A 48072-nucleotide genomic window follows, 5' to 3' on the forward strand; every position below is an offset into this window, starting at 1 on the left:
CCAGGCCCAGAGTTTCGGGCACGTCCCGCAGGAGTGCCAGCCAGCGGCCGGCTCCGGCGGCCTGGCGCCAGTCCCGGCGGCGTACGGCGCGGACGAAGCCGCGGGCGACGTCGACCACGCGCTGCTGGGCGCCGCGCGCGACGGCGCTGTCCTCACCGGGGACGGCGAGGGCCGCCAGCACCGCCAGACGGTGGGTCAGGGACTGCCAGGAGTCGTCCCGGAGCCAGGCGGTGCCGGGTTCGGCGGGGGGCGGGCCGGCCGGGGCAGGGTCGGCGCGGTGCAGCGCGCGGGTCATGCCCCAGTGGCTCCACGCCACGTTCGGCGCGGCGCCGGGCCGGGGCGGGAAGGCCTCGGCCGCCGTGCGGACCGCGGTCAGCTCGCCGGGGCCGGGGGGAGTGCCGAGGAGGGCGTGCGGCAGGAGCAGGTCCGCTCCCAGCACGCGCACGGCGGCGAGGACGACGCCGTCGGTTTGCCCTTCGGACAGGGCCTCGCCCGCCCAGGGGGCGTGGCCGCCGCCACGGAGGGCGGTGGCCACGCCGGAAGCGAGGTCCTGCACCACGCCCTGCAACAGGGCGGAGGTACCTGACTGCTCCATGGGTGCTCCCGTCGGTCCGTCAGCCCTTCTTCGGGCGGGGGGTCGGCGGGGAGAGCAGGAGGTTGCTGGTGCCGGCCTGGAGCGCGAGAGCGGCGCACTGCCGGCTGTCGCGGTAGACACCCTCGGGCTCGGCCGGGTCCAGGACTTCCTCCAGCTCGATGGCGGTGAGTTCCTCGATCTTGCATTCGGTGGAAGGCATATGACCATCTCCCTGTGGGGTTTGCGGATACCCACCTCACTGGTTCACCCGTTTTCCCGTGATGATGCAAAAATCCCATAAATCCCTTTTCGTCACTTTTTCAACAGTCCGGGGCTGCTCCGGCGCGCAGGCGCCGGCCGCGGCGGCGGGGTCCCCGTGGGGTGCAGGCGCTGGACGCGTCGGGGCCGACCCGGGGTGCCGGGGCGGGGAGCTCCAGGCCCGCCGATGGGGCTCGGCCAGGGGAGGCGGGAGCCTCGCACACCCTGGGACAACCCGGCGGCGGCTGGGGCCGGAGGTGACCGGTTGACCCCGGTGCGGGCGTCAACGACCCCTGTGTCCACATGAGTTGGGACCGATGACAGGATGCCCGCATGCCGATACCCGAGATCACGGCGACGGCGCCGGGCGATGCCGCCCTGGTGAGCCGCGTCCTGGCCCGCGCGTTCGACGACGACCCGATGATGCGCTGGTTCTTCCCCGACGAGGCCCTGCGCGCCGGGCGGCTTCAGGCCTACTTCGAGGTGCTCTTCACCCGGCAGTACGGCCCGCACGGCGTCTGCGAGCGCACCGGCGCGGCCGCCGCCTTCTGGGTGCCGGACGGGGCCCGCGACAAGGCCGTGCCGGACGAGGAGACCATCCGCCGGCTCGTGGACGTGCTGGGAGAGCGCGCCCCCGCGTTCAAGGACGCCGTCGAGCGGGCCGCCGGGCACACCCCGCGCGAGCCGCACTGGTACCTCGCCGTCATCGGCGCCGATCCCGCCGCCCGAGGCCTCGGCCACGGCGCGGCCCTGCTGCGCTCGGGGCTGGCCCGGGCGGACGCCGCGGGGCTGCCGGTGTACCTGGAGTCCTCCAAGCCCGGCAACGTCCCCCTCTACGAACACTTCGGCTTCCGGGTGCGCGAGGAACTGCGCCTCGGTCCCGGCGGCCCGCCCCTGTGGTCGATGTGGCGGGAGCCGCGCGCCGGCGCCGAGGCGTAGGCGGCTGCCGCCCCGGCTCGGGCGCCGTTGTCAGTGGGGGATGCGACGCTGTGGCCATGGACGAGACCGAGTTCATGCAGGGCCGTGTGTACGGAGCCGACCACGAGGACGCCGCGCCCCGCCCGGGCCGCCGCTACGCCGAGCTGGTCGGCGGTCCGCTGGACGGGCTGCTGCTGGATGTCACCGACGGGCCGGAGCGGCAGGAGGACGGGGGCGTGGCCCTGCCGACCGAGATAGGCCGCCACGGCCCCGGCGGCCGCGCGCTCTACGCGCCGCGCGAGGCCGAGCCGCTGCGCTTCGACTGGCAGGGGGATCTGCCGCCGCACCGCTGATCACCCACCGTGACCGGGCGGGCCGTTCCGGACCGACTTTCCAGTACCGGCAGTAACATGATCACCTTGTCTCCGGGTGCACCGTACAGTCAATTCCGGCGCTGTCTGAGGCACGCGCCCTCATTCGGAGATGTGTCATGCCCGCTGAAAACGCCCCCGTGGCCGCCCTGGAAGAAGCCCGCGCCACCTATCAGGAGCACCTGCGCACCTGCCGGCAGTGTCACGCCGACCAAGCCGCCTGCGCAGTCGCCAAGCACCTGATGCGCATCTACAACAACGCCCGCCGTCGGCACACCGGGCCCGCCGAAGCGGGACACTGACGACCCGTCAGAGACGCCGCACCCGGCGGGGGACGGCCGTGCGGCCCACCGAGGCGGCCAGCTTCCGCACCCGCCGCCAGTTCATCCGGGGCGGCGGCTCGGGCACCCCGGGGCGCTCCCGGGGCACCCGCACCCGCAGCGCACGGCGGGCGATGCGGCAGCGCACGGGGGTGGGCAGCACATGCGCCTCCCCGTCGATGCCGACCTCGATCTCCGGCCGGTCCGCGTCGACGACCACCTCGCGTGCCGCCGCGATCGTCAGGCCGGCCGGCTGCGGGTCCAGCAGCAGGGCCGCCGCCTCGACCGCGCTGTCCACCCGTACGCCCAGTACGCCGAGCGTGCCCGAGTCCAGCCGGTCGCGCCGGCCGAGACCCAGCGGATCGCCCGTGCGGTAGGGGTTGTTGCTCACCAGCACCGCGTGCGGCTCGTGCAGGGCCGTCCGCCCGGCGGCGGCGCCCTTGAGCCGGGCGGTCAGCCGCGGCCCGTCCTGACGGGTCAGCAGGTCGGGCAGCATCTCCAGGGCGGTGCCCACCTTGTCGCCCCGGTACGACGGGTTCTGGATGACCGCGGCGTAGGCCCCGAAGGAGGCGTTGTTCACGAACGGCCGCCCGCTGACGTACCCCAGGTCCACCCGCAGCTCCACGCCGTCCACGAGCGCGGCCAGTCCGGCGGCCGGGTCGTCGCGGTCCAGCCCCAGGTCCATCGCGAAGTGGTTGCGGGTCCCCGCGCTGAGCACCAGGAACGGCAGGCCGTGTTCGGCGGCCACCGCCGCCACCAGCGCCTGCGTGCCGTCGCCGCCCGCCGCGCCCAGCAGGTCCGCGCCGCGCCGGACGGCCGCCCGCGCCAGCGCGGTGACGTCCTGTTCGCGGTCCGGGTCCAGCAGCACCACCTCGGCGCCCAGCGCCTCGGCCTTCTCCTTCAGGCCGAACCGTTCCACCTTCCCGTCCCCGGAGCGCGGGTTCATCACCAGGAACGGCCGTCGCGCCGGCGGCACGGGCCGCTCCCGCATCACCGGCCGGTGCTCCCCGGTGCTGCGCAGCGCGTACCGGCCGCACCACACGGCCACGGCCCACAGCAGCGGGGAGACGATCAGTGCCCAGACGAAGGTTGCCGCGAACAGCGCCACCACGGCCACCGGGGTGGCCACGGCCAGCACCGCCGCCGCGAGGCGGACCGGGCCGCGCCGCGACAGCGCCCACCACAGGGCTGCCGCGGTCAGCCCGAGCCCGGCCGTGCCCACCAGCATGAGCAGCAGCCCCGTGGCACCGCCGACGAGGACGGGCAGCAGCACGGCGGCCGCGGCCGCCGCCAACGAGGCCCGTGCGGCCCATCTCTGCCCCCAGGGGACATGCCCGCCGAAGTCCATGCCGCCGGCCTCCTCCCACACCCGCGCTCATCGTAGAGGCGACCGTCGCGCACGGACCCGTACGGGTCAGTCGTCGAGGGCGTCCAGTACCTCGCCGAGGTCGACGAACTTGAAGTTCGTCGCGGCCCGGTCGCCGTCGCCGGGAGCGTCGTGCCCGTCCTGCACGACCAGCAGACCGTGCGGGAACCGGCGGCCCAGCGGCTGGTTCAGCGCGTCCGCGCCGTCGCACTCCTCGGAGCCGTCCAGCGCCGCCGAGGCCGGGGTGACGCGGAAGCCGCCCTCGTACTCGTTGTCCTCGGCCACCTCGCGGTCGTAGGCGGCGAAGGTGTCGTCGCCCTGGCTGGAGGCCAGCAGATAGCCGTCGCCGCCGGGTTCGGACACCAGGGTCAGCCCCTCGACGTCGGCGGTCAGCCGCTTGCCGCCGAAGCCGGGGTCGCGGCCCGCGACGCACTCCTCGCTTGCCTCGTCGTAGGTCGCCGGCACGCCGTACTCGCGGACCTTGTCGACGAGGACCGGCTTGCCGCTCAGGTCGGCGCGCAGCCGCCAGATGCCGACGTCCTCCTGCCCGGCGTACAGGGTGCCGTTGGCCGGGTCCACGACCATGCCCTCGACCTGCGGCAGTTCGCCCGGTTCCGCGCAGGGCGACCACGAGGTGCCGTCGGGCAGCCGGAAGGACGACGGCAGATCCAGCGTGCGGACGGTGCGGTAGCCGACGCGGCCGTCCGCCGTCGGGGTCAGCTCCAGCAGGGCGAGCGTGGTGCGCTCGCGCCGGCTCACCAGGGCGTAGGAGCGGCCGGTCGCCGGATCGGTCCAGGTGGCCAGGCCGTAGGCGGTGCGCTGGTCGTCGATCTCGGTCTGGTCGGCGGAGAAGACCGGCGGGGCGGCCGGGTCGGTGACGTCGGTGAGGGGGCCGTTCGAGGCGGCCGGGTCGATGCGGTAGACGCGCAGGCGGTCGTTGCCGCGGTCGGTGGTCACCGCGAAGTCCGCCCGCTTGCCCGCCAGCCGCATGCCGTGCACGAGGTCGACGTTGTTGAAGCGGCCGGGGGCGTCGCCCGGGTGCGCCGGGGCCGGCGCCGGGAGGGACTGCACGAGGCGCGCGTCCAGGTCGTACACCCGCAGTCCGCCCTGCTTGGCGGTGGCGACGACCAGGCTGCGGTCGGGGTCGGCGGCGTTGCGCCAGATCGCCGGGTCGTCCGCGTCGGCCTTTCCGCCCGCCGCGTCGTCGTAGAGGGCCGGGGTCTCCACGCGGGGATGGACGGCGGGCAGGTCCGCCTCGCCGGCCGCGGCGGCCGGCAGGGCGTTCGCGAGGGCCAGGACGGCGGCCACGGACGCGCCGGCGGCGGCCGATCGGATGCTGTTCACGCGCACTCCTTGGTCATGGGAGGGTAAAGCGGTGTTGATCTTGCGGAGGCTCGCCGTCGCCCGGGCGGCCGGCCCCCGACGGTCCGGTGACCGGGACGGAAACATCGGGTGCCGGGCGCGGGGCGGCCGACCGGCTTGGACCACGCCAGGAGGGGCACGCGGTACGAGGCGTAGCTCCCGACCCGAGGAAACGGTGCAGCGATGAGCGAGTACGAGCGTTCGCGCACGATGCCGGCACAGCCCGAGCACGTCTTCGACCAGGCCGCTCAGGTGGACCAGCTGGACGCCTGGCTGCCGCGGGCCCTGCACGTGCGGGCCGAGGACCTCCCGGCCGTCACCGTGCACGAGGACGGCAGCGACCAGGACACGGCCGCCCTGCTCAGGCCCCGGCCCGAACAGATGCGCCTGGAGTGGGGCACCCGCGACCAGGGCGACTACGCGGGCTGGCTGCAGGTCGCCGGGATGGGCAGCGGGGCCAGCGAGGTCACCGTGCACCTGTCGTTCTTCGACGAGGAACACGACCCCGGCGAGGAGCGGGTGCATCAGGCCCTGGACGCCAGCCTCCAGCGGCTGGAGCAGCAGGTCAGGCTGCGGGAGAACACCGCGGCCGGCTGACCCCCCGGATACGACGAGCGGCGCGGGACCGGTCTCCCCCCGGCCCCGCGCCGTCGTGCCGGCGGCGTCGCCCCGTGCCGGCAGGCGTTCCCGTCGTCCCGGCTACGGCGTGACGCAGCCGATCGAGCCGACGGGCACGTTGTTGCCGCTGGACGTGGCCGTGAAGCCGAAGGTGACCGAGGAACCGGCCGCGATCACCCTGTTGTAGTCGGCGTTGGCCACCTTGACCCGCCCGTCGGCCGACGAGGACAGGGTGCCGTTCCACACCGTCGACACCCGCGTCCCGACGCCCGGCTGCCAGGCGACCGCCCAGCCGTCCAGCGGGGTGGTGCCGTGGTTCATGACCTCCACGGACCCCTGGAAGCCGCCGTTCCAGGCGCTGGTGACGCTGTACACGGCCATGCAGCCGGTGTGCGGATCGGTCGGGGTCGGCGTGGGCGTGGGCGTCGGAGTCGGGGTGGGTGTCGGCGTGGAGGAGCCGCGGATCCCGGTCACTTCGCCGTGGCCGCCGTCGAAGACGACGTCGGAGCAGGAGAAGAAGTTCTCCTGGCTGTCGGAACGCACCCACTGAATGAAGACCATCGCGTCCCCGGAGCGCCCCGAGGGCAGGGTCAGGTTCCAGTAGTAATGGCCGCCGTCCGTCCCGGGCGAACCCTGCTGCGGTGGATCGGTGACCGTCTGGACCAGTTGGAGGTCGCCCCAGCCCAGCGGGGAGGTCGGCGACCAGCCGGGCTTGGTCACATAGACGCGGAAGCTGCCCGGGTGCGCGGCCCAGTTGCTGTACTGCACCTGGATGGTCGCCCCGGAGGTCAGGTGCGTGCGGGGCCAGTCCGCGCGGGCGGCGTTGTAGGCGGAGAAGTCGTACGGCGACCGGTCGCCCGCGCTGCACAGAGTTCCGTCCGGGACGTACCCGGCGCCCTGGCCGGCGGCGTGCGAGTCGAGCACGGCGAACCAGTTGTACAGCGCGGTCGCGCCGCTCTGGGCGAGGGCGTCCTTGCAGGCGGGGTTCGTGGGATCGAGCCCGCCGGTGGGGGTGCGGGAGTCGAGGTAGCACAGGTAGGTGCGGGAGCCGGGCAGCATGGCCACGCCGTGGGCCTGGGCGGTGCCCTGGCCGAGGAGGGTGAGGCCGAGTGCGGCGAGCAGGGTGGCGAAGGCGGCCGCCACCGAGAGGAGTCTGCTGCGTCGTGCCATGGGGGGTAGCTCCTTCCGTACGGTCGGGTGGAGTCCCCGCCGACCCGGGGTGGTCGGCGCCGGGCGGGCGGGGAGGCGTACGGTCCGCTGCGGGCGGTGGGTCAGGCGGTGGCGCAGGGGGCGCCGTTGAGGCTGAAGGCGGTCGGCTCGGCGAAGGTGCCGCCGTAGGTGCCCTGGAACCCGAAGCTCTGGGTTCCGCCGGGCGCGAGGTGCGCGTTGTGGGAGAGGTTGCGCGCCGTGACGCTTCCGGAGGCCGGGGAGACGGTGGCGTTCCAGGCGTTGGTGATCCGCTGCCCGGACGGCAGGGTGAACGCCAGGGTCCAGCCGTCGACCGGGGCGGACCCGGTGTTGGTCACGGTGACGTCGGCGGTGAAACCGCCCGTCCAGACGGAGGTCGCGTAGCCGACCGTGCAGGCGGCGGGGGTGCCCGGGTCGCCCGTGCCGCCGGAGGTGTCGACGCCGGAGGAGAAGGAGGTCACGGCGAGGCCGGCCCCGTTCTGCCAGGGCTCGAAGCCCGCCTGGACGCTCGTCAGGTACCAGCTGTTCTGCGCGAGTCCGCGGCTCACGGCCTGCCGGACGAAGTCCATCACGTCGAAGCTCCAGCTGCCGATCGCGGACGGGGCGACGAAGGACAGCACGTCGTTGGAGCCGTTGTTGCCGGACCACACCTGCCAACTGCGCCCGGCCACGGTCGCGTTGCCGACCGCGGAGCCGACGGGCTGGACCGAGCCGACCTTGTTGAACCAGATCATGATCTCGGTGCGGTTCACGCCGTCGGTACGCGGCGTCGGGTCCAGCCAGATGTCGTACGCGGCGTCGTAGACCGCGTTGCTCACATAGCTGTAGGAGATCGAGGTCGGCGCCCGGGAGATGGTCCCGAGCTGCGCGGGCAGCGCGGTGCCCGGCGAACAGACCGTGTAGTGACAGCCGTTGAAGATCGACGGATACGACTTGGGGGCGCCGTTGGTCGGCACGGAGCCGTCCGCCTGGTCGACCCGGAAACCGCTGCTCGTGGCGGTGACGCACTGGGTGTCGCTGGTGCCCCAGCGGTTGTTCTGGACGATGTAGCGGCCTTGCACGGTGGTGGTGGCGAAGGCCTCGCACAGGGTGGTGTCGGCGGCGGCCGGGGGCGCCGAGACCAGCAGCGCCGCCAGGGCGGCGAGTGCGGCGAGGACCGTGAGCAGGACGCCGGGCGGGCCGCCGGCGGTGGGGGAGCGGCGCGGTAAGGACGGCATGGGGAACCTCTCCGGGTGTGGGGTTGCGGAGGCGGGAGCGCTCCCATGCATGGGAATGGGAGCGCTCCCAGTGAGCGGCTCGCAGGGGACTGTAGGGCGAGGGCATGGCCCTGACAAGACGGGCGGCGCCCTTGGTGTCGAAGTATTTTCGAACCCGCAGGTCGCGGCCGTCCGGCCGTCGCGGGGCGGCGACGGCCCGGCTTCGGGAGCGCTCCCGAACGGCCGGCGGGCCCGACCGGACGGTACCGGCCCGGAGCGGACCGAAGACCGACCGGTACCGCGTCCGGCCGACCGGCCGGTACTGGGTCGGACCGGCCGACCGAGACTGGGCCGGATCGACCGGCGCCATCAAGCCGAGCGGCGCAGCACCAGTTCCGTACGGAGGATCACGTGCCGCCAGGCCACGGCCGGTTGCTCCATCTCCTCCAGCAGCAGGCGCACCAGCGTCCGGCCGATCTCCTCCAGCGGCTGCCGCACGGTCGTCAGCTGCGGATCGGTCCGCGTGGCCAGCGGGAAGTCGTCGAAACCGATGACCGCCACGTCCTCGGGGACCCGGCGCCCGGCGGCGCGCAACGCGGCGACCGCGCCCGCCGCGGTGGTGTCGGAAGCGGCGAGGACGCCGTCGACCTCCGGGTGCCGGCGCAACAGTTCGGCCATCGCCCGGCGCCCGCTGTCCTCGGTGAAGTCGCCCTCCACGACCCAGGAGTCGTCGGTCGCGACACCGGCCCGCCGCAGGGCCTCGTGGTAGCCGCGCAGCCGGCACTGGGCGACGTACATGTCGAGCGGCCCGGTGATGGTCGCCACGGCCCGGCGGCCGCCGCGCAGCAGGTGCGCGACGGCGTCGCGCGCCCCGCCCTCGTTGTCCACGTCCACGTAGCTCACCCGCTCGTCGTCGCAGCGGCGCCCGAGGAGCACGGTGGGCAGCCCGGACTCGGCGAGCATGTCGGGCAGCGGGTCGCCGGCGTGCACGGACATCAGCAGCGCTCCGTCCACCCGGCCGCCCCGGGCGAACTCCACGAACCTGCGCCGCTCGGTGTCGCTGCGGATCAGGGTGAGCAGCAGATGCAGGTCCGTGTCGGCCAGGGCGTCGCCGACGGCCCGCACGGTCTCGTTGAAGAACGGCTCCCCGAACTGCCGCCAGTCCCGCTCGGTCATGGCCAGGGCCACGGCGTCCGCGCGCCGTCCGGCCAGGGAGCGCGCGGCGTGGTTGGGCACGTAACCGAGTTCGGCGATGGCCTTCTCCACGGCCCGGCGGGTCGAATCCCGCACCCCGGCCGCGTTGTTGATGACGCGCGACACGGTGCCGCGCCCCACGCCCGCGCGGGCGGCCACCTCTTCCAGCGTCGGCGTTCCCGGGCTCCGCCTGCCCATGACCACCTCCCCCAAGAGATCACCGATAGTACGGCCCCGCACCCGGCCCCCGGTCGGGTTCGCGCTGATGCGTGTGCCGTGCACGCGGCAGGCGCCGCGCACGCCAGGGGTCCGTACCCATGCCGGAGGCCGCCGCGCGCACGGAGGTCCAGGCAGGAACGGCGTCCGGGCAGGAACGGCGTCCGGGCGGGAACGGGGTCCGGGGACGCACGGGATCCGCGCACCCAAGGCGTCCGGGCAAGCGTCGGGGCCGTGCGCGGCACGGACGCCGCGCACGGCCCCTGGTCGGTTCGGCAGGAGGCCGACGGCTCTGTTGCGGTACGGCAGGGAGCGTCGACCGCTCAGCGGGGGCGCCGGAGGCCCGGAGCCCCCGCCGTGCGGCTCAGCCCGCGGCGGTGAAGCGTTCCCACACCCGGTGCAGGCCCAGCAGGCGGTTGACCTCGCTCAGGGCCGCCGTGGCGCTGTCGGCGCTGACCACGCCGGGCGCGTCGGCGGGCACGCCCGCCGCCTGCAGCACCGGCTCCGCGCCGCCCCACACGGCGATCGCCTTGCCGTGCCGGAACGCCTCCGACAGCAGCAGCGCCACCCGGGGGTCGTGCGCGTTCGGTGACACGGCCGCGGGCGCGCCCTTGGCGTCACGTGCGCCGTAGGCGTCGTCGCCCACGCCCGGCGCCCCGGCCACCAGCACGGCGTCGAACTCGACCGAGCGCGCGGTCGCGTAGCTGCGCTGCACCGTCACCGTGCCGTCGCCGGAGCCGAGGACACCGCCCGTCGGCGCCACGACCAGCGGCACCATTCCGGCCTCGAGCACCGCCTCGCGTACTGCGCGCACACCGGCCAGGTCGCCGTCGCGCCCGGTGACGATGCCGATGATGCGGCCGTCCGTCGGCCAGGTCTGCCCCACCTGCGACAGCGCCGGGCTCGGCTCGACGTCGGCGAGCGGCACGGTCGGCTTGGGCTCGGGCAGCCCGAGGCCGGCCGCGACGCCCGCGCACAGCTCGGGGTCGATGTTGGCCAGCACCTGCAACGCCCGTTCCTTGACGGCCTGTTCGTAGCACTTGCCGAGTTCGAAGGTGTAGGCGCCGATGATGTGCTCGCGCTCCACCGGGCTCATGCTGAGCCAGAACCGGCGCGGCTGGCTGAAGTGGTCGTCGAACGACTCCGGAGCCTCGCGCACCTTCGACGCCTCGGGGATGCGCACCGGCGTCTCGACGTACGCCCCCATGTCCGCGCCGGCCGTGAACGGGCAGCCGCCGTCCAGGGAGTTCGGCCGGTAGGGGGCCGCCCCGCGGTGGACGGCGGTCTGGTGCATGCCGTCGCGCAGCATGTCGTTGACGGGCGCGTGCGGCCGGTTGATCGGCAGCTGCGGGAAGTTCGGACCGCCGAGCCGGGTGATCTGCGTGTCGAGGTAGGAGAACAGCCGGCCGGCCAGCAGCGGGTCGTCGGTGATGTCGATGCCGGGCACCAGGTGGCCGACGTGGAAGGCGACCTGCTCGGTCTCGGCGAAGAAGTTCGACGGGTTGCGGTTGAGGGTGAGCAGCCCGATCGGCTGCACCGGGGCGAGTTCCTCCGGCACGATGTTCGTCGGGTCGAGCAGGTCGATGCCCTCGAAGGTCTGCTCGGGGGTGTCCGGGAAGGTCTGGATGCCGAGCTCCCACTCCGGGTAGGCGCCCGACTCGATCGCGTCGGCCAGGTCGCGCCGGTGGAAGTCCGGGTCGACGCCGTTGATGATCTGGGCCTCCTCCCAGACCAGGGAGTGCACGCCCAGCTTCGGCTTCCAGTGGAACTTCACCAGCGTCGTCTTCCCGTCGGCGTTCACCAGCCGGAAGGTGTGGACGCCGAAGCCCTCCATCGTGCGGTACGAGCGCGGGATGCCCCGGTCGGACATGTTCCACAGGGTGTGGTGGGTGGCCTCGGTGTGCAGGGTGACGAAGTCCCAGAACGTGTCGTGCGCGCTCTGCGCCTGCGGGATCTCCCGGTCCGGGTGCGGCTTGGCGGCGTGCACCACGTCCGGGAACTTGATCGCGTCCTGGATGAAGAAGACCGGGATGTTGTTGCCGACGAGGTCGAAGACACCCTCGCTGGTGTAGAACTTCGTCGCAAAACCGCGGGTGTCGCGCACGGTGTCCGACGAGCCGCGCGAGCCGAGCACGGTGGAGAAGCGCACGAACACCGGGGTCTCGACGTCCTTGCCGAGGAAGGCCGCCTTGGTGACCGGCGTCGCGGTGCCGTAGCCCCGGAAGATGCCGTGCGCGGCGGCACCGCGCGCGTGCACCACCCGCTCGGGGATGCGCTCGTGGTCGAAGTGCATCACCTTCTCGCGCAGATGGTGGTCCTGGAGCAGCACCGGCCCGCGCGGCCCGGCCTTCAGCGAGTGGTCGGTGTCGTAGAGCCGCGCGCCCTGCGCGGTGGTCAGGTGGGCGCCCTGCTGAGCCACCTCGGCCTGGTCGACGCCGGTGGCGGCGCCGGTGGGGGAGTAGTTGTCGGGGCCGGTCTGGTCGGGCTTCGGCGGCAGCGGAGCGCGCGCCTCGGTGGGTTCCTCGACGGACGGCGGTTCGGGGCCGGGCCGGCCGGGGATCCCGTCCGCGGGTCCGGTGTCACCGCCGAGGATCTTCTCGGCCGCCTTCTTCAGGGGGTTCAGGGGGGTGCCTTCGCTCATTGTCCGATCCCTTGTCTCCGGCCGTGGCCGCCGCGCGGTCGGGCCGGGCTGCCCTGCGAGTGGATGACCGTCCGCCGCGCCGGACCGCGCCGCGCCGTCAGGCGCACGGTGCCGCGCCCGCGCGGCCCGGGGCCGCTCCTGCACGGGTGCACGGCAGGCACCGGTGCGCTGCGGAGGCGGACCTCTCACGGCGCACCGGTACGACGCGCGATCGGCGCGGAAAACGTCATGTCGCCCCGGTCGTGGCCCGGAGCGCAAGCTCTGCCAACGTCCCACGGCGGGGGACGCCGCGCACGGGGCGTGCGCCGTGCGGGTGAACCGGCGTCACGGCCCCGTGCGGGCACATGGCGTCACAGCATGGTGCCGGAGCTGCCGGGCTGCGTGCTGCCGGGCAGCGTGGTGCCGGTGCCGCCCGGCTGGGTGGTGCCGGGGTCGCCGGGCGCGATGCGGCCGCGCCAGGACCCGGACTCGGCGCCGCGCTCCTCGATGAACTCCTTGAAGCGCCTCATGTCGCCCTTGACGCGGCGGTCGATCGTGCCGAGGAGGTCCGCCGCCTTCTCCACCGCGCCGCTGGGCTCGACGTCCATCACGAGCTCCACGCGCGTGTGCGTGTCGTCCACCCGCTCGAAGCGGACGCTGCCCTTCTGGTGGGTGTCGCCGCTGGTCGTGCGCCAGGTGATGCGCTCATCGGGAAGCTGATCGACGATCTCGGTGTCGAACTCGCGCTTGACGCCACCGATCTTGGTGGTCCAGTGGTTGTGACGGTCGTCCAGCTGCCGCACCTCCTCGACGCCCTCCATGAAGTTCGGGAACTCGGCGAACTGCGTCCACTGGTTGTACGCGGTGTGGACCGGGACGCCGACCTCGACCGTTTCCTTGACCGTGCTCATCTGTGTTCCTCCGCTGTTCACGGGCTGACGGATCGGTACGGGGCGACGGGTACCCGGACGGGCGCGCTCTCCACGTGGTGTCTCGGCCGGCGTTCAGGGGTACCCTGTCCGGTCGTCCTCGGGGCGGCTCAGTCGTCCTCGCCCGCCCCGCGCGCCGGCTTCCTCGTGTCGGCGGGCTGCCGGGAGGGGGTCTCCCGGGAGGGCTCCCGTGCTTCGGCCGCCTCCCGCGAGGGCTCTTTCATCTCGGCCGCGTGGCGCGGCGACTCCTCCGTGGGCCCGGTGCGGTGCGGCGGTTCCGCGCTCCGCACCGCCCGCTCGCCGCGGGAGGATTCCGCCGGCTCCGTCGCGGGCTCCGTCTCCGTCCCGGTCGCCCGCTCGCCGTCCCCGGCGCGTCCCTGCCGGGCCCCGCGGCGGGACCGCAGCGCCTCCCACAGCAGGGGCAGCAGGGACGCCACGACGATCGCGGCGACCATCGGGATCAGATACATGTCCACGTGCGCGACGGAGGATCCCAGCAGGTATCCGGCCAGCACCAGCGTCTGGGACCACAGGAGTCCCCCGACGATCTGCCACAGCGTGAAGGTCCCCACGGGGACGCCCAGCGCGCCCGCCGCCGGGTGCAGCACGGTCCTCAGCATCGGCACGAACCGGCCCAGCACCAGCGCCTTGCCGTAGCCGTAGCGGGCCAGGAAGCGCTCCGCACGGACGGCCGTACTCTTCAGGCGTCTGCTGGAGCTGCGGGCCAGCAGGGGCTGCCCGCCGTGTCTGCCGATCAGATAGCCGACCTGCCCGCCGACCACGGCGCCGACCGCCCCGCACAGCAGCACCTGCCACAGTTCGAGCCGGGCCGCGTGCCCGGCGTTCTCGGCGCACAGCACCCCGGCCGGAAAGAGCAGGGTGTCCCCGGGCAGGAAGAAGCCGAACACCAGCAGTCCCGACTCGGCGAAGATCACCGCCAGCACGCCGAGCGCGCCGAAGGCGGCCAGCACCGAGGCGCTGTCCGTCGGGTTGACGGCGATCACCGTGCTCGCCTCCCGCCGTCGTCCGGATCCTCCTGCCGGGCGACCGTGCCGGCCGCTCCCCACCAGCATCGCGTGGACGGGCCCGGACGGCATCGACAACGACCCGGGGCCGGCCATGGACGACGACGTGGGGCCCGGCCGCACGGCCGGGCCCGAGAGACGCCGGGCGCAGCCCGACGACGCCGTCTACGGCTCGTCGACGACGAGCGCCGGAGTGCCGGCGGTCAGGACCTCCCCGCGGAAGAAGGCGGGGCTGCGGCGCCGCATCACCAGCATGACGACCACGCCGAGCAGCAGCAGACCGACGCCGATGACGAACACCGAGCCCACGCCGAGGACGGCCGACCCGCTGCCGTACGCCGGATCCCACATGTCGTACAGCGTCTTGCCGAAGACGGCGGTCAGCAGCAGGCCGCCGGTCACCGGGAGGAGTCCCTTGAAGACGGCGTCGCGCGGCGAGCGGGTCAGGTCGCCGCGGAAGTACCAGGCGCAGGCGAAGGCGGTGAGCGCGTAGTAGAAGCAGATCGTCAGACCGAGCGCGTAGATCGTGTCGACGAGGACGTGCTCGCTGACCAGTGTCATGACGGTGTAGAAGACGGCCGTCGCGGCCCCGGCGACGACGGTGGCCCGTCCGGGGGTGCGGAACCGCTCGTGCACGCGCGCGTACGACGCGGGCAGTGCCTCGTAGGTCGCCATGGCGAGGACGGTGCGGGCGACCGGGATGAACGTGGTCTGCAGGCTCGCGGCGGCCGAGGCCAGGACCGCGACGAAGAGCAGGATGCCGAGCACGTCGCCCATGACCGGGCCGGCCAGCGCGGCGAAGACGTTGTCGGAGGTCTGGGGGTTGGCCAGGCCCAGCCCGCCGGTGCCGGAACCGACGGCCATCTGGGCGGCCACCGCGGTGGTCAGGTAGGAGCCGACCAGCACCACCATGGCGATCAGCGCGGCCCGGCCCGGAGTCTTGTCGCTGCCGATGGTCTCCTCGTTCGCCGTCAGGCAGGTGTCCCAGCCCCAGTACATGAAGATCGACAGGGAGAGCCCGGCGCTGAACGAGGCGAAGGACTTCACCTCCAAGGGGTTCAGCCAGGACCAGGAGAAGCCGAGGTGCCCGGCGAAGGTGCCGGAGCGCGCCGCGCGCAGGGCCATGACGACGAAAAGGGCGAGCACCACGAGCTGGATGCCCACCAGCGCGTACTGCACGCCCTTCGTCGTCGTCATGCCGCGGTAGCTGATCGCGGTCGCGGCGCCGATCAGGGCCAGACAGGTGACGATGTGCACGGCCTTGTCGCCGTCCAGGGCGGCGACCGCGTCGCTGCCGGTGAGCCGGCCGGCCAGCAGCCAGAAGTACGACGTGGCGACACCGGCCAGGTTGGACAGCACGATCACGGTGGCGATCACCAGGCCCCAGCCGCACATCCAGCCGACGTGCGGGCCGAACGCCTTCACCGTCCAGGTGAAAGAAGTGCCGCAGTCCGGTACGGCCTTGTTCAGCTCCCGGTAGGCGAAGGCGACGAGCAGCATCGGCAGGAACCCGGCGAGGAACACGGCGGGCAGGTGCACGCCGACCTCGCCGGCGGTGGAGCCGAGCGTGGAGGTGAGGCAGTAGACGGGGGCGACGGTGGAGACGCCGATCACCGCGCTGCCGAGCAGTCCGACGGAGTTGCCGCCCAGTCCCTTGCCCCGTACGCCGTCGCGCAGGTCCGCGCCGTCGCCCGGTGGCCGTGTCCCGCCTTTGGGACGTGTCGCCGTGTCAGTCATGGACGATGACGTTAAATCATGCGATTTCCGTACATGCCACCCTCGATGAGGTGACCGGGAGCCTCATATTTATAGGTCATGGCGAGTTCGGACCGTTAATTGCGTGGGTCATGCAGCGATTCGGCCTCGCGAACAAAGGTCCCATGGGCCACCGGGTGGGTGCGGGAATCGTGCGGCCGCCAGGAATGTCCGGTTCCGGATCTTCCCTGTGATCTACGCCGCTTCCTCGGTGTCCCGCGCCAGGGCGGCGCGCAGCCACGCGTCCGCGGACCCCGGCGTCGGCTCCGGCCGGCCGCCCGGCGGGGTGAGCACGACGGCGGTCAGCTCCCAGTAGCGGTCCAGCCGCGGCTCGGCCGCCAGCAGCCCGGTCAGCCGGCTGCGGAAGTCCCGCGTGTCCCGGGTGCCGTACGCGCGCGCGTACGCGGCCACGTAGGCGTCCAGCGCCTCACCCGGCCGGGGTGTGCGCTCCCGGCGCACCTGCGGCCCGGCCAGCTCGAACGCCTCGACCAGGCTCGCGTACAGTTCGGCCGACCCGCCGGGACCGGCCACCCGGTGCACCTCCGGCTGCGGCCGGCTGCCGCCCGTGCAGGGCCTGCTCGTCATCGCGTGCAGCCGGGCGAAGGCGAGCACCTGCGCCGGATCCGGTTCGGCGGGCGGCTGTGGCACGGCCACCTCCAGGAAGGCGGCCGTCGCCCGGGCCGGCATCCGCGCCGGCAGCCAGCCGCGCCAGAACCGGGCCAGCGCCGCGGTACTGGGCGGGCTGTCGACCGCGCCGAGCAGCCGCAGCCGGTCGGCCCGCTCGTCCGCCGGGCAGTCGTGCACCAGCCGCAGCGCCGCCTCGCGCCAGCGCAGCGCCCTCAGCTCGGAGCCCAGCTCCCGCAGCCGCCCCGCGACGGCGTCCTCCAGGACCCGGCCCGCCGCGTCCTCGTCGTCCAGGACCCGGCGCACCTCGGGCAGCGGCAGGTCGAGGCCGCGCAGCAAGCGGATGAACCGCAGCCGTTCCAGCGCCTCGGGGCCGTACCGGCGGTGGCCGCCGCCGCTGCGGCCGGCCTCGGGCAGCAGGCCCTGGTCCGAGTAGAACCGGACGGTCTTCACGGTGACGGCCGCGCGCTCGGCGAGTTCGCCGATGCTCCACAGCTGCTCGGGCGATGCGGACAGTTGAACCTCCCTCTGCGGGAGTTCCTACGGTACCGGCCCGCACCCGGACAAGGAGATGATCATGACGGTGTTCCTGATGGTGGCGGGCGTCTTCACCGGCGCCCCCGTGTGGCAGGAGACGGTCGCCCGGCTGGCCGCGGCGGGCGCCGGGGCGCACGTCGTCCCGCTCACCGGGCAGGACGCGGCCCGCCCCGCGAAGGAGGGGGTCCGCGTCGGCCTGGAGACGCACATCGCGGACGTGCTCGCCGCGATCGACGCGGTGGACCCCGCCCCCGGCCGCCCGATCGTGCTCGTCGGCCACGACTACGGCATCCACCCGGCGCTCGGCGCCGCCGACCGGAGGCCGGAGCGCATCGCACGCGTGGTGTACCTGGACGCCGGGATGCCGCGGCACGGCGTCCCCGCCCTGGCCGCCGTACCGGACCAGGAGCTGCGCGCCCGTCTGGCCGCACTGGCCGAACATGGGCAGTTCGACGGCGAGTTGCCGCCGCCCGTGACCCGGGAGGAGTGGGGGCGCTGGGGCAGCACCGCCGGTGTGTCCGACGCGGCGCTGGACCGGCTGACCGCGGTGGCCGCGCCGCAGCCGCTCGCCACGCTGCTCGAGCCGTTGCGGCTGACGGGCGCGGCGGCCGCCGTGCCCACCACCGGTGTGCTGTGCACCGCCGGTGGCGCGACCGTCGACCTGGTGCAACGGCTCGTGGACCTGGGTGACCCGGCCCTGGCGGCCCTGACCGATCCGCGGGTGAGCTTCTTCGAACTGCCCACGGGACACTGGCCGATGCTCTCCAGCCCGGACGCGCTCGCCGACGTCCTGCTGCGGGCCGCGGCCGGCGAGGGGCGCCGCCTGCGGCCGGCCGGCACCGGCGAAGAGCCCGCGCACACACGCCCGTTCCCCCTGCAGCTGCCCGAACTGCCCAGGGATCGCAAGGGACATGTCGATCTCTACGTCCCCGAGGGTGCCGACGGCCCCCGGCCGGCCGTGGTGATCGTGCACGGCGGCCCGGTGCCGCCCGGCGCCCGGCCCACCCCGCGCGAGTGGCCGACCCTCGTGGGGTACGCCCGCCTCGCCGCCGCCGAAGGCATGGTCGGCGCGACGCTCGACCACCGGCTGCACGACGTCACCGACTACGCGCGCGCGGCGCAGGACGTCACCGACGCGGTGGAGCTGGTGCGGGCCGACCCCCGGGTGGACGCCGACCGGGTCGCCCTGTGGTTCTTCTCCGGGGGCGGCCTGCTCACCGCCCCCTGGCTGGCGGCGCCCCCGCCCTGGCTGCGCTGCCTGGCCGCCTCCTACCCCGTCCTGGCGCCGCTGCCCGCCTGGGGCCTGCGCGACCCCCGGTTCCAGCCGGTCCGCGCGATCGCGCACGCCGGGGCCCTGCCGGTCGTCCTGCTGCGCGCCGGACGGGAGACACCCGAGATCGCGGCCACCGTCGAGGAGTTCGTGAGGGCGGCCGAGGAGTGCGGGGCGCACCTGGAACTGGTCGACGTGCCCGCCGGCCGGCACGGCTTCGAGACCCTCGACCCGCCCGAGGTGGGCGGCCCGGCCCTGCGCCGCGCGATGAAATCGGTGGCCGGCCACCTCACCGGCTGAGCCCGGGAATCAGACGGCTGCGGGACGCCGGACGGTGTACAGCGTCTGCGGCGCGTCCCACTCCACGAACGTCTCGACCAGCCGCATGCCGAGGGCTTCCAGGAGCCGGCGGGAGCGGAGGTTGGCCTCCTGGGTGACCGCGACGACCGACGGGTCGTCCGAGGGGACGTGCTCGAAGGCCCAGTCGATCGCGGCGGCGACGGCCTCCCGGGCGTAGCCGTGGCCCCAGTGCTCCGGCAGGAAGGAGTACGACACCTCCCGCCGGCCGGCGAACCGGGACACCGTGTCGATGGTCACCGAGCCGAGCACCGCCGCCTCCCGGTCCCGGGCGGCGACGGCGAACAGACCGGGGCGGCCGGCGAAGTGCCGCCGGTACGCCCCGAGTCGGTCCTGCGCGACCGGCCCGCCGAGGTACCGCCGTACCTCGGCGTCGGTCCACAACCGGGTGAACGCGGGCGCGTCGACGGCCTCGGCGGGCCGCAGGACCAGCCGGGACGTGCGCAGGACGCACGGCCAGGACGCGGCGAGCGACGATGACGACATGCGGGTGATCATCGCATCATCGGTCCGGCGCGACGGAGCCGGTGCCGGTCCCGGTGGCTGCCCTGTGCGCGCCTCCCCGCGTGCGTGCGCGTGGCCGCGCCGGTCAGCCGAGCCGGAGCACGCTCGACGTCCGTTCGGCCATGCGCTGTTCGCCGAGCGCGTTGGGGTGGACCGGCACGATGTTCTGCCCGAACAGCAGGGGCTCGATCCAGCGCGTGCCCGGGGCCTGGCAGGCGTCGTGGCCGTCGGAGGCGGCGGCGAAGTCGACGTAGGTCGCCCCGGTCTCGCGGGCGGCGCGTGCCACGACGGCGTTGAGGTGGGCCTGGATGCCGCGCAGATAGGGCACGTCGCCCTCGGCCACCGGGAGTTTGAGGAAGCAGGAGGGGTCGTAGGTCTGCGGGACGATCCAGGGATACCCGAGGGCTGCCACGCGCGCGTGGGGGGCCTTGGCGCGCACGCCGCGCAGCGCCGCGACCAGGGCGGGATAGGTGTTGGCCTCGATCTGGTCGTCGAAGGACGAGCCGAAGTGGTCCTTGCAGGGGCTGCCCTTGCCTCCGGTGAGGACGCCCGCGGTGCCGCAGGAGACGACGGCGTTGATGAAGGTGTTGTTGTCGTTGCCGCCGATCGTCAGCGTCACCAGGTCGGTGTCCGCGCCGACGGCGTCGAGCTGCGGCGCCGTCCCCGGGTACTGCGCCTGGGTGAAGTCCTTGGTCTGGGCGCCCCCGCAGGTGACGTCCGTCAGCCGGGCGCCCGTGCGGTCGGCGAGGACGTGCGGGTAGTTCGCCGTGGAGCGCAGGCACAGCAGGTTCGTGGGGTCGACGGGCAGGACTCCGGAACCGGCGCTGTAACTGTCGCCGAGGGCCACGTAGTCGAGGGGAGCGGGGGCGGCGTGGGCGGGGGCGGCGGTGAAGCTCAGGGCCATCGCGGTGGCTGTCGCGGCCATGACATGGCGCAGGGCGGGCTTCGGCATGTGCTCTCACTTTCTCGGAAGGCGCACGCGTGACGGCGGGCGCGACGAGGCCCGCGCGGCGTGCAGGGGAGCGAGAAATTGCGGCTCGGAGCAGGGGGAGTGCCTACGGCCGTGTCATGGACGTGGGGGGTGCACGGCGACGGCCGGGAGGACCGCCCGCAGGGTTACTGCGCGGTTCTACCGATAGGTAATGTGCAGCCGGTGAGACAGTGAGTCAACAAGCTGGACGGAAGTTCTTGAAACGCTGACCATCCGCGTGGCGTCAGTGCCGCGTCACCGCGGCGGCTGCCACTCGAACATCATGATCGTCGCGTCGTCCCGCAGCCGGCTGGCCTGCCCGTCGAGGATCGAGTGGATGAGGCGGCGCAGCGTCTCCGCGGCCAGCTCCCCGGAGGCGGTGGCCCGGATGACGTAGTCGGCGAACCGCTGGAGGCCGAACAGCTCCCCGTCGTGGGTGCGCGCCTCCGTGACGCCGTCGGTGTACAGCAGCACCCGGTCGCCGGGTTGCAGGACGAACTCGTGGATCTGCCGCTCCCGGCTCGACAGCAGGCGCGCCAGCCCCAGCGGCGGGTCCGGCTCGCGCTCCAGCGCGTCCACGATCAGCCGGTGGTCGCGGATCAGCAGCGGCGCGGGGTGGCCGCAGTTGCTCCACCGCAGCACCCCCGTGGCCAGGTCCAGTTGCGCCACCACGGCGGTGCAGAACTGCTCCGGCAGCCAGGTGGCCAGCGCGCTGTCGATGCTGTTGACCAGCTCGGGCAGGTCGGAGCCGCTGCGCCGGGCGTTGCGGCACGCGGCCAGCGACACGGCGCTGGTGAGCCCGGACGCCAGGTTGTGCCCCAGCGAGTCCAGCACGGTGGCGTGCAGCACCGTGTCGCTGAGCGCGTGGTCGAAGGCGTCGCCGCCGATCTCGTAGGCGGGTTCCAGGACGGCCGTGGAGACGGCCCGGGCGTTGCCGATGGTGCGCGGCGGCAGGAAGGCGCGCAGCATCTCCGACGGCAGCTGCATCCGCTCGGTGCGGGTGCGCCGCGTGAAGGAGTCCTGGTAGGCGCGCCGGGACGTGATCATCATGGCGAGGAGCGTGGCGAGCGCCCGGCCACGGGTCAGCGAGGCCGTGGTGAGGGCGGGGGTGTAGACCGCGAGGACGCCCAGCCGCTCGGCGCCGTCCAGCAGCGGGAACCAGGCGATGATCGCGCCGGTCTCGGACTCCTCCACGCGCAGCGCCTGGGTGCGGTACGTCCAGCCGGCGAGCGAGCCGTCGATGGGCAGCGTGGAGGTCACGTCGGTGAGCGGGATCAGATGACGCTGCTGCAGGTCGGCGAGGTACACCACGGAGCGCTGCAGGCCGAGGGCCTTGGTGCAGCGGGCCGCGGCGTCGCCCAGGTCCAGGGTGGAGTTGGCCGGATCGGCCAGGAACTCCTCGAGCAGGTCGTCGGCGGTCTCTCCCGTCACCACCCGTGCTCCCCTCGTCCGGCGGCTGCGTCGGCCGTCACCGCTCAGCAGTCTCACACCGCGCGCACCGCCCCGCAGGCCGGAAGGGGCCGTATGGCGGCGTCCGCCTCCGATGCGCGCGGCCCCGTCCCGAGGCCCGTCTTTGTCCTTGGACAATGCCTTGTCCACTCCAAATTGTACTGTTACTTTCTCCCTCATGACCCACATCTTCGGAGAGCTGCTCTCGGTCAACCTCGGGCAGGCGGGGCCGATGACCGTCCAGGGCGAGACGATCGTCACGGGCTTCGACAAGCGCCCCACCGAGGGCGCCGCGCGGGTGGAGGCGGACGGACCGGCCGCGGACGACCACGTCGACGACGCCGGTGATCCGGACCGCGCCGTGCTGTGCTACCAGCTGCGTCACTACGACGACTGGCGCCGCGAGCTGGGCCGCGACCTGCCGCCGGGCACCTTCGGGGAGAACCTGACCGTGGACGGCCCCGCCGACGACGAGGTCCTGATCGGCGACGAACTGCGGGTCGGCGAGGTCCTGCTGCGGGTGACGCAGCCGCGCATCCCCTGCCGCAAGATGGCCGTCCGGCTCGGCCGGGAGGACATCCCGGCGCGCTATCTCGCCGGCGGGCGCGTCGGCTTCTTCTGCCGCGTCGTCGAGCCCGGTCTGCTGCGCGCCGGCGACAAGATGGAGCTCGTGCGGCGCGGGGAGAGCGGTGTGTCGGTCGCCGAAGTCGCCCGCGTCCTGCACCGGGAGCGGCCCGACGCCGCGGCGCTCACCAGGGTGCTGGGATGCGACGACCTGCCGCCGGCCCTGCGCGCCAAGGCGGAACGGCTGCTCGCCCGGGCCACCGGCACGGGGGAGGAGTGGTCCGGCGAGCGGACCATGATCGTCACGGCCCGCCGCCGGGAGGCGGAGGACGTCGTCTCCTTCGACCTCGCCGACCCCGACGGCGTCCGGCTGCCCGACTTCGCGGCGGGGCAGTTCCTGACGCTGTCGCTCGACATACCCGGCATCGCGCGGCCCGTCGTGCGGACGTACACCGTCGCCGGACGCACCGAGGACGGCCTCGGCTACCGCGTCGCGGTCAAGCGCGCGCCCGCCCCGGCCGGCGCTACCGGCGTCCCCGACGGCCTCGCCTCCGCCCATCTGCACACCGAGGTCGCCGTGGGGACACGGCTGCGGGCGCGGGCGCCCCGCGGCCGGTTCGTCGTACGGCCGGGCCGGCGCCCCGTCGTGCTCGTCAGCGCGGGCATCGGCATCACGCCCCTGCTCGCGATGCTCGCCCACCTCGCCGCGGAGGACGGGGAGACGGCCCGTGCCGTCCACTTCGTCCACGGGGCCCGCTCCTCGCGCGAGCTCGCCTTCGGGTCGTACGTCCGTGACCTGGCCGCCTCCCAGGAGCGCATCCGCACGCACCTGATGTTCAGCCGCCCCCTGCCCGAGGACCGTCCGGGACGGGACCACGACGAGACCGGACGCGTCACCCCGGCCGTGCTGGAGCGGATCCTGCCCTCGCTCGACGCCGACTACTACGTGTGCGGGCCCTCCGGGTTCATGGCGGACATCGTCGGCGGCCTCGCCGAGCGGGGCGTCCCCGCCGACCGTATCCACCACGAGTTCTTCGGCGCCGCGAGGCCGCTGCCCGGCGAGGAGCAGGCCGACGCCGGTCCCGTGGTGTGCGGCGCCGACGGGCGGCCGGTCACCGTGACCTTCGCCCGCTCCGGGGTGACCGTGCCGTGGCGGGAGAACACCTTCAGCCTGCTCGCCCTCGCCGAACAGGCCGGGCTGCGCCCCGACGCCTCCTGCCGGACCGGGCTGTGCGGCACGTGCGTGACCACCCTCGACGACGGCGAGATCGCCTATGTGATCGACCCGACGGCCCCCGTCGAGCCGGGGCAGGTCCCCGTGTGCTGTGCTCGTCCCACCACGAGCGTCATGATCGACCTGTAGCGGTCCGACGAGAAGACGCGGCCCGGCAGGGTCCGAGGAGAAGCGGTCCGGCAGGGTCCGAGGAGAAACGGTCCCGGTACGGGCGAGGAGAAGACCCGGTACGGGCCGAGGAGAAGAGGAGAACGATGGCGGCCGATCCCCGCCTGTTCGCACGGCTGCTGGAGGACGACGCGACGACCGGCCCGGTGTACCGGCGCATCGCGGAGGCCATCGCCACCGCGGTGACCACCGGCAGCCTGTCGGCCGGTGACCGCCTGCCCACGCACCGCGAGCTGGCCCGCGAACTCGGCGTCGCCGTTCCCACGGTGAGCCGCGCCTACCGCGAGGCCGAGGAACAGGGCCTGGTCACCAGCACCGTCGGCCGCGGCACCTTCGTCGCCGGCGCCTCCGGCATCCCCCACCTGCGCGACACCCCCGCCCCCGGGGAGAGCAGCGGGCCCGTGCGGCTCGACATGGCGGTCAACGCCCCCGCGCGCGGCCGCCACGAGGAGATGCTGCGCCGCACGCTCGCCACGTTCGCGGCCTCCGCCGACCTCGGCGCCCTGCTCGGCTACGAGCCCGACATCGGCAGCCGGGAACACCGGCACGGCGCGAGCCGCTGGCTGGCCCGCAGCGGCGTGGAGGCCGGCCCCGACCAGGTGGCGATCTGCCACGGCAGCCAGCACGCCCTGCTGGTGGCGTTCGGCGCCGCCCTGCGGGCCGGCGAGACCCTGCTGACCGAGTCCCTGACCTACCCCGGCGCCAAGTCCGCCGCACAGTTGCTGGGCATCGGCAGATCCGCCGTCGCCATGGACGACGAGGGGCTGATCCCGGAGGCACTGGAAGAAGCCTGCGCCGCCACCCCGGCGGCCCGCGCCCTGTACTGCATGCCGACCGCCCACAACCCGACCACCGCCACCCTGCCGCTCGCGCGGCGCGAGGCGATCGCCGGCATCGCGCGCCGCCACGACCTGATCATCGTCGAGGACGACGCCTTCGGGCTGCTCTCCGACCACACCGGTCTGCCCCCGCTGGCCGCCCTGGCGCCCGAGCGCACCCTGTTCCTCACCAGTCTGTCCAAGACGCTCGCCCCCGGGCTGCGCTGCGGCTTCCTCGCCGGGCCGCCCGAACTGGCCGGCCGGCTCGGCGCACTCATCCGCGCCACCGTCTTCAACCCCGCCCCGCTCGCCACCGCCGTCGCCCTGAGCTGGCTCGGTGACGGCACCGCGGACCGCCTGCTGGACTGGCAGCGCCAGGAGATGCGGCGCCGCCGTACCGCCACCGTGAACCTGCTGGCCGGCACGCCCGCGATCAGCGCCGTACGGGCCGACGCCCTGCACGCGTGGGTGGAGCTGCGCGAGCCCTGGACGGCCTCCGAGGTGCTCGCCCTCGCCGAGGGTCATGGCATCTCCCTCGGCCCGACGCTGTACTTCAGCGCCACCGAGGAGCCGTCGCCGCGCGCCGTACGCATGTGCCTGGGCAACGCGCCGGACGTCGGCACCCTGACCGGGGCCCTGCGCACCCTGGCCGACGCGCTGGCCCGCGGCCGTCCGGCCTGGGCCGCCAACACCCGTGTGTGAGCGGGCCGTCGGCGGGGAGAGCGGGCCCTACGGGGAGGCAGGGGCCGGTGTGACCTATGCCCCAGGTCGCAGGTCGCAGGTCGCAGGTCGCAGGTCGCAGGTCGCCCGGCCCGCCAGGTCGTCGCCCGGGCCACCCGGTCGCTGAACGAGATGCCGGGCCACTGCGCGCGGGGCCCCCACCGCCGGCGCCGGCCTCCTGGTCGCCGACGGCCCGCCCGGCGCTGCCCCGCCGTCACGGGCCTGCAGGCGGCCGGCGTCGGCGGCGTCGCCGGGCGCCTCCGAGACACCGGGCACCCCGGCCGCCGCGGCGGACACGGCTCCCGTTCCCGCAGCCGTGGCGACGTGGCGTGACCCGGAGGGACTGTCTGCGCTCGCCCGCCCCGGAGCCCCGGTGTTAGAAAGGGGACATGGGCGGACGGTCGCGCTGGTCCCGCGCGAGGACCGCGCCGCCGCCGAAGGGCGCACGGCGGCTGCGCGATGCGTCTCGTCCGCGGGGAGACGCGAACCACCGTTCCGGCCGGTCGCACGGCACCGGACGGAACGGCGCGGAGACCCGGGGGAACGGCAGGCAGCGCAGCCCGGGCGCCCACCGCCTGTCGCCGTCGCTGAGCGTCCGCACCTTCGCCACCCAGGTGTTCCTGCTCCAGGCCCTGATCATGCTGGTGCTCGTCGCCGCGGCCGCCACCGCCCTGGTCGTACAGGGCCGCTACGACGGCGAGCGCAACGCCAAGAACCGCTCCCTGGCCACCGCGGAGGCGTTCGCGCACGCGCCCGGCACAGCCCTGGCCCTGCGCTCCCCGTACCCCACCTCGCAGCTGCAGGGGCCTGCTGAGCAGGCACGGCAGGGCTCCGGCGTCGACTTCATCAGCGTCCTCGACAAGCGCGGGGTGCGGCTCAGCGACACCGACCCGTCCCTGATCGGCACCCGGGCGCAGGGGGTCGAGCGGGCCGCCTCGGGCGAGGCGTTCACCGAGACCTTCCACGGCGAGCCGTCCGACGCCGTGCGCGCCGTGGTGCCCGTGACCGACGCCAGCCGCCGCGTGGTCGGCATGGTCAGCGCCGGCATCCGGGTCGAGACCCTCGGGCACCTCCTGAACCAGCAGGTGCCGGTCATGGTCGGCGCCTCCGTCGTCGCGCTGGCGCTCGCGACCGGCGGCACCGCCCTGGTCGGCCGCCGGCTGCGGCGGCAGACGCACGGCCTCGGCCCCGCCGAGATGACCCGGATGTACGAGCACCACGACGCCGTCCTGCACGCCGTCCGCGAGGGCGTCCTGATCATCGGCGCCGACGGCCGCGTGCTGCTCGCCAACGACGAGGCCCGCCGCCTGCTGGACCTCCCCGACGACGCCGACCAGCGCGAGGTCGGCGACCTCGGTCTCGGCGCCGGCCTGACCCGCATCCTGGCGTCCGGGGAGGCCGCCTCCGACCAGGTCATCCCCGCCGGGGACCGGCTGCTCGCCGTCAACACCCGGCCGACCGCTCCGTACGGCGGCGTCCAGGGCATGGTCGCCACCTTCCGCGACACCACCGAACTGAGCGCCCTGTCCGGCCAGGCCGAGGTGGCCCGCGGCCGGCTGACGCTGCTGTACGAGGCGGGCGTGCGCATCGGCACCACGCTCGACATGCGCCGCACCGCGGAGGAACTGGCCGACGTCGCGGTCCCGCGCATGGCGGACTTCGTCACCGTCGAACTGCTCGACTCGGTGCTGCGCGGCGAGGAGCCCACCGGGACCGTGAAGCAGATGCGGCGCACCGCGCTCAGCGAGTCGCAGACGGGGCACCCCTTGCAGCCGGTCGGCGACCTGATCCGGTTCGTCGCGGCCGACACCCCCATGGTGGCGGCGCTGCACGGCGGCAAGGCCGTACTGGTGCCGAACCTCCAGCACGCCGAGGACTGGCGGGCCCACGACCCGCAGGGCGCGCGACGCGCCCTGGACTACGGCATCCACTCGCTGATCACCGTCCCGCTGCGGGCGCGCGGCGTGGTCCTCGGCATGGTCAACTTCTGGCGCGGCGAGGGCTCGGCGCCGTTCGAGGAGGAGGACGCCGCCGTCGCCGAGGAGCTGGTCGCCCGGGCGGCGGTGGCCATCGACAACGCCCGCCGCTACTCCCGCGAGCACGCCATGGCCGTCACGCTGCAGCGCAGCCTGCTGCCCCGGGACCTGCCCGAGCAGGACGCGCTGGAGGTCGCCTGGCGGTATCTGCCCGCGCAGTCCGGGGTGGGCGGCGACTGGTTCGACGTCATCCCGCTGCCCGGCTTCCGGGTGGCGCTGGTCGTCGGCGACATCGTGGGGCACGGCATGCACGCGGCGGTCACCATGGGCCGGCTGCGCACCGCCGTGCTGAACTTCTCCTCGCTGGACCTGGCCCCCGACGAACTGCTCGGCCACCTCGACGAGATGGTGGCCCGGCTGGACACCCAGGCGGAGACCGCGGAGGGCGCCCCGGCCCCGCTCACCGGCGCCACCTGCCTGTACGCCATCTACGACCCCGTCGGCGGCCGCTGCACCCTCTCGCGCGCCGGGCATCTCGCGCCGGCCGTGGTGGACCCGCTCGGCCGCGTGACCTTCCCCGAGATCCCCGTCTCGCCGCCGCTCGGCGTGGGCGGGTTCCCGTTCGAGTCGGGGGAGCTGGAGCTGGCCGAGGGCAGCCGTCTGGTGCTGTTCACGGACGGGCTGATCGAGGACCGCGGACGGGACATCGACGAGGGCTTGGCCATACTCCGCGAGGCCGTGGCCCGCCCGGACGGCACCCCGGAGGAGACCTGCCGGACGCTGATGGAGACGATGCTGCCCACCCACCCCAGCGACGACGTGGCACTGCTGGTGGCCCGCACCCGGCTGCTCGGCCCGTCCCACGTGGCGTCCTGGGACGTGCCGTTCGACGTGACGGAGGTGTCCCGGGTCCGGGCCGAGGCCGGCCGCCGGCTGCAGGAGTGGGGGCTGGAGGAGGAGTCGTTCAGCACCGAGCTGATCCTCAGCGAACTCCTCACCAACGCCATCCGGTACGGCGCCCCGCCCGTCGGGGTCAGGCTGCTGCTCGGCCGCACCCTGGTGTGCGAGGTGTCCGACGGCAGCAACACCTCGCCGCGCCTGCGCCGGGCCGCGACCACCGACGAGGGAGGGCGCGGTCTGTTCCTCGTCTCCCAGTTCGCCCAGCGCTGGGGCACCCGCTACGCCGCGCACGGCAAGGTGATCTGGGCCGAGCAGTCGCTGGGCGGCTCGGCCCTGCCGGACGCGGCGCTGCTGATGGACGAGATGGCCTGGTGACAGCGGCCGTCCCGGCGGTCTCGCGGTGACCTGCGCGGCGACCTCCGCGGTGTTCTCCGCGGTGACCGGGTCCGCGGCCGCGGTGGCGGGCCAAGGGGCGCGGTGGCGGGCCGGGCGGCGCGGGCCGGGGGCGGGTCAGGACTCCAGGACGACGGTGCCCAGGCGGCTGACCATGGCGGGGTCGCGGTGGTCGAAGAACAGCGACGCGCCGGTGTCCAGGGCGGCGACGGCCGCCATCTCCTCCTCGGTGAGCTCGAAGCCGAAGACGTCGATGTTCTCCGCCATCCGCTCGGCGCGCACCGACTTGGGGATCACGACGACGCCGCGCTGGATCAGCCAGCGCAGCACGACCTGCGCCACGGACCTGTCGTGCGCGGAGGCGATCCGGGTGAGCACCGGATGCGTGAACAGGTTGTTGCGGCCCTCGGCGAACGGCCCCCACGACTCGATCTGCACCCCGCGCTCGCGCATCAGCTCCTGATCGGCGGTGCGCTGGAAGAACGGGTGGGTCTCGATCTGGTTCACCGCGGGCGTGACCTCGTTGTGGTCGATGAGGTCGACCAGGCGGTCCGGGTGGAAGTTGGACACGCCGACGGCCCGCACGAGGCCCTCGCGCAGCATGCGCTCCATCGCGCGCCAGGAGCCGTAGACGTCGCCGTAGGGCTGGTGGATCAGGTACAGGTCGACGTGGTCCAGGCCCAGCTTGCGCAGCGAGGTCTCGCAGGCGCGCCGGGCCCGGTCCTCGCCGGCGTCGGAGATCCACAGCTTCGTCGTGACGAACAGGTCCTCGCGCGGGATGCCGCTGTCGCGGACGGCACGGCCGACGGCCTCCTCGTTGCCGTAGGCGGCCGCGGTGTCCAGGGAGCGGTAGCCCGCGGCGAGGGCGTCGCGCACGGCCTGCTCGGTCTGCTCGGGCGGGATCTGGTAGACGCCGAAGCCGAGGATCGGCATCTCGACGCCGTTGTTGAGGGTGACGGTCTGCATGGGCTGTCCCAACGCTCGGCAGGGGGTTCGCCTGCACGGTTACCCGCTGGGCGAGGTCGTCTCCCGGCCCGTGCTCCAAGCGGGGACGGCACCCTCGCCCGGCTCGGCCAGGGTGCGCAGCAGCAGCCAGCTCACCGCGGGCAGGACGATCAGCGGGGTCAGCGCGGTCCGCAGCGAGGTCGCGTCGGCGAGGGCGCCGATGAGCGGGCCGGCCAGTCCGCCGACGCTCACCGTCAGCCCCAGGGTGATCCCGCTCGCGGTGCCGACCCGGCTGGGCAGATAGTCCTGGCCGAGCGTGACCTGCAGGGAGAACGGCACGTACAGGCCGATCGAGGCCAGTGCGACGAAGACGAAGAGGACCGGGCCGCTGCCGAGCACGACCCCGGCGACCGCGCCGACGCCGAGCAGGTACGCCCACCGGGACACCATGACGCGGCCCCAGCGGCCGGCCAGGCTCCCGCCGAGCACCGAGCCCACCGCTCCGCCGAGGTACAGCACGAACAGCGCGGCCGTGCCCGCCGCCCGGCCGCCGTCCGTGTGCTGCTCGACGTGCAGCGCCACGAAGGTGCTCAGGCCGGTGAAGACGACCGACCGGCACACGACGACCAGCGTCAGCCGCACGAAGGACGCCGTGTCGTCCCGGCCGCCGCCCTTCGCCGTACCCGGACCGGCCGGCCGCCCGCGTCCCAGCGCGCGCAGCACGGGCACGCAGAGCGCGGTACCGGCCACGGCCGGCACGGCCAGGACGGGCGTCCAGCGCAGCCCCCCGGTGGCCACCACGGCGGCGACCAGCAGGGGAGCGGCGGCGAACCCCACGTTGCCGCCCAGCGCGAACCAGGCCATCGCGCTGTGGCTGCCCCGGGAGACGACGCGGGCGACACGGGCCGCCTCCGGGTGGTAGGCGGCGACCCCGGCCCCGGACACCGCCACGCACGCCAGCGTCAGCGCGTAACCGCCGCCCAGCCCGCTGAGCGCGACACCGAGCCCGCCCAGCAGCGTGCCGCAGGGCAGCAGCCACGGCAGCGCCCGGCGGTCGGTGAGCAGACCGAACACGGGTTGCGCCACCGACGACAGCAGCGAGGCGGCGAGCACGATGCCGGACGCCGCGGCATAGCCGTAGGCGCGTTCGGCGACGAAGCAGGGGACGAGGGAGGCCACGGCGCCCTGGTAGACGTCGACACAGGCGTGGCCGACGGACAGCAGGGTGATCGATGCATGTCTGCGCACCCGCCCATGCTCGGCGCCCCACCCCCTGTCGTACTTCCGATAATCTGCCAAGCAATGACGCGTATCCGCCACACGCCGATCCGCCACACGCCGATCGCCCCCACCAGCACCCGGCTCCTGGCACCGGGCGCGGAGATCGACGCCCACCGGCACGAGGACCACCAGATCGCCTACGCCGGCCGCGGCGTCGTCGCCGTCACCACCGACGCCGGCTCCTGGATCGCCCCCGCCACCCGCGCGCTGTGGATCCCCGCCGGCACCGTCCACGCCCACCAGGCCCACGGCGCCCTCGAACTGCACCTGCTCGGGCTGCCCACCACCGCCAACCCCCTCGGCCTCGACACCCCGACCGTGCTCGGCGTGAGCCCCCTGCTGCGCGAGCTGATCATCGCCTGCACCGGCACTCCCGCCCCCGACGGCCCGGAGCGCCGGCGCCTGCTGGCCGTGCTGCTCGACCAGCTGCGGGCCGCGCCCCAGCAGCCGCTGCACCTGCCCATGCCGGCCGAACCCCGGCTGCGGGCGCTGTGCGCGCTGCTGCGCGCCGACCCCGCCGACGACCGCACGCTCGCCGCACTCGGCCGCGAGGTCGGCGCCGGCGAACGCACCCTCTCCCGGCTGTTCCGCGCCGAACTCGGCATGACCTTCCCGCAGTGGCGCACCCAGGTACGGCTCCACCACGCGCTGGTGCTGCTGGCCGAGGACGTCCCGGTGACGGCCGTCGCGCACCGGTGCGGCTGGTCGTCCGCCAGCGCGTTCATCGACGTCTTCCGGCGCGCCTTCGGGCACACCCCGGGCCGCCACCAGGCCTCGTGACGGGCGACGGCGGCCGTAGGGTGGCGGTGACAGGGTGACCGTGCGGCCGGCGGTGGCCGGGGACGGGAGGAATCAGGACATGGCGGGCGCGGACGCGTTCATGGACCGGCTGAACCCCGAGATGTGCGTGGTCACGGCCGCGTCGGGCACGGAACGCTCCGGCTGCCTCGTGGGGTTCTCCGCCCAGTGCTCCATCGAGCCGGCGCGGTACGCGGTGTGGCTGTCCAAGGCCAACCACACCTACGGCGTGGCCCGCGCCGCCGACCGTCTCGCCGTGCACCTGCTCACCCGCGACCAGCACGAGCTGGCCGCGCTGTTCGGCGGGGAGACCGGGGACACGGTCGACAAGTTCGCCCGGGTGCGTTGGCGCCGGGAGGCCGGAGACGCGGTCGTCCTGGAGGACGCGGCGGCCTGGTTCGTCGGCACCGTGCGCGACCGCCTCGACAGCGGCGACCACGTCTGCTTCGTCCTCGAACCGGAACGCTGGGGCTCCCGGCCCGTCGACGGGCCGCTGCTGCGCCTGCGCGACGCCCTGGACATCGAACCGGGCCATCCGGCGGACTGAGGTTCCCGGCGCGCGATTGTCAGTGGGGGGTGTCACTCTGGGTGGCAGAGCACCTACGGAAGGGAACCGACCGTGATCACCACTGACCTCGCCCCCGGCTCGCCCTGCTGGATCGACCTCGGCGCCCCGGACGTCGGGGCCGCCGCGGCCTTCTACGGCGCGGTGCTCGGCTGGCAGTTCGAGCCGATGGGCGGCGACATGGAGGGCGGCGTGTTCCGCAAGGACGGCAAGACCGTCGCGGGACTCGGCAAGCTGACCGAGGAGGGGGCGCGGTCGGCCTGGATGATCTACTACTGCGTCACCGACGCGGACGCCTCGACCAAGGCGGTGGAGCGCGGCGGCGGCACGGTGCGCGTCGAGCCGCGCGACCTCGGCGAATGGGGGCGGATGGCGCAGTACAGCGACCCGCTGGGCGGCCAGTTCGCCGTCTGGCAGCCCGGGCAGAACGCCGGCTTCGAACTGGCCGACGAGCCCGGGTCGCTGTCCTGGGTGGAGTTCTACACGAGCGACGCGGCCGCCGCGAAGGAGTTCTACGGCTCGGTCTTCGGCTGGCAGTACTCCGACATGGAGATGCCGGGCGGCGCGGGCACGTACACCATGATCACACCGGCCGGGCAGCCCGAGGAGCGGATGCACGGCGGGCTCATGCAGGTCCGCCCGGAGGACCTGTCCCTGACCGGCGGCCGTCCGTACTGGCACCCGGTCTTCGACGTCACCGACTGCGACGCCGCCGTCGCGAAGGTCACCGAGGGCGGCGGCAGCGTGCAGATGGGGCCGGCGGACATGGAGGGCGTCGGCAGACTGGCGGTCTGCCTCGACCCGTCCCGGGCGGACTTCGTCGTGCTCACGCCCGCGCAGCGGTGACGCCGCGGGCCACCGGGGTCCCGGAGGGCGCCCGCGTCCGGCTCACGCCCGCGCGGTGGTGACACCGCGGGCCACCGGAGTCCCGGAGAGCGCCCGCGTCCGGCTCGCGCCCGTGCGGTGGTGACGCCGCGGGCCAACGGAGTCCCGGAGGGCGCCCGCGTCCGGCTCGCGCCCGCGCGGTGGTGACACCGCCGGGCCACCGGGGCCCCGGAGGGCGCCCGCCGTCCGGCGCGTCGCGCCCTTCGACGCCTCGCCCTTCCCGGCCCCGCCCTCGGATGCCTCGCCCTCCGACGCCCCGCCCCGCCCCTATGCGGTGAAGCGCACCGGCAGGCTCTGCGGGCCGCGGATCATCATGCCCGGGCGCCAGGTGATCGCCGCGGGATGGATGTCCAGGGCGAGGTCGGGGCAGCGCTCCAGCAGGGTCCCGATCGCGATGCGGGCCTCCAGCCGGGCCAGCGGCGCCCCCAGGCAGTAGTGGATGCCGTGCCCGAAGGCGACATGGCCCCGGGCGTCCCGGGAGATGTCGAACCGGTCGGGGCCGGCGAACCGCGCGGGATCGCGGTTGGCGTCGGCCAGGGCCACCAGGACCAGTTCGCCCCCTCCGGGCACGACCGTGTCGCCGATCGTGACGGGGTCGACGGTGAAGCGGTAGGTGGGCGTCTCCACCGGGCCGTCGTAGCGCAGCATCTCCTCCACCGCGGCGTCGACACGGCTGGGACGGTCCCGCAGCGCGGCCAGCTGCTCCGGGTGCGTCAGCAGCGCGAGGACGCCGTTGGTGATGAGGTTGACGGTCGTCTCGTGCCCGGCCACGAGCAACAGCCAGGCCATGCCGATGAGTTCGTCGTGGGACAGGCGGTCGCCGTCCTCGTCCGAGCTGTGGATCAGCGCGCTCAGCAGGTCGCTGCCGGACCGCTGCCGCTTGCCCTCCACCAGCTCGGCCAGATAGCCGGCCATCGCCGCCGCCGCGGCCCGGCGGACCTCGGGGTCCAGGGCGCCGAGCGCGTCGTTCGACCAGGTCCTGAAGGACTCCTGGTCCAGGTCCGGCACGCCGAGGAGTTCGCAGATCACGGAGATGGGCAGCGGGAAGGACAGCGCCTCGACGAGGTCGGCGCGGCCGCCGGGAGAGGCGAGCATCCGGTCCAGCAGTGCGTCGGTGGTCTTCTGCACGCGCGGGGCGAGTTCCTCCACGCGCCGCGCGGTGAACTCGCGCGCGACCAGCTTGCGCAGCCGGGTGTGGACCGGCGGGTCGGCCCGGAGCATGTGCACACCGGAGGAGACGCTGCCGATCGGCAGGGCGGGGGACGCCTTGCTCCAGTCCTTCGTCAGCCGGGGGTCCGCGAGCGTGGCACGCCCGGCCTCGTAGCCGACGACGAGCCAGGCGAGCGCGCCCCCTTCGGGCATCCGGACGTGGTGCACGGGTCCCTGCTCCCGTAACCGGGCGTAGACCGGATACGGGTCGCGGGTGAAGGACTCACCGAGTGCGGCGAGATCGACGATGCTCATACGGCTACCACCCCAGGGAAGAAGTCGGGCCCCCATCCTGGCCGAGCGGACCGCGCGGGCCCAGTGCGCGGTCGGCCACTGCCCTGCCGCGACGCCCTTCGGTATCGTATGGAGGAATTTGAATTCCACAAAGCGGAATAAGGGATATGTCGAAGCGGTCGAGGGGGCGGGGCGTGGGACGGTCGGGCGGCATCCGGTGGGGGCGGGCGGAACACGGAGACGCCCGGGGAATCGGTGGGCGGGCGCTGCGGGGCGTGGCCCAGGTGATGTTCCTGCGCAACGCCTGGGCGGGCGCCGCCTTCTGTCTCGCGCTGCTCGCGGCGGACTGGCGCTACCTCGGCTACGGTCTCGGCGGCGCGGCTCTCGGTGCGGGCGGGGCGCGGCTGCTCGGGGTGGCCCGCGACCGGGTGGACGCCGGGCTGGAGGGGTTCAACTGCTGTCTGTTCGCCCTGTGTTGCGCGGTGTTCCTGGACGCCGGACGGCTGTCCACGGTGCTGCTCGCCGCCGGGGGCGCGCTGGTCGTCACGGTCGTCACCGCGGCGGTCGCCCGGCTGCTGCGCGTAGGGCACCTGCCGCCGCTGACCGTGCCGCACTGCCTGATGGCGAGCGCGGTGACGGTCGCCGCGCCCGCCTACCGGCGGATCTGGCCGCACGGGGACGCGCTCGCCGCCCTGCCGCGCGCCGCCTCCGGCCCGGCCGGGCTGCGCCCGGGGGAGCTCTGGCGGGGCTTCTTCCGCACCATGGGCCAGGTCTTCTTCCTCGACGAGTGGTACGCGGGGGCACTGGTGCTGGCGGGCGTCTTCGTGGCCGGCCGCGTGGCCGGGCTCGTCGCCTGCGCGGGCGGCGCGACCGGCCTGCTGACCGCATGGGCCCTCGGCGTCCCGGCGGAACGGATCGCGGACGGTACGGCCGCATGCAGCGCGGTGCTCGTCGCGCTCGCGCTGTGCGGTGTGTTCCTGACAGCGACCCGGCGCACCCTGCTGTACGCGCTGCTGGGCGCCGCGACCGCGACCGCCCTGACCCCGGCCGTCGCCGCCCTGCTGGCCCCGTCCGGCGGCCATCCCTTCACCTGGCCGTTCGTGCTGACGACCCTGGCCTTCCTGGCGGCCGCCCGCTCCTTCCCGCACCTGACCGTCCCGGCCGCGCCGGCGGGCTCCCGGATACCGACATGGCGGCAGGTACCCGAATAGCCGGGATATGTGGTCTGTTGACGGCGGGGTGTAACGCGGCGGCAATTACCGGACGCAGTAGGAGGGAGAAAAGGGCTCCGCCCGACCCGCTGCAGATCGGAAATTCCGTGAACCACACCGACCCGATTTCCGGATACCCCGCCCACGACCGGCCCCCGCCACCCGGGCCCGCCGCCGGCGCCGCCCGGCGCACGGCCCTCACGATCTGCACGATCGCCGACGTCGCGGCCGGTCTGCTTGTCCTGTGGATCGTGCTGCACCTGCTCGACGCCAACGAGGGCAACGGTTTCGTGGATTTCGTGCACACGATGGCCGACTGGCTGTCCGGATGGGCACAGGACATTTTCACGATGGACACAGAGGGTGTGCGTATCGTCCTCAATTACGGACTGCCCGCCATCATTTATTTGCTGATCGGCCACGGAATCGCCGCCCGGCTCAACCGGGCATGAGGAAATCCGAGACGCACGACAGCCGAAAGGAGCAGCGATGACATACGGCGTCACGGGAGGCGAACACCCCCCGATCTACGAGGACCTGCTGCGCGAGCGCGGCGACGTCGTCGCCGAGGCGCAGAGGGCCGCCGAGCACACCCGGCACCGGGCGGCGGAGCTGCTGGGCGGACAGCACGCCGCCCAGCACCACGCCCCGGAACGGCCCCATGCCGCCTCTCAGCACCATGCGGCGGCCCAGCACCACGCCCCGTCCCAGCACCACGCCGCGTCCCGGGCGTGACGGGCGGCCCGCCGGGAGGGCGGCGGGCCGTGCCTCCCGTCAGGCGTCCCGGGTGAAGACCATCACGAAGTCGGCCATCGCCCGCACCCGCGGCCGGTCCGGGTCCGGCAGGGCCAGCAGGCGCTCCCGGGCCTGTGCAATCGCCGCGTACTCCTCCTCCCCGCTCACCTGCCAGGCGCCCGTGAACAGGCCACCGGCCAGCGACTTCGCCATCGCGCGCGGGGAGACCTGGAAGGTGGTGGGCCGCTCGCTCGCCGTGCCCGCGTAGGCGAACCCGTGCGCGACGGCGACCGGAACGAGGTGGTCCGGTCCGTCCTGGCGCCGCCCCTCGGGGTCCAGCCGGTCCTCCAGGGCGCCCACGATCCGGCCGACGTCGTCCGTGGGACGCCCGCCCCGGGCCGGGACGACCAGGTAGCGGCCGCCCGGCCGGAGCACCCGTGCCATCTCCCGGAAGACCGCCGTCCGGTCCGGGCCGGTGTGCAGCAGCCACGTGGACACGGCCTGCGTCACCGAGGCGGTGCGCACCGGCAGCCGGCAGGCGTCGCCCACCGCCACCCGTTCGCCGAGCCGTTCCCTGGCCAGGGCGAGCATCCCGGGCGACAGGTCGATGCCGACCACCGAGTGCCCGCGCGCCGTGAGCTCCGCGGCGACGATGCCCGTGCCCACGCCGACGTCGAGCACCGGATGGGCCGGGTCGAGCAGCGGGGCCAGCTGCTCGGCGAACCCCGCCGCCCGTGCGGTGCCGCCGCGTGAGGCGTCGTACAGCGGCGCGATGTCGTCGAACTCCGCCGCCGTGGAGGCCGATGCCATGGGGGATCCCTTCGCGAGGCGGGCCGTCACCGGCCGTGCGGGGTGAACGTGACCGGCAGCGTCGCCATGCCCCGCAGGATGCCCTCGCGGCGCGACAGCGTCTCGTCCGGGGTGGCCAGCGTGAGGTCCGGGAAGCGGCGCAGCAGCGTGCCGATGGCGATCCGCGCCTCCATACGGGCGAGGGGCGCGCCGAGGCAGAAGTGCGCGCCGTGCCCGAAGGCCAGCTGCTGGGGCATCTCGCGGCGGGCGACGTCGAGGATGTCCGGGCGGTCGAAGCGGGCCGGGTCGCGGTTGGCCGCCGCCAGCCCGACGATGATCATCTCGCCGGCCGGGATGGTGACCCCGGCGATCTCGAAGTCCTCCACGGTGAAGCGCGCGACGCCCCGGCTGACCGGGCCCTCGTAGCGCAGCAGTTCCTCGATCGCCCCGGGGAGGAGGTCCGGGTCCGCCCGCAGGGCGGCGAGCTGGTCGGGGTGGCGCAGCAGCGCGTGGACGCCGTTGGCGATGAGGCTGGCGACGGTCTCGTGCCCGGCGAGCGTCAACAGGATGGTCATCGCGGTCAGTTCGCGGTCGCTGATCCGCGCCTCGGCCTGTGCCGCGCACAGTGCGCTCAGCAGGTCGTCCCTGGGCTCGGCCTTGCGCCGCTCGATCAGCGGCTGGAAGAACTCCACCAGCGCGGCCCGGGCCCGGGCGCCCTTGGCGAGCCGCTCCGGGGTGTTGGGCGGCATGATCAGGCCCACGGCCAGTTTGGCGAAATCCGGCTGTCCCTCGGTGGGGATGCCGATGAGGTCGCTGAGCACGGCCATCGGCAGCGGCAGCGCGAACTCCTCGACCAGGTCGGCCGATCCGCGCCCCGCGAACGCGTCCAGGAAGGCGTCGGTGTGCTCCTGCACGCGGGGTGCGAGCGCTTCCACCCGGCGCGCGGTGAACGCCTTGGAGACCAGGTTGCGCAGCCGCACATGCGTGTCGCCGTCGGCGATCACCATGCTGGACATCAGGATGTTGGTGCGCTGCTGCTCGGCCATCTCGTCCTCGAGGCCCCGCACGCCGACGGGACTGCTGCTCAGCCGCGGGTCGGTGAGCGCGGACACGGCCTCGTCGTACCCCGTGACCATCCAGACTTCAAGGGTGGGATTCAGCCGTACCCGCTGCACCGCCCCGTGCTCCCGGATCCGCTCGAACAGCGGGTAGGGATCGGGCTGTTGAGCGACATTGACCGGTACGTCGTGCACGATCGTCGGGCTCTGCTCGGGCATCCGCTGCTCCCCGTGATGTTTGTGGAAGATCCGAGGCAGGTAGTCATACCAGCCGACCGGGTCGCGTGGTAGCGTCACCGGCGTTCGGATCGAAAGAAGCACCCGTCAACCCCCGTCGCCCACAGGCGATTTGGGTGGCGGAAGCGGTTTCACCAGAAGCATTTGCGGCCCCACCAGGGCCTGTGTGCGGGGGGAGACGTTCGTGGAACAGGGCGCCGTGCAGGCGATCGCCGGGGATCCGCTGCTGGATCTGGCCCGGCCCGAAGTCCTCCGCGACCCGTACCCCGCCTATGCCCGGCTGCGGGAGACCGCGCCCGTCTTCTGGCACGAACTCCTCGGCTCCTGGGTGCTGACCCGGCACGCCGACTGCCTCGCCGTGCTCACCGACAGCGCCCGCTTCGCCTCCGACTGGCGCCGCGCCGGCGAGGACATCCCCGCCCCGCTGCTCAGCGTGCAGACGCTCGACCCGCCGGAGCACACCGCCATCCGGCACCTGCTCCTCGACGGCTTCCGCGCCCAGGACCGCCAGGCCCTGCACGAGCGGCTGGAGAGCGAGGTGCGCACGCTGTTCGCCGGCCTCGAGACGCGGCCCTCCTTCGACTTCGTCGGCGACCTCGCCGAACCGCTGGCGCTGCGCTTCATCACCGCCTTCCTCGGCGTCCCGGCCCCCGACCTCGACTGGTTCGTGCCGATGTCGCGGACCGTGGTCGACGGCATGGACGCCGGTCTGTGGCCCGAGAAGAACGAGCCGGCCGTCACGGCCCGCGCCGAACTCGCCGCCTACGCGGGCGGCTGGCTCGCCGATCCGCCCAAGGAGGGGCTGATCGCGTACGTGGCGGAGCACGCGAAGTCGTCCGGCGTCGAGGAAACGATCCTGCGCAACAGCCTGCGGGCCGTGCTGCACGCCGGCTACGAGTCCGCCTCCCGGCTGCTCGGCAACGCCGCCGCCGCGCTGCTCACCACCCCCGGCGCCCTGGACGCCTTCCGTAGGGCGCCGCTCGCCACCGCCGTCGACGAACTCGTCCGCTACGACGCGCCCGTCCAGGCGGACGCCCGCGTCTGCGTCGAGGACACCGACCTCGGCGGGGTCACCATCCGGGCGGGCGACCCGGTGACCCTGCTCCTCGGAGCGGCCAACCACGATCCGCTCCGCTTCGCCCGTCCCACCGAGCTGCGGCTCGACCGCGCCCCGAACCCGCACCTCGGGTTCGGCCGCGGGGCCCACGCCTGCCTGGGCGCGTCGATGGCCATCCGGCTCGCCGGATCGGTCCTCGCCACCCTGGCCGGGCGGTACCCCGAGGCGCGGGCGGTCGCGGAACCATGCCACCGGCGCAACCTGACCCTGCGCGGTCTCGACCGCTTCGAGGTCACGCTGCGCCCACGAGAAGCGGGGGAGGAGGTACGGACATGAAGTACTGGCACTGAGTCTGCAGCGGAGCGGTGCCCGCCGGCGTCACGGCGGGCACCCCGCTCCCGCCCGCCCGCCGCGCCCACCGCGCGGCGGGCGGCCTTTTTTGCCGTGAAGGGGGGCGGGCGGGGTGTGCGTGGGGGAACGGGAGCGGCGGGGGTGAGGGTGCGCCGATTCCCTGGGACCGCCGCGCCGCCTGTGAGCCCAGGCATGCCGCCGGGGCCCGGGCGATGTTCACCGCCCGAGCCCCACGGCGCGCGTCGCCTCGGCCGTCGGCGACGGTGTTCCCCGGCCTGCCGCCGGCCCAGCGGCGTGCGCCCGTCTCAGTGGTCGGCGGGCCGGAAGCCGCGCAGGCGCAGGCTGTTGCCGACCACGAAGACCGAGGAGAACGCCATGGCGGCGCCCGCGATCATCGGGTTGAGCAGGCCGGCCGCGGCCAGCGGCAGCGCGGCCACGTTGTAGGCGAACGCCCAGAACAGGTTGGAGCGGATGGTGCCCAGCGTCCGGCGGGAGAGCCGGATGGCGTCGGCGGCGACCCGCAGGTCGCCCCGCACCAGCGTCAGGTCGCCGGCCTCGATCGCGGCGTCCGTGCCGGTGCCCATGGCGAGCCCGAGGTCGGCCTGGGCGAGGGCGGCGGCGTCGTTGACCCCGTCGCCGACCATGGCCACCGAACGCCCCTCGGCCTGCAGCCGCTTGACGACGTCGACCTTGTCCTGCGGCAGCACCTCGGCGATCACGTGCCCGGGGTCGATGCCGACCTCGGCGGCGACGGCCGCGGCGACGGCCTTGTTGTCACCCGTGAGCAGCATCGGCGTCAGCCCGAGGGCGCGCAGCCGCCGGATCGCCTCGGCACTGGTCTCCTTGACGGCGTCGGCGACCTCCAGGACCGCCCGGGCCTCGCCGTCCCAGGCGACCGCGACGGCCGTACGGCCCGCCGCCTCGGCCTCGGACTTGGCGCGCCGGAGTTCGTCGGGCAGCGACATCGCCCACTCGGCGAGGAGCTGTTCGCGGCCGACGAGGACGGCGTGCCCGTCGACGACTCCCTGGACGCCGAGACCGGGGACGGCGGCGAAGTCCTCCGGGGCGGGCAGCGCGCCCACGCGGGCGGTGGCACCGGCGGCGACGGCCTGGGCGACGGGGTGCTCGGAGGAGTGCTCCAGCGCGCCCGCCAGGCGCAGGACGTCCGCCTCGGCGGTGCCGGCGGCGGTGTGCACGGCGAGCAGGGTCATCCGGCCGGTGGTGACGGTGCCGGTCTTGTCCAGGACGACGGTGTCGACCTTGCGGGTGGACTCCAGCACCTCGGGGCCCTTGATGAGGATGCCCAGCTGGGCGCCGCGCCCGGTGCCGACCATCAGCGCGGTCGGCGTGGCCAGCCCGAGGGCGCAGGGGCAGGCGATGATGAGGACGGCGACCGCGGCGGTGAAGGCGGCGCCGAGCGAGGCCCCGTTGCCGAGCCAGAAGCCGAGCGTGCCGAGCGCCAGGGCGATCACGACGGGCACGAAGACGGCGGAGATCCGGTCGGCGAGCCGTTGGGCGGCGGCCTTGCCGTTCTGCGCGTCCTCCACCAGGCGGGCCATCCGGGCGAGCTGGGTGTCCGCGCCGACCCGCGTGGCCTCGACGACCAGCCGCCCGCCCGCGTTCAGCGTGGCACCGGTGACGCTGTCTCCCGCGCTCACCTCCACCGGCACGGACTCGCCGGTGAGCATGGAGGCGTCCACCGCGGACGACCCCTCCACCACGACACCGTCGGTGGCGATCTTCTCGCCGGGCCGCACCAGGAACCGGTCGCCGACCGCCAACGCGCCGACGGCGACGCGCTCTTCGCGCCCGCCGCGCAGGACGGTGACCTCCTTGGCCCCCAGCTCCAGCAGCGCCTTGAGCGCCGCGCCCGCCTTCCGCTTGGAGCGGGCCTCGAACCAGCGGCCGGCCAGGATGAACGCCGTGACGCCGGCCGCCGCCTCCAGATAGATGTTCCCGGTGCCGTCGGTGCGCGCGATGGTGAACTCGAAGGGGTGGGTCATGCCGGGTGTGCCGGCGGTGCCGAAGAACAGCGCCCACAGCGACCACAGGAACGCCGCCGACGTCCCCACCGAGATCAGCGTGTCCATGGTGGCCGCGCCGTGCCGGGCGTTGGTCCAGGCGGCCTTGTGGAACGGCCAGGCGGCATACGTCACCACGGGCGCCGCCAGCGTCAGCGACAGCCACTGCCAGTAGTCGAACTGGAGCGCGGGGATCATCGCCAAGGCCACGACCGGCACCGCCAGGGCCACCGCGGCGGTCAACCGCTGCCGCAGCGGGCGCAGTTCGTCATCCGGTTCCGTCGGTCCCTCCGTCGTCCCCGTGGGTGGCGGCGCGGGCTGCCGGGCGGTGTACCCGGTGGCCTCGACCGTGGCGATCAGGTCGGCGACGGTGATGTCCTCGCGGTAGGTGACCTTGGCCTTCTCGGTGGCGTAGTTGACGGTGGCCTCGACCCCGTCCATGCGGTTGAGCTTCTTCTCGATGCGGGCGGCGCACGAGGCGCAGGTCATGCCGCCGATGGCGAGTTCGACCTCGGCGGCGCCGGGCGTGGTGGTGGTCATGTCTGCTCCTCGCAGTTCACGGACGCACCGGGCGGGGCCGGCGGTGCGCGGCCCCGCCCGTGGCGGGTCTCAGGCGGGCACGCGGCCGGCGAAGTCGTAGCCGGCCTGGTCGACGGTCCGGGCGATCAGGGCGTCGAGCGTCGCGTCGGGCTCGGCGGCCGTGGTCACCGTGACCAGGCCGGTGCCGATCTCGACCTCGACGGCCGTGACGCGGTCCAGGCCGCCCACCGCGTCGGCGACGACGCCCTGGCAGTGGGCGCTGCCCACGCCCTCGACCTGGTAGGTGGTCCTGAACTCCGTCGCGGTGTGGCAGCTTCCGTCCGGGGTGCAGCAGTTCGACACGGGATCCTCCGGTGAGACAAGTGATCGGAACGCCGCCCCATATACCCCCATGGGGTATGCGGCAGCGACGAGTCATGTATACCCCCACCCCGTATTCCCTGCAACCTCTCCCACGACTTGGCTTCATACCCCCTGGGGGTATGTTGAGCTGTATCGGCCGCTCACCCGCAGCGGCCGGGAGGAGGAATTGGCCATGAACAACGGCGTCCGGATCACCGCCTTCGCCGCCGCGCTCGCGGCGACCTTCGGCACCGCCTACGGCGTGGGCACCGCCCTCGACCCCGTGTCGTCGGCGGCGAAGCCCGGCGCCCACACCGAGGGGCACGAGGCCATGGAGACAGGGCACGGCGGCGGCCGCGAGGAGACACCCCCCGGCGGTCTGCAGATCTCGAACGGCGGCTACACGCTCGCCCTCCAGACCCCGCGAGTGGAGGCCGGCCGCACCACCGACCTGCGGTTCGCCATCGTCCAGGACCGCACCGGCCGCAAGGTCACCGCCTACCAGGCGCAGCACGACAAGGAGCTGCACCTGATCGTCGCCTCACGCGACCTCACCGTCTTCCGCCACCTGCACCCCACCCGGGCCGCCGACGGCACCTGGTCCACCCCCGTCGACCTGCCCCGGGCCGGCGGCTACCGCGTCTTCGCCGACTTCAAGCCGGCGGGGGCCGACGCCCTCACCCTCGGCGCCGACCTCGCCGCCTCCGGCGCCTACCAGCCCGGCACGCTGCCCGAGACCGGCACCACCGCCACGGTCGACGGCTATCAGGTGCGCCTCGACGGCACCCTCACCCCCGGCCGGGACAGCGACCTCACCCTCACCGTGACGCGCGACGGCAAGCCCGTCCGCGACCTGCAGCCCTACCTCGGCGCCTACGGCCATCTCGTCGCCCTGCGCTCCGGCGACCTCGCCTACCTCCACGTCCACCCCAACGGCGAACCCGGCGACGGCACGACACGCCCCGGGCCCGCCATCTCCTTCACCGCCATGGCACCCAGCGCCGGCGCCTACCGCCTCTTCCTCGACTTCCGGCACGACGGCAAGGTCCGCACCGCGGCGTTCACGGTCCACGCGGGCGCCCCGGCCACCGCGCCCACACCCACCACCGAGCCGCCCGCGGACCACCGGGAAGACCAGGACCACACGCACTGAACCGACGCGCCGCAGGGCCGGCGAAGGACCCGGACCATGCCCATGGGACCGACGAGCCGCAGGGCCGGCGAAGGGCCCGGACCACGCGCACGGGACCGGCGAGCCGCAGGGCCGGACGAAACACCAGGTCACGCGTACCGAACCGACGCATCGCAGGGCCCGGCGAAACCCCCGCCCCCGCGTACTGAGTCGACGCGCCGCCTCCGCCGTTGTCAGTGGTGTGCTGCATGATGCGGCATAACTGATCAACGACGTGGAAAGGGCAGGGGATGATCCTGTCGCACCGCAGCCGGCCCCTCGCCCCTGTCGGCCCCGCCGGCGCCGATCTCCTGCGCATCATCTCCGACCCCGCCACCGCCGTGTTCCTCACCGTGCACGCGGGCGGCCGCCGCCGGTACGGCTACTGGCGCCCGCTCGACGGACGCAGCGGCACCGGCAGCGCCTACGTCGCCCTGCCCACCGACGCCTGCGACGCCCTGCACCGCGCCGGGCGGATCACGCTCGGCGAGCCGCTCGTCGACCCGTCCAAGACGACCTACCGCGTACGGTCCGTGGCCGCCGGCGCGAGAGCCCGCGCGGCCTGACGGTCCGGCCCCGGTGCGGGACTGGACCCGGCCTCGGGCCATGCCGGACACTGAACGCAGGTCAGGGAGGTGGTCCATGCTGACGCGCGTGCGGACCGAGCTGGGACAGGCCCTGTTCCGCCGGGTGGCCGGACCCGACGGACCGAGCACCCGTGCCCGCATCCACGAAACCCCGGGCCCCCGCTGGTTCGGCCCCGACCGCCCCATCCGCTCGGTCCACGGCGACGCGTCGATGTTCATCGGCGGGCTCGCCGCCCTGCTGCTGCAGTCCCTGCACCCGCTCGCCATGGCGGCCGTGGCCGCGCACTCCGGCTACCGCGGAGACCCCTGGGGCCGCCTCCAGCGGACCAGCACGTTCCTCGCCGTCACCACCTACGGCACCGCCGCCGACGCCCAGCGGGCCGTCGACCACGTCCGTGCGATCCACGACAGGATCCACGGCACCACCCCCGACGGCACGCCCTACCACGCGGCCGACCCGCACCTCCTCGGCTGGGTGCACGCCGCCGAGACCGAGAGCTTCCTGCGCGCGCACCAGCGCTTCGGCGCCCGGCCGCTCGACGCCGCCGGCTACGACGCCTACGTCGCCGACACCGCACGCGTCGCCGAGGCGCTCGGCGTCACGGACCCGCCCCGCGACCGCGCCGAACTCTCCGCCGTGCTGGAGGACTACCGGCCCGAGCTGCGGGCCTCCGGCGAGGCCCGGGCCGCCGCGCGCTTCCTGCTGCTCCAGCCGCCGCTGCCGCTCCCGGCGCGGCCCCTGTACGCCGGGCTCGCCGCGAACGCGGTGGCCCTGCTGCCGTCCTGGGCCCGCACCCTGCTGTGGCTGCCCCGGCTTCCCCTCGTCGAGGACCTGACGGTACGCCCGGCGGGGGAGGCGCTGACCCGGACCATCCGCTGGGCCCTGAGCCCCGTGCGCAATCAGGGCTGACCGGCCCGGCCTCCCCTCCGGCCGGCGATGCCCCGACGACCCCCGTGCGAACAGGCCGTCGGCCGCCGCCGTCAGCTTCCGGCCGCGTCCCGTACGGCGGCGTGGACGGCCCGGGCCAGCCGGGCGCCCCACCGCGAACGCGGGCCCGCGAAGGCGTGGGTCTCCTCACCGGCGTGCGGCGTGCGCGCGGCGATGCACACGGCGTCCGTGGGCGTGCCCGAGCAGTCGTAGCCGGCGTCGAGCAGCGCCTGCACCTTGGCCTCCGTCGCCGTGGCCACCGCGTTGACCAGGGCGGCGTCGGTGAGCGCGACCGGCAGCGCGACGACGGTGTTGACAGTGCCCGCGGGCTGCGGACCGGCCGTGCCCTCGGCGGGGGACGCCGCCCAGCCCCGCACCCCCAGACCGGCGGTGACGACCGCCTCCACGCCGCCGTCGTACGCCCGGCCGAACCGGGAGACGTCGGCGGCCGTCATCAGCCCCACCCCCGGCCCCCGCACCCCGGCCGCCTCGGCCAGCGCGGCCAGGTGCCGGTCCGGATCGGTGCGCCGGTAACCGTGCGAGACCTGCGCGTTGAGCACCCAGTGCCGCTCCCCGATCCCGCCGCCGAGCACGGCACTGCTGACCATCCGCCAGCCGGAACCGGCCCGCCACAGCAGGGCGTGCAGCCGCTCACCGTCCTCCGCGCGGGACAGCACCCGCACGGGCAGCAGAGCGGGAACGGGACGGGACGGCGGGACGGCGACGCTCACCGGGCGGCACTCCTCGGGGTGGGGGACCAGGTGATCGTACGGGCGAGCGGCCGCGGGCCGTGCGGCGGCCGGTGACGACGCCATGCGTGACGCGGTACGGCGCCCGGTGACCACCGGATGCGTGACGCGGTACGGCGACCCGTGACCACACGATGCGTGACGCGCAACGGCGGCCGGCGAAAACCACATGCGTGACGCCGTACGGAGGTCGGCGAAACCACATGCGTGACGCAGTACGGAGGTCGGCGAAACCACATGCGTGACGCAGTACGGAGGTCGGCGAAAACCACATGCGTGACGCCGTACGGCGTGACACGCTCCGCCCGTGAAGCGCGAACAGATCTCCCAACTCGCCCACGCGGACCACCCGATCGCGGCGCCGCTCGACGACGACGCCGTACGCCGGCTGCTGGACCGTGCCGTCCCGCACGCCGGCGCCCGCGTCCTCGACCTGGGCTGCGGCGGCGCCGAGTGGCTGCTGCGCGCCCTCGCCGCGTACCCACGCCTGCGGGCCGAGGGCGTCGACGTCTCCCAGCGCGCCCTGGCCCACGCGCGGGAGCGGGCGAACGCCCTCGGGCTGGAGGAGCGTCTCGTGCTCCACCACGAGGACGCCGCCGGCTTCACCGCGCCGCACTCCTTCGACCTGGTGATCAGCGTCGGCGCCACGCACGCCTTCGGCGGCCTGTCCGCCACCCTCGCCGCCGCCCGCAAGCACCTGGCCCCCGGCGGACGTGTCCTCGTCGGCGACGGCTTCTGGGAGCGGGCGCCCGGCACCGACGCGGTGGAGATGCTCGGCGACCTCGACGACCTGCCCACCACCGTCGACCGGATCGTCGCGGACGGCTGGACCCCGGTGCACGGTCACATCAGCACGCGCCACGAACTCGACGCCTACGAATGGGCCTGGACCGGCTCACTGGCCGCGTGGGCGCTGGACCACTCCGGCGATCCGGGTAGCGCCCAGGCGCTCGAGGCGGCGACGACCCACCGCGACGAGTGGCTGCGCGGCTACCGCGACTCCTTCGGCTTCGTCACCCTGGTCCTGCGCCCGACGCCCGCGGCCCTGTCCTGAGCCCTGCCCGATCAGCTCACGGCGTGCCCGGCGCCCACGGCCCTGACTGAGTGCTCACGGTGCGCCCGGCGCGCGTCGGCCGATCTGCATGCCCGGACGCCGCCGGTGCACCGTCAGATAGTGCAACCCGCTGCTCCCCGCCGCCAGGCTGCGGCTGCTGCCCCGCGGCAGCCACACCAGCGTCCCCTCGGCCACGAGCTCGTCCGTGCCGGCGCCGGTGACCGTGCCCTCACCGGCGACCACCAGCAGCAGGACGTCCAGGTCCGGCTCGACATGGGTGTCCACCCGTTCGCCGGGCGGCAGATGGACGACGTTGGCGTCCAACTGCCGTCCGGACTCCGCCAGTTTCCACGTCACGCCCGGCGCGGCCCCGGGGACGGCGAGGGCCCGCACGTCGCACAACGGGCGCGGCACGGCCGGCTGCTCCGACCGGCCCGCGGCCTCCTCCGGCTCACCCATGGGTGCTGCTCCCTTCCTCGCCTCGGCTGTCACCAGCGGTGTCCTCCGCCCCATCTTGCGCCACACGCCCCGGCGCCGGGACGCGGGTGGCGCCTCACCGACTCCGCGCCGCTCGATCGTCCTCGATCATGAGAGTGTGAGAACCGATCAGTCGAACGGTTCGAGCGGGGGAGTCACGTGCCAGCGGGGGAGAGCCGCGTCGCAGCGGGGAACAGCGGGACGTCGGCAACGGGCGGGCGCGGCCCGGTGGAGTTCACCCGGGTCCACCGGATCCTGATCGGTGTCGTCGTGTCGGGCGCCCTGATCATCGCCGGTATCGGTTTCGCCGGGTCCTACGCCGCCGTCCGTGAACTGGCGATCAAGAAGGGCTTCGGCACCTTCTCCTACGTCTTCCCGATCGGCATCGACGCGGGCATCTGCGTACTGCTCGCCCTCGACCTGCTGCTGACCTGGATCCGCATCCCCTTCCCGC

General features: G+C 74.2%; 43 protein-coding genes and 1 pseudogene (1 of these 44 running past the window's edge). 20 read left to right on the forward strand and 24 right to left on the reverse strand.

Annotation, left to right across the window (positions count from 1 at the left end; genetic code table 11):
- Both ACF1AL_RS21685 and ACF1AL_RS21690 read right to left on the reverse strand, forming a co-directional pair.
- A protein-coding gene (locus ACF1AL_RS21685; RefSeq protein ID WP_391706066.1) for a hypothetical protein crosses the window boundary here: on the reverse strand, positions 1–595 show its 5' portion. It extends 101 nt beyond the left edge of the window; the window shows 595 of its 696 coding nt (coding positions 1–595); its start codon is at positions 593–595; its stop codon lies beyond the left edge, outside the window.
- A 19-nt stretch (positions 596–614) separates the two neighbouring features.
- Positions 615–794: a hypothetical protein gene (locus tag ACF1AL_RS21690; protein WP_391826949.1), complete on the reverse strand. Its 180-nt coding sequence runs from the start codon at positions 792–794 to the stop codon at positions 615–617.
- Between the two features lie 371 nt (positions 795–1165).
- Between ACF1AL_RS21690 and ACF1AL_RS21695 the strand changes: the two genes are divergently transcribed.
- From ACF1AL_RS21695 to ACF1AL_RS21705, 3 genes are all read left to right on the forward strand, one after another.
- Complete coding sequence (locus ACF1AL_RS21695; protein ID WP_391777609.1) at positions 1166–1771, forward strand: GNAT family N-acetyltransferase; 606 nt, start codon at positions 1166–1168, stop codon at positions 1769–1771.
- A gap of 56 nt (positions 1772–1827) precedes the next feature.
- Complete coding sequence (locus ACF1AL_RS21700) at positions 1828–2103, forward strand: hypothetical protein (RefSeq protein WP_384205485.1); 276 nt, start codon at positions 1828–1830, stop codon at positions 2101–2103.
- Positions 2104–2240: 137 nt separating this feature from the next.
- Positions 2241–2423: a hypothetical protein gene (locus ACF1AL_RS21705; protein ID WP_366841230.1), complete on the forward strand. Its 183-nt coding sequence runs from the start codon at positions 2241–2243 to the stop codon at positions 2421–2423.
- A gap of 7 nt (positions 2424–2430) precedes the next feature.
- Here ACF1AL_RS21705 and ACF1AL_RS21710 read toward each other — a convergent pair whose 3' ends face one another.
- Together ACF1AL_RS21710 and ACF1AL_RS21715 are read right to left on the reverse strand one after the other, a co-directional pair.
- Positions 2431–3789, reverse strand: coding sequence for a diacylglycerol/lipid kinase family protein (locus tag ACF1AL_RS21710; protein WP_391827008.1), 1359 nt, complete (start codon positions 3787–3789; stop codon positions 2431–2433).
- A gap of 66 nt (positions 3790–3855) precedes the next feature.
- Complete coding sequence (locus ACF1AL_RS21715; RefSeq protein ID WP_391826951.1) at positions 3856–5151, reverse strand: phytase; 1296 nt, start codon at positions 5149–5151, stop codon at positions 3856–3858.
- A 201-nt stretch (positions 5152–5352) separates the two neighbouring features.
- Between ACF1AL_RS21715 and ACF1AL_RS21720 the strand changes: the two genes are divergently transcribed.
- Positions 5353–5766 (forward strand): SRPBCC family protein, encoded by a 414-nt coding sequence (locus ACF1AL_RS21720; protein ID WP_366841232.1) that lies wholly within the window; start codon positions 5353–5355, stop codon positions 5764–5766.
- A 102-nt stretch (positions 5767–5868) separates the two neighbouring features.
- Here ACF1AL_RS21720 and ACF1AL_RS21725 read toward each other — a convergent pair whose 3' ends face one another.
- From ACF1AL_RS21725 to ACF1AL_RS21760, 8 genes and pseudogenes are all read right to left on the reverse strand, one after another.
- Positions 5869–6957, reverse strand: a complete 1089-nt coding sequence (locus ACF1AL_RS21725; protein WP_391826953.1) for a lytic polysaccharide monooxygenase — start codon at positions 6955–6957, stop codon at positions 5869–5871.
- 101 nt (positions 6958–7058) lie between these two features.
- Entirely contained in the window at positions 7059–8192 is a 1134-nt protein-coding gene (locus tag ACF1AL_RS21730; protein WP_391826955.1) for a cellulose binding domain-containing protein, read from the reverse strand.
- 348 nt (positions 8193–8540) lie between these two features.
- Positions 8541–9563, reverse strand: coding sequence for a LacI family DNA-binding transcriptional regulator (locus ACF1AL_RS21735; protein WP_366841235.1), 1023 nt, complete (start codon positions 9561–9563; stop codon positions 8541–8543).
- A gap of 382 nt (positions 9564–9945) precedes the next feature.
- Positions 9946–12222 (reverse strand): catalase, encoded by a 2277-nt coding sequence (locus ACF1AL_RS21740; RefSeq protein ID WP_391826957.1) that lies wholly within the window; start codon positions 12220–12222, stop codon positions 9946–9948.
- 350 nt (positions 12223–12572) lie between these two features.
- Positions 12573–13112, reverse strand: coding sequence for an SRPBCC family protein (locus tag ACF1AL_RS21745; protein WP_391658507.1), 540 nt, complete (start codon positions 13110–13112; stop codon positions 12573–12575).
- A 389-nt stretch (positions 13113–13501) separates the two neighbouring features.
- Positions 13502–14134: pseudogene (locus tag ACF1AL_RS21750) on the reverse strand (DedA family protein); the annotation flags it as partial.
- Between the two features lie 186 nt (positions 14135–14320).
- Positions 14321–15892, reverse strand: coding sequence for an APC family permease (locus tag ACF1AL_RS21755; RefSeq protein ID WP_391826959.1), 1572 nt, complete (start codon positions 15890–15892; stop codon positions 14321–14323).
- A gap of 213 nt (positions 15893–16105) precedes the next feature.
- Positions 16106–17050 carry a MerR family transcriptional regulator gene (locus ACF1AL_RS21760; RefSeq protein WP_391827010.1) on the reverse strand — a complete coding sequence of 315 codons (945 nt, stop codon included), beginning with the start codon at positions 17048–17050 and terminating at the stop codon, positions 16106–16108.
- Positions 17051–17111: 61 nt separating this feature from the next.
- On the opposite strand from ACF1AL_RS21760, the gene ACF1AL_RS21765 reads away from it, so the two are divergent.
- Positions 17112–18641, forward strand: a complete 1530-nt coding sequence (locus ACF1AL_RS21765; RefSeq protein WP_391826961.1) for an alpha/beta fold hydrolase — start codon at positions 17112–17114, stop codon at positions 18639–18641.
- A 9-nt stretch (positions 18642–18650) separates the two neighbouring features.
- Here the strand turns inward: ACF1AL_RS21765 and ACF1AL_RS21770 are convergent, their stop codons facing one another.
- The 3 genes from ACF1AL_RS21770 to ACF1AL_RS21780 all read right to left on the reverse strand — a co-directional run bounded on the left by ACF1AL_RS21770 (position 18651) and on the right by ACF1AL_RS21780 (position 21606).
- The gene (locus ACF1AL_RS21770; RefSeq protein WP_391826963.1) at positions 18651–19184 is read right to left on the reverse strand and encodes a GNAT family N-acetyltransferase; all 534 of its coding nucleotides are present in this window, start codon (positions 19182–19184) and stop codon (positions 18651–18653) included.
- A gap of 103 nt (positions 19185–19287) precedes the next feature.
- Positions 19288–20154, reverse strand: coding sequence for an SGNH/GDSL hydrolase family protein (locus ACF1AL_RS21775; protein WP_391777617.1), 867 nt, complete (start codon positions 20152–20154; stop codon positions 19288–19290).
- A 273-nt stretch (positions 20155–20427) separates the two neighbouring features.
- Complete coding sequence (locus ACF1AL_RS21780; RefSeq protein ID WP_391706032.1) at positions 20428–21606, reverse strand: PP2C family protein-serine/threonine phosphatase; 1179 nt, start codon at positions 21604–21606, stop codon at positions 20428–20430.
- Between the two features lie 193 nt (positions 21607–21799).
- On the opposite strand from ACF1AL_RS21780, the gene ACF1AL_RS21785 reads away from it, so the two are divergent.
- From ACF1AL_RS21785 to ACF1AL_RS21795, 3 genes are all read left to right on the forward strand, one after another.
- Positions 21800–23548: an MOSC domain-containing protein gene (locus tag ACF1AL_RS21785; protein ID WP_391826965.1), complete on the forward strand. Its 1749-nt coding sequence runs from the start codon at positions 21800–21802 to the stop codon at positions 23546–23548.
- A 125-nt stretch (positions 23549–23673) separates the two neighbouring features.
- Complete coding sequence (locus ACF1AL_RS21790; RefSeq protein ID WP_391826967.1) at positions 23674–25107, forward strand: PLP-dependent aminotransferase family protein; 1434 nt, start codon at positions 23674–23676, stop codon at positions 25105–25107.
- A gap of 407 nt (positions 25108–25514) precedes the next feature.
- Positions 25515–28376, forward strand: a complete 2862-nt coding sequence (locus ACF1AL_RS21795) for a SpoIIE family protein phosphatase (protein WP_391777620.1) — start codon at positions 25515–25517, stop codon at positions 28374–28376.
- Between the two features lie 135 nt (positions 28377–28511).
- Here the strand turns inward: ACF1AL_RS21795 and ACF1AL_RS21800 are convergent, their stop codons facing one another.
- Positions 28512–29360, reverse strand: coding sequence for an aldo/keto reductase (locus ACF1AL_RS21800; protein WP_391826969.1), 849 nt, complete (start codon positions 29358–29360; stop codon positions 28512–28514).
- Between the two features lie 39 nt (positions 29361–29399).
- Positions 29400–30587, reverse strand: coding sequence for an MFS transporter (locus ACF1AL_RS21805; protein ID WP_391826971.1), 1188 nt, complete (start codon positions 30585–30587; stop codon positions 29400–29402).
- A gap of 54 nt (positions 30588–30641) precedes the next feature.
- Here ACF1AL_RS21805 and ACF1AL_RS21810 point away from each other — a divergent pair, with 54 nt between their 5' ends.
- From ACF1AL_RS21810 to ACF1AL_RS21820, 3 genes are all read left to right on the forward strand, one after another.
- On the forward strand, positions 30642–31400 hold the full coding sequence (locus ACF1AL_RS21810; RefSeq protein ID WP_391826973.1) for an AraC family transcriptional regulator: 759 nt from the start codon (positions 30642–30644) through the stop codon (positions 31398–31400).
- 79 nt (positions 31401–31479) lie between these two features.
- Complete coding sequence (locus ACF1AL_RS21815) at positions 31480–31965, forward strand: flavin reductase family protein (protein ID WP_391777623.1); 486 nt, start codon at positions 31480–31482, stop codon at positions 31963–31965.
- Positions 31966–32037: 72 nt separating this feature from the next.
- Positions 32038–32829, forward strand: a complete 792-nt coding sequence (locus ACF1AL_RS21820; RefSeq protein WP_391826976.1) for a VOC family protein — start codon at positions 32038–32040, stop codon at positions 32827–32829.
- Between the two features lie 306 nt (positions 32830–33135).
- On the opposite strand, the gene ACF1AL_RS21825 is transcribed toward ACF1AL_RS21820, so the two are convergent.
- Positions 33136–34332, reverse strand: coding sequence for a cytochrome P450 (locus tag ACF1AL_RS21825; RefSeq protein ID WP_391826978.1), 1197 nt, complete (start codon positions 34330–34332; stop codon positions 33136–33138).
- A 254-nt stretch (positions 34333–34586) separates the two neighbouring features.
- Between ACF1AL_RS21825 and ACF1AL_RS21830 the strand changes: the two genes are divergently transcribed.
- The 3 genes from ACF1AL_RS21830 (at position 34587) to ACF1AL_RS21840 (ending at position 36257) form a co-directional block, all read left to right on the forward strand.
- Complete coding sequence (locus tag ACF1AL_RS21830; protein WP_391826980.1) at positions 34587–35522, forward strand: urea transporter; 936 nt, start codon at positions 34587–34589, stop codon at positions 35520–35522.
- A gap of 107 nt (positions 35523–35629) precedes the next feature.
- Positions 35630–35974: a hypothetical protein gene (locus ACF1AL_RS21835; protein ID WP_391826982.1), complete on the forward strand. Its 345-nt coding sequence runs from the start codon at positions 35630–35632 to the stop codon at positions 35972–35974.
- A gap of 37 nt (positions 35975–36011) precedes the next feature.
- Positions 36012–36257 (forward strand): hypothetical protein, encoded by a 246-nt coding sequence (locus ACF1AL_RS21840; protein ID WP_391777627.1) that lies wholly within the window; start codon positions 36012–36014, stop codon positions 36255–36257.
- Between the two features lie 39 nt (positions 36258–36296).
- Here the strand turns inward: ACF1AL_RS21840 and ACF1AL_RS21845 are convergent, their stop codons facing one another.
- Positions 36297–37067 carry a class I SAM-dependent methyltransferase gene (locus tag ACF1AL_RS21845; RefSeq protein ID WP_391705996.1) on the reverse strand — a complete coding sequence of 257 codons (771 nt, stop codon included), beginning with the start codon at positions 37065–37067 and terminating at the stop codon, positions 36297–36299.
- A gap of 26 nt (positions 37068–37093) precedes the next feature.
- On the reverse strand, positions 37094–38323 hold the full coding sequence (locus ACF1AL_RS21850; RefSeq protein WP_366841255.1) for a cytochrome P450: 1230 nt from the start codon (positions 38321–38323) through the stop codon (positions 37094–37096).
- Positions 38324–38525: 202 nt separating this feature from the next.
- Here ACF1AL_RS21850 and ACF1AL_RS21855 point away from each other — a divergent pair, with 202 nt between their 5' ends.
- Positions 38526–39734, forward strand: coding sequence for a cytochrome P450 (locus ACF1AL_RS21855; protein WP_391777628.1), 1209 nt, complete (start codon positions 38526–38528; stop codon positions 39732–39734).
- A gap of 320 nt (positions 39735–40054) precedes the next feature.
- Here the strand turns inward: ACF1AL_RS21855 and ACF1AL_RS21860 are convergent, their stop codons facing one another.
- Both ACF1AL_RS21860 and ACF1AL_RS21865 read right to left on the reverse strand, forming a co-directional pair.
- Entirely contained in the window at positions 40055–42310 is a 2256-nt protein-coding gene (locus ACF1AL_RS21860) for a heavy metal translocating P-type ATPase (protein WP_391826984.1), read from the reverse strand.
- A 69-nt stretch (positions 42311–42379) separates the two neighbouring features.
- Positions 42380–42652, reverse strand: a complete 273-nt coding sequence (locus tag ACF1AL_RS21865; RefSeq protein WP_384205429.1) for a heavy-metal-associated domain-containing protein — start codon at positions 42650–42652, stop codon at positions 42380–42382.
- 193 nt (positions 42653–42845) lie between these two features.
- Between ACF1AL_RS21865 and ACF1AL_RS21870 the strand changes: the two genes are divergently transcribed.
- The 3 genes from ACF1AL_RS21870 (at position 42846) to ACF1AL_RS21880 (ending at position 45320) form a co-directional block, all read left to right on the forward strand.
- Complete coding sequence (locus tag ACF1AL_RS21870; protein ID WP_391826986.1) at positions 42846–43805, forward strand: hypothetical protein; 960 nt, start codon at positions 42846–42848, stop codon at positions 43803–43805.
- A 269-nt stretch (positions 43806–44074) separates the two neighbouring features.
- Positions 44075–44389 (forward strand): hypothetical protein, encoded by a 315-nt coding sequence (locus ACF1AL_RS21875; protein ID WP_366841260.1) that lies wholly within the window; start codon positions 44075–44077, stop codon positions 44387–44389.
- A gap of 76 nt (positions 44390–44465) precedes the next feature.
- Positions 44466–45320: an oxygenase MpaB family protein gene (locus tag ACF1AL_RS21880; protein WP_366841261.1), complete on the forward strand. Its 855-nt coding sequence runs from the start codon at positions 44466–44468 to the stop codon at positions 45318–45320.
- Positions 45321–45391: 71 nt separating this feature from the next.
- Here ACF1AL_RS21880 and ACF1AL_RS21885 read toward each other — a convergent pair whose 3' ends face one another.
- On the reverse strand, positions 45392–46069 hold the full coding sequence (locus ACF1AL_RS21885; protein WP_391705981.1) for an adenosylcobinamide amidohydrolase: 678 nt from the start codon (positions 46067–46069) through the stop codon (positions 45392–45394).
- Between the two features lie 325 nt (positions 46070–46394).
- On the opposite strand from ACF1AL_RS21885, the gene ACF1AL_RS21890 reads away from it, so the two are divergent.
- Positions 46395–47141 carry an SAM-dependent methyltransferase gene (locus ACF1AL_RS21890; RefSeq protein ID WP_391826988.1) on the forward strand — a complete coding sequence of 249 codons (747 nt, stop codon included), beginning with the start codon at positions 46395–46397 and terminating at the stop codon, positions 47139–47141.
- A gap of 54 nt (positions 47142–47195) precedes the next feature.
- On the opposite strand, the gene ACF1AL_RS21895 is transcribed toward ACF1AL_RS21890, so the two are convergent.
- Positions 47196–47600, reverse strand: a complete 405-nt coding sequence (locus tag ACF1AL_RS21895) for a cupin domain-containing protein (RefSeq protein ID WP_391826990.1) — start codon at positions 47598–47600, stop codon at positions 47196–47198.
- Positions 47601–47846: 246 nt separating this feature from the next.
- Between ACF1AL_RS21895 and ACF1AL_RS21900 the strand changes: the two genes are divergently transcribed.
- On the forward strand, positions 47847–48072 hold a 226-nt coding region (locus ACF1AL_RS21900), incomplete at its 3' end, for a DUF2637 domain-containing protein (RefSeq protein ID WP_391818050.1).

Origin of the sequence: Streptomyces sp. NPDC014801, from assembly GCF_043082085.1 — a bacterium.
GTDB lineage: Bacteria > Actinomycetota > Actinomycetes > Streptomycetales > Streptomycetaceae > Streptomyces.

Excerpts from the sequence above, each read along its gene's own strand:
- ACF1AL_RS21700 (WP_384205485.1), top strand. The coding sequence starts at position 1,828 with ATGGACGAGACCGAGTTCATGCAGGGCCGTGTGTACGGAGCCGACCAC.
- ACF1AL_RS21800 (WP_391826969.1), bottom strand. The coding sequence starts at position 29,360 with ATGCAGACCGTCACCCTCAACAACGGCGTCGAGATGCCGATCCTCGGC.
- ACF1AL_RS21870 (WP_391826986.1), top strand. The coding sequence starts at position 42,846 with ATGAACAACGGCGTCCGGATCACCGCCTTCGCCGCCGCGCTCGCGGCG.
- ACF1AL_RS21810 (WP_391826973.1), top strand. The coding sequence starts at position 30,642 with ATGACGCGTATCCGCCACACGCCGATCCGCCACACGCCGATCGCCCCC.
- ACF1AL_RS21770 (WP_391826963.1), bottom strand. The coding sequence starts at position 19,184 with ATGTCGTCATCGTCGCTCGCCGCGTCCTGGCCGTGCGTCCTGCGCACG.
- ACF1AL_RS21735 (WP_366841235.1), bottom strand. The coding sequence starts at position 9,563 with ATGGGCAGGCGGAGCCCGGGAACGCCGACGCTGGAAGAGGTGGCCGCC.
- ACF1AL_RS21880 (WP_366841261.1), top strand. The coding sequence starts at position 44,466 with ATGCTGACGCGCGTGCGGACCGAGCTGGGACAGGCCCTGTTCCGCCGG.
- ACF1AL_RS21860 (WP_391826984.1), bottom strand. The coding sequence starts at position 42,310 with ATGACCACCACCACGCCCGGCGCCGCCGAGGTCGAACTCGCCATCGGC.
- ACF1AL_RS21825 (WP_391826978.1), bottom strand. The coding sequence starts at position 34,332 with ATGAGCATCGTCGATCTCGCCGCACTCGGTGAGTCCTTCACCCGCGAC.
- ACF1AL_RS21785 (WP_391826965.1), top strand. The coding sequence starts at position 21,800 with ATGACCCACATCTTCGGAGAGCTGCTCTCGGTCAACCTCGGGCAGGCG.
- ACF1AL_RS21895 (WP_391826990.1), bottom strand. The coding sequence starts at position 47,600 with ATGGGTGAGCCGGAGGAGGCCGCGGGCCGGTCGGAGCAGCCGGCCGTG.
- ACF1AL_RS21840 (WP_391777627.1), top strand. The coding sequence starts at position 36,012 with ATGACATACGGCGTCACGGGAGGCGAACACCCCCCGATCTACGAGGAC.
- ACF1AL_RS21875 (WP_366841260.1), top strand. The coding sequence starts at position 44,075 with ATGATCCTGTCGCACCGCAGCCGGCCCCTCGCCCCTGTCGGCCCCGCC.
- ACF1AL_RS21690 (WP_391826949.1), bottom strand. The coding sequence starts at position 794 with ATGCCTTCCACCGAATGCAAGATCGAGGAACTCACCGCCATCGAGCTG.
- ACF1AL_RS21730 (WP_391826955.1), bottom strand. The coding sequence starts at position 8,192 with ATGCCGTCCTTACCGCGCCGCTCCCCCACCGCCGGCGGCCCGCCCGGC.
- ACF1AL_RS21775 (WP_391777617.1), bottom strand. The coding sequence starts at position 20,154 with ATGCCGAAGCCCGCCCTGCGCCATGTCATGGCCGCGACAGCCACCGCG.
- ACF1AL_RS21710 (WP_391827008.1), bottom strand. The coding sequence starts at position 3,789 with ATGGACTTCGGCGGGCATGTCCCCTGGGGGCAGAGATGGGCCGCACGG.
- ACF1AL_RS21755 (WP_391826959.1), bottom strand. The coding sequence starts at position 15,892 with ATGACTGACACGGCGACACGTCCCAAAGGCGGGACACGGCCACCGGGC.
- ACF1AL_RS21795 (WP_391777620.1), top strand. The coding sequence starts at position 25,515 with ATGGGCGGACGGTCGCGCTGGTCCCGCGCGAGGACCGCGCCGCCGCCG.
- ACF1AL_RS21720 (WP_366841232.1), top strand. The coding sequence starts at position 5,353 with ATGAGCGAGTACGAGCGTTCGCGCACGATGCCGGCACAGCCCGAGCAC.
- ACF1AL_RS21725 (WP_391826953.1), bottom strand. The coding sequence starts at position 6,957 with ATGGCACGACGCAGCAGACTCCTCTCGGTGGCGGCCGCCTTCGCCACC.
- ACF1AL_RS21845 (WP_391705996.1), bottom strand. The coding sequence starts at position 37,067 with ATGGCATCGGCCTCCACGGCGGCGGAGTTCGACGACATCGCGCCGCTG.
- ACF1AL_RS21745 (WP_391658507.1), bottom strand. The coding sequence starts at position 13,112 with ATGAGCACGGTCAAGGAAACGGTCGAGGTCGGCGTCCCGGTCCACACC.
- ACF1AL_RS21850 (WP_366841255.1), bottom strand. The coding sequence starts at position 38,323 with ATGCCCGAGCAGAGCCCGACGATCGTGCACGACGTACCGGTCAATGTC.
- ACF1AL_RS21695 (WP_391777609.1), top strand. The coding sequence starts at position 1,166 with ATGCCGATACCCGAGATCACGGCGACGGCGCCGGGCGATGCCGCCCTG.
- ACF1AL_RS21740 (WP_391826957.1), bottom strand. The coding sequence starts at position 12,222 with ATGAGCGAAGGCACCCCCCTGAACCCCCTGAAGAAGGCGGCCGAGAAG.
- ACF1AL_RS21705 (WP_366841230.1), top strand. The coding sequence starts at position 2,241 with ATGCCCGCTGAAAACGCCCCCGTGGCCGCCCTGGAAGAAGCCCGCGCC.
- ACF1AL_RS21790 (WP_391826967.1), top strand. The coding sequence starts at position 23,674 with ATGGCGGCCGATCCCCGCCTGTTCGCACGGCTGCTGGAGGACGACGCG.
- ACF1AL_RS21765 (WP_391826961.1), top strand. The coding sequence starts at position 17,112 with ATGACGGTGTTCCTGATGGTGGCGGGCGTCTTCACCGGCGCCCCCGTG.
- ACF1AL_RS21815 (WP_391777623.1), top strand. The coding sequence starts at position 31,480 with ATGGCGGGCGCGGACGCGTTCATGGACCGGCTGAACCCCGAGATGTGC.